Raw genomic sequence first — 57,671 nt, forward strand, 5'->3', positions numbered from 1 at the left:
TGCCCGGGGACTCCGGCCGGGCCGGCCGCCACGCGACCGCCGGCGTGCGCCGGGCTTGCTGCCCTCATGTGGGCACAGTCCGGGATCGTGTCGGGTCGGCCTCCGTCCCCCCGGCCGGAGGCCACCCCGCGCCCCCGGCGCAGCCTGTGGTTCGGCAGTGGCCCGGCGAGCGCCGGTCCCGCCCGGCCTCATGTGTGGCACGGTCCCGGACCGCGTCCGGTTGCTCCGTTGCCCCCGGCCCGGGGGCCGCCCACCCGCGTCGCGTCGCCCCCACCCCCCCCGGCCGGAGGCCACCCCGCCCCGGCGCGGTCACGGCGCAGCCTGTGATTCGGCACCGGCCCGGCGACCGCATGGCGTGCGCCGGTCCCGCCCGGCCTCATGTGTGGCACGGTCCCGGACCGCGTCCGGTTGCTCCGTCGCCCCCGGCCCGGGGGCCGCCCACCCGCGTCGCGTCGCCCCCACCCCCCCGGCCGGAGGCCACCCCGCGCAGCTCACCCCCCGCGTGTGCGCTCGTGCGCCGTCGATGGGGTGGGGGGTCGGGCGATACCGTCAGGGTGACGGCGGGGTGCACAGCGTGGTGTGGTCCGTCGGTCCGGATGTCCCCTGCGAAGGTGGAACACGTGAAGGCAATCCGTCGATTCACCGTGCGCCCCGTCCTGCCCGAACCTCTGCGACCACTCAGCGACCTCGCGCGCAATCTGCGCTGGTCCTGGCACCCCGAGACCCGTGAACTCTTCGAGGCCGTCGATCCCGACGGCTGGGCCGCCGCCGGGCGGGATCCGGTGCGGCTGCTCGGAGCCGTATCCGCCACGCGGCTGGCGGAGCTGGCCGGTGACCGGCCGTTTCTCGACCGGCTGGCCGCCGTCGCCTCCGGGCTCGACGAGTATCTGGGCGGCGACCGCTGGTACCAGCAACAGAGCGGCCAGGGCGCCGAGCTGCCCGCCGCCGTCGCGTACTTCTCGCCCGAATTCGGTGTCACCGCCGCCCTGCCCCAGTACTCCGGCGGCCTCGGCATCCTCGCCGGTGACCATCTCAAGGCCGCCAGCGACCTCGGCGTACCGCTCATCGGCGTCGGGCTGCTCTACCGGCACGGCTATTTCCGCCAGTCCCTGTCCCGCGACGGCTGGCAGCAGGAGCACTATCCCGTCCTCGATCCGAACGAGCTGCCGCTCAGCCTCCTCCGGGAGGAGGACGGCACACCCAGCCGGGTCGCGCTCACGCTGCCCGGCGGCCGGTCGCTGCGCGCGTGCGTCTGGCAGGCGCGCGTCGGCCGGGTGCCGCTCCTGCTGCTCGACTCGGACATAGAGGACAACGGGCAGACCGAGCGCGAGGTGACCGACCGCCTCTACGGCGGCGGCAGCGAGCACCGGCTGCTCCAGGAGATGCTGCTCGGCATCGGCGGCGTCCGCGCCGTCCGTACGTACTGCCGGCTCTCCGGCCACCCCGAGCCCGAGGTCTTCCACACCAACGAGGGCCACGCCGGCTTCCAGGGCCTCGAACGCATCCGTGAACTCAGTGACACGGGGCTCGGGTTCGACACCGCGCTGGAGGCCGTCCGGGGCGGCACCGTGTTCACGACCCACACCCCCGTGCCCGCAGGCATCGACCGGTTCGACCGTGAACTCGTCGCCCGCCACTTCGGCGAGGACGGCGTCCTGCCCGGCGTCGCCACCGACCAGGTCCTGCGCCTGGGCCGGGAGACCTTCCCCGGCGGCGAGCCGAACCTCTTCAACATGGCCGCCATGGGCTTGCGCCTCGCCCAGCGCGCCAACGGGGTCTCCACCCTGCACGGCGCCGTCAGCCGGCAGATGTTCGCCGGGCTCTGGCCGGGCTTCGACCCGCAGGACGTACCGATCACCTCCGTGACCAACGGTGTGCACGCCCCGACCTGGGTCGCGCCCGAGATCGCGGCGCTGGGCGACGGCGGCGTGGGCGATGTTCCCGACACCGACCTCTGGGGCGTACGGCGCGCCCTGCGCGAGCAGTTGGTGTATGAGGTACGCGACCGGCTGCGCGCCTCCTGGCACCAGCGCGGCGCGGCCGACGCCGAACTGGGCTGGATCGACGGGGTCCTCGACCCCGACGTCCTGACCATCGGCTTCGCCCGGCGAGTCCCCTCGTACAAGCGCCTCACGCTGATGCTGCGCGACCGAGAGCGGCTGACGGAGCTGCTGCTCCACCCCGAGCGGCCGATCCAGATCGTCGTCGCGGGCAAGGCGCACCCGGCGGACGACGGCGGCAAGCGGCTCGTGCAGGAGCTGGTGAAGTTCGCCGACGACCCGCGCGTCCGCCACCGCATCGTCTTCCTGCCCGACTACGGGATGGCGATGGCGCAGAAGCTCTATCCGGGCTGCGACGTCTGGCTGAACAATCCGCTGCGCCCGCTGGAGGCGTGCGGCACGAGCGGGATGAAGGCCGCGCTCAACGGGTGTCTCAACCTGTCGGTGCTGGACGGCTGGTGGGACGAGTGGTTCGAGCCGGACTTCGGCTGGGCCATCCCGACGGCCGACGGTTCGGCGGCCGACGAGGACCGGCGCGACACGCTGGAGGCGAACGCCCTCTACGCGCTGATCGAGGACCGGGTCGCGCCCCGCTTCTACGACCGTACGGAGACGGTGGTGGGCGCCGCGTTGCCGGGGCGCTGGATCGAGATGGTCCGGCGCACCATGACCACCCTCGGCCCGAAGGTGCTCGCCGACCGTATGGTCCGCGAGTACGTGGAGCGGCTGTACACACCCGCCGCCCACGCCCACCGCGCGCTGGACACCGCGACGGCACGGGAGTTGGCCGACTGGAAGAACCAGGTCAGGGCCGCTTGGCCGGAGATCGCCGTCGACCATGTCGAGGCCGTGTCGGCGACCACGGCGGGCGGCAGCGCGGAGCTGGGCTCGACCCTCGCGCTGAAGGTGCGGGTCACCCTCGGCCGGCTCCGCCCCGACGACGTGGAGGTGCAGGCCGTCGCGGGCCGGGTGGGCGCCGACGACACGATCGCGGACGCGCAGATCTTCCCGCTGAAACCGGCGGGCGGGCCTGATCAGTCGGGCCGTTGGGTGTACGAGGGCCCGCTGGCCCTGGACCGTACGGGGCCGTTCGGCTACACCGTCCGGGTCCTGCCCACGCATCCGATGCTCGCCACGGCCGATCTCGGTCTGGTCGCGCTGCCGACCGAGGCGACGGGGGAGGGCGCGGGCGTACTGATGCGCTGAGGACGTCGGACAACGCCTCTTGGGGCCCGGTGGACATGGTCCGCCGGGCCCCTCGGGGTCTCCTCGAAGTCCTCGATGCCCGTTGATACATGTCCATTGGTACATACCTTGACGTGTCCATGGGATGGCCTTAAATTCCTCACTCAACCAGGGTTCACAACTCCGCTCATTGTTCATGTGAGTGAACGATGGGGTTGAGGAACACCCCCCAACCGGAAGGCACCCCATGCGCCCCGGAGTCATCCCCAAATTCCTCGGCCTGTCCGCCGCGCTCGCCGGTCTGATCGGGGCGGCCTTCATGGCCCCCGCCTCGGCCGGCGACCGGGCGGCGGATCCACCGGCCGCCGCGACGGTCCTCTCCGCCGACGCGGTCGCCGCCCCCGCGACGTTCACCCACCCCGGCGTCGGAGTCAGCCGTCCGCAACTCGACTTCGTGCGCGGCAAGGTGCAGGCCAACGCGGCGCCGTGGAAGGCCGCCTACGACCAGATGATGGGGAGCAAGTACGCCTCCCTGTCCCGGGTGCCCAAGCCCCGCGCGGTCGTGGAGTGCGGCTCGTACTCCAACCCCAACAACGGCTGCACGGACGAGCGTGAGGACGCGATAGCGGCGTACACCACCGCGCTGGCCTGGTACATCACCCGCGACGACCGCTACGCGAAGAAGTCCATCGAGCTGATGGACGCCTGGTCCAACACGATCCGCGACCACACCAACAGCAACGCGCCGCTCCAGACCGCGTGGGCCGGATCGTCGTGGCCCAAGGCCGCCGAGATCATCAAGTACACCTACAACAGCTGGCCCAACTCCGGCCGCTTCTCCACCATGCTGCGGAACGTGTACCTGCCGGAGATCATCAACGGCTCCAACTCCAACGGCAACTGGGAGTTGAGCATGAACGAGGCCGCGATCGGCATCGCGGTCCACCTGGAGGACAAGGCCGCCTACGACAAGACGGTGGGCCGCTTCCGCAACCGGGTCCCCGCCTTCATCTACCTGCCCTCCGACGGCGCGCTGCCCAAAACGGTGCCCGGCAGCGGTCTCGACACCCGTGACGAGATCGTCGGCTACTGGCACAACCAGTCCACCTTCATGCAGGGACTCGCGCAGGAGACCTGCCGCGACCTGACCCACACCGGCTACGGCCTCTCCGCCATCTCCCACGTCGCGGAGACCAGCCGCATCCAGGGCCAGGACCTCTATCCGGAGGTGGGTGAGCGGCTGCGGCACGCGATGGGGTTCCACACCAAGTACCAGAACGGCGATGCGGTCCCCGGCAATCTCTGCGGCGGCAGCCTGAAGGACAACCTCGGACCGATCACCGAGGTCGCCTTCAACGCGCTGGGCAACCGGCTGGGCAACGCCATGGCGAACACCCAGGCGTACACCGAGCGGATGCGCCCCCAGGGCACGAACAACCTGTTCGTCGCCTGGGAGACGCTGACGCACGCGAACAACCCCGCGTGAACTCGTAACTCCTGATCAGCACCCGCTCAGCACCCGCTCAGCACCCGATCAACACCCGATGGGACCTTGACGGAGCGTCACCGTCAGGGTCCCATCCATTTCCCGGACTCGTAGTTGTACCCGTGCACCGCGCCGGCCGCCGCGCTCGTACGGAACGGCCGGCCGCCGTCGTCGATGCGCGTGACGCCCGTACGGTCCCCGGCCGACCAGCGCACCTCCAGATACCAGTCGCAGTCGCAGCCGTTGGTGCTCGCCTGGACCTTGATGACGAGCGGTTCCTTCGCCGTGACCTGATACGGCAGCTTGGGCGCGGGCAGCGGCCCCACTTCGCTCCCCCCGTCGACCGGCCGCACGATCGGCCGCGACGCGTCGAGGTCGACGGCGAACACGGCGGGGGTGATCGAGCCGCCGCAGCCGTTGCTCATCTCGTACGCGTTCCAGTCGAGCGGTGTCCGCCGCCCCACCACCCGGGCGAACAACTCCTGGACGACGACGGGCCCCGCGCCCGCCGCCGCGCGCATCGTGGCCTGGGTGAGAGACGAGTCGCCGTGCACCGCGCCGAGCGACGTCGCCCACTGCCGCGCGTCCTGCGAGTTCGGCGGCGGCGGTACGGCGGCGGGGGCGCGGTCGATCAGATACGTATGGTCGCAGCCCGACTGCCACTTCTGGCTGTCCGCGCTCCACTCCAGCGGCTTCGCGCTGCCCGTCCCGGCCTCGGGGTCGCCGCCACCGCCGGCCCTGCCGCCACCGTCACCGCTGCCGCCTCCCGCGGCGCCGGAGCCGTCGGCGCCAGTGGAACCGGACGGTGAAGTCCTCGGACCACCGCCGGACTTCGAGGGGCTCGCCTTCGCGGACGGGGCGCTCGACCGGGCGGACGGTGCCAGCGGGTCCGCCGGTCCGTCGGGGCGGGGGTCGGAGGGGCGGGGACCGCTGTTGTCGGTCCGCGAGTCGGGCTTCCCGAGGTCGGCCGCGACGACGACGGTGCCGCCGAGCACCGTGACGACGGCGAGTGCGGCCCCGACGATCTGGCGGCGGCGCAGCCGTGACGCGCGGGGGCGGGACATGGGAGGGTCCGTGGCGGCGGCGGGCGGCGGATCGTCGGGGTCGTCGTCGGCGTCACCGTCGGGGTCGTCGGCCGGACGGGCGCCGTCCTGCTCCGGCTCCGCGTCACGTACGGGCTCCGTCTCACGTACGGGCTCCGGTTCGGCGGCCGCGACGGCGACGGCGACCGTGTCCCCGGCTTCGACTGCGGCTTCGACTCCTGCCTCGGCTACGGCCGTCTCCTCGCCGTCCTCCGTACGCGCCGAGTGCGCCCGCAGCCACAGCCGGTGCAGCTCCACCCGCTCGGCCGCCGTCGCGCCGACCACCCGGGCCAGCCGTTCCACGGGCGCGTACTCGACGGGCAGCGCGTGCCCGTGGCAGTAGCGGTGCAAGGTCGAGGCGCCGAGGTGGAGTTGGGTGGCGAGCGATCCGTAACTGCGGTCGGTTCTCTCCTTCAGCGCGCGCAGACGCCTCGCGAACTCCGCGGTCTCCGCCGGGATCTTCTCCGACCGGCCCATTCCTCGTCCCCCTACCGCCCGCCACGCTGTTCCGCGGTCATTCCAGGCGCTTGTCGTTTCCCCAGGCCAGCGTACGCGTACGCGTTCCAGGCGTTCCGCGATTCACGTGGGTTGTTGCCGTCGGATCGAGTCACCGCCCAGTCTGGGATCACCGGCCGATCAAGCCGGTGCGAACAGCACCACCAGGGGGGATCCACCTAATGACCACGGGTAGGAACATGAGAAACAGCACGACGCGACGCGCACTCGGCGCCGTGGCGAGCGCCGCACTCGCCGGCGCTCTCGCACTCACGGCGTCCGGCAGCGTCCAGGCCGCGCCGAAGGCGACCACGCCCGGCTTCCTCGTGGCGAAGGACATGCCGCAGGCCGCGGGGAACTTCTGGACCGCGGGCAGCGTGACCGCCGGCGCGCCGGAGTCCGACCCGTTCTGCCTGGAGAAGGTGCTGCCCGCCAAGGGCACGACCTGGCACCGCCAGTTCGGCACCGACCTCGACACGAGCGGCGTACAGGTGAGCGTCCAGGCGGCGAGCGACGCCGACGCCAAGAAGCTGGCCGCGTCCGCCGAGGCGTCCGTGGCGGCCTGCGCCGCGGACTGGCTGCGCGCCACTCCCGGCGGCACGGCCTCGTGGGACGACTACGGCAGGATCGCCGTCGAGGAGGGCGCGCGTGTCATCGGCGTCGCCACCTCGATCCCGGACTCCGGTCCCGGCGTGCATCTGCTGGGCATCGGCCGGGACGGCAACACCGTCACGATCGTCACGTGGGGCCAGTTGGGGAATCTGAGCCACGCGCCGGTCGCGGCGTTCAAGAAGACCACCACCACGGCCGTGAACAAGCTCCGTTAGGAGTTCACGCCGTTCGGTGGATGGCGCGGGCGACGGGGGATCGGCGCTCGGGTCGGGGAATTGGTGGCAGTGAAGGAGCGGGGGAAGCCGTCGCGGCGTGGTCGGCGACGGTCGGTCTCCTCACTGTCCACAGTGACCATGGTTCCCCGGCCCGCGAGCCGGTAGTCCGCGGCACACAGTCGGTGGACGGACAGAGTGGCGTACTTCTTGACCGGGAGTACGCGCGGGGGAGTCCCTGCCGACAGAGCCGCCCGGGTCCTCAGGACCCGGGCGGCTCGTGTCAGTTCTACGCGTCGGTCGAAGCGTCGGTTCTACGCGTCGGTTCAACGCGTCGGTTCGACTGGTCGGTCCGACGCGTCAGCGCTGCGCCGTGATGCTCAAGGGAACGTGAGCTTCACGCTGTTGATGCGCCCGGTGTCCTGCGCCGCGACGTCCTGCACCCGGACCTTCCAGGCGCCGTTGGCCGCCTCGGACGAGGCGTTCACGTTGTACGTCTCCGTGATGTTGTCCGCCGAGTCGCCGCTGCTCGCGCTCTTCAGCGGGTAGACCGTCCCGTCCGGGGCGATCAGGTCGACGACCAGGTCACCGCGCCAGGTGTGCGTGATGTCCACGCCGACCGGGAGGGCGGCGGGCGCGTTGCCCGTACGGCCGGTGACGGTGATGGTCGAGGTGACCGCGGCGCCGTTGTCCGGGATGGCGACGGTTCCGGTGTTCTCGAAGACCGTGCCGCCGCTGCCGCCGGGGCGGGTGCCGACGGCGATGCCGGCCCACGCGTCGGCGACCGACTTGTACTCGGCGCTCGTCGTGCCGTACAGCTCACCGGCGACCGCGAGCGTGCCGGTACGGGCCGCCGCGTAGTTCGTCGTGGAGGTGAACTTCGTGGCGAGGGCCTTGAACCAGATCTGCTCGGCCTTGGCCCGGCCGATGCCGGTCACCGGCAGTCCGTCGGACGTCGCCGAGTCGTAGTTGACACCGTTGATGGTCTTGGTGCCGCTGCCCTCGGAGAGCAGGTAGAAGAAGTGGTTCGCCGGGCCCGAGGAGTAGTGGACGTCGACGTTGCCTATGCCCGAGTACCAGTAGTCCTTGGACGCGCCGTCCTTGCTCGGCTTGTCCATGTACCGCAGCGGCGTCCCGTTGCCGTTGATGTCGATCTTCTCGCCGACCATGTAGTCGCCCACGTCCTGGGCGTTGTTGGCGCTGAACTCGACGGCCGCGGCGAAGATGTCGGAGGTCGCCTCGTTGAGGCCACCGGACTCACCGCTGTAGACGAGACCCGCCGTGTTGGCGGTCACGCCGTGCGACATCTCGTGCGCGGCCACGTCGATGGAGGTCAGCGGCTTGGCGTTGCCCGAGCCGTCGCCGTACGTCATGCAGAAGCAGCTGTCCTGCCAGAAGGCGTTGACGTAGTTGTTGCCGTAGTGCACGCGCGAGTACGCGCCGACTCCGTCGCCCCGGATGCCGGTGCGGCCGTGCACGTTCTTGAAGTAGTCCCAGGTGAGCGCGGCACCGAAGTGCGCGTCGGCGCCGGCGGTCTCCGCGTTGGACGCGGCGCCGTTGCCCCAGATGTCGTCCGGGCCCGAGAAGAGGGTGCCGGTGCCCGAGGAACCGCGGTTCAGGTTGTACGTCTTGTGGTTGCCCCGCGTGGTGTCGGTCAGCGTGAACGACGGGGCGGTGCCCAGGGTGACCTGGCCGCTGTACTGCGTGTTGCCCGTGCCCTCGTGAACGGCCTGCCACTCGTAGAGCTTCTCGCCGGTGGCGGCGTCGGTGACGACGTGCAGCTCGTTCGGGGTGCCGCCCTTCTGGAAGCCGCCGACGACCGTCTCGTACGCGAGGGTCGGCTTGTCGTTCGCCAGCCAGACGACCTTGCGCGGCGCGCGCTCGGTGGCGGCCTTCGTCGACCCCTCGGCCTTCGCCGCGGTCAGCGCCTGCTTCGTGGCGGCGGAGGCCGGCACGTCGGCGTTGGTCTCGACGGACTTGAGGGCCGCCTTGGAAGCCTTGCTGACCCCTTCGGTGGCGCCCGCCTTCGTGGTGGCGACGACGAGGTCACCGCCGAGGACGGGGAGGCCGGCGTAGGTGCGCTCGTAGCGGGTGTGCGTGGTGCCGTCCCGGTCCTGGACGACGTCGCGTACGACGAGCTTCTCCTCGGCGCCGAGGCCGAGTTCGTCGGCCGTCGCCGCCTTGGTGGCGTTGGCCTCGGCCATCAGCTCGGCGCGCTGGGCGGGCGAGAGGGCCTTGGGGAGCGCGCCGGGGTCGGCCTTGCCGGCTACCGGTGCCGCGGGTGCCGAGTCGGGGGCGGCGGCGGCGCTGCCGGCCTGGACTCCGACGGCGAGAAGAGCGGTGACAGCGATCAGAGCGCCGGTCGCGGTGATGCGGCGGCTGGGCGTGGGTCTCACGCGAACTCCTTCTGCGAGGGGGGTACCGGACCGCGCTCGGGTGGGCGGCCCGGACAGTGCAGGTGCGATGCAGGAGCAAGGTGGAGCACGAGCTGCGGTGCTGGGCTGTGCACGAGATTCGGAGCACGAGATGCGGAGCTGCGGTGCACGAGATACGGAGCGGTGGTGCACGAGATGCGGAGCCGTGGTGCTCAGAACGGAGGAAGAGTCCCAGGAATCCGGCTTGTCTGTCAGGACCGCGTCAACAAGTTGGCCGGAAATCGTCCGCTGCGCGAAGTGCCGTGTTCGTTAAGCGAAATCTGCGCCGCTGTTGCGGTGGTGTTACGCGGGCGTACGCCGGGCGATCGTAATGATCTCCGGACTCGCGTCGGTCACCGGCCCGCGGTCCCAGTCGCCGTACCGCTCCTCGACGACCAGCCCCGCTTCGATGAGGAACGCGTCGAGCCGGTCGCTGCCGAGGAACCGCAGGGTGCTGTCGCTGTGCCGTGGGGCAGGCTCGCCGGGGAGGGTGAGACCGGTCCTGAAGGAGACGATCTCCCCATCCACAGAACGGACTTGACGAGTCATCCGCATCGCGGCGGCGGCGCCGGGCGCGACGTCGGAGCCCGCCGCCGGCACGTCGACGGGCGTGACCGTCGTCCACGACTCCCACTCACGGGCGAGCGGATTGCGCGTCTCGAAGCCGAACCGGCCACCGTCGCGCAGAGCCGCGCGTACGGCGGCGAGCGCGGCGCGCAACTCGTCGTCCCCGAGGAGAACCTGGAACGCGTGTCCGGTCATCACCACGAAGTCGAACTCGCGCTCCCAGGACGTGGATTCGAGGTCACCGAGAATCCACTCGATGTCCAATTCCGGTCGCCGACGGGCCTGTTCCAGCATCCCGGCGCCGGGGTCGAGCCCACAGAGCCGACCCCGATGCCCGGCCTCGCGCGCGAGACGCAGCAGACTCCCCGTACCGCAGCCGACGTCGAGCACGGACCGCGCGGACCTGATGCGGGGCAGATAGAAGCCGAAGTCGGCCCGCTCGTCCGTGGGGCAGAGGGCGTCGTACCAGGAGGCGAGCGCCGGATCGGCGAAGAGTCGGTCGACCATCGGCCGACTGTAGGGCGGGCGCTCGCGCGGGCGCATCCCGATATCCGGGGCCGCCCCCGGCAGCGCGAATGTTCCCATCAAGGGGTGCGGGAGGGACGCCGCGTTTGCGTCCGGCGGCTCCGCCCGCTCCCGTAGAGTCCTTGGCGCCGCCGTTCTGCCAGGCCGAGCACGGCGGTTGACCAGGAGAGGAACCAGGAGAGCAACCATGGAGACCGAAGCCACTCCCACTCCCGATCCCCTCGCGTCCGTCCCCGGCACGGGACGGCCCGTCCCCGAAGCCGGGCCCGAACTCGTGCGGCGGTGGCAGGCGGAGGGCGGTGAGCTGGTCGACCTGCTGTCCCAGGTGCGTGAGCGGCTCGGTGGCGTCGCCGCGTTCCGCCTCGGGCCGGCCCCCACCGTTCTCGTCACCGACCCGGTGGCCGTCCAACAGGTACTCGCCCGGCACCCGGACCGGTACGTCAAGCGCTCCCACCGGGCCCGGCTGCTGATCGGCGACGGCGTACTCTCCGCCACCGGTGCGGCGTGGAAGTCCCAACGCCGCCTGTTGCAGTCCCAGTTCACCGGCACCGGCATGCGCCGCTACGAGCAGCGGATCACCGACGCCGCCCGGACCACCGCCGGGCGCTGGGACGAGTACGCCCGTACCGGACAGAGCTTCGACGTCGGGCGGGAGATGCGCCGCTTCGCGCTGGACGCCATCTGGCGGGCCCTCACCGGGTACCCCCTCGACGACGGGACCGAGCACGCACTGGACTCCGTGGCCGCCGTGGCGACCGCCCTGCCCACGCTGCCCGCCGATGTCACCGAGTCCCATGACGCCGTCGCCGCCGATCTCGCCCGGATCGACGCGGTCGCCCGCCGCGCCGTCGAAGCCGCCCGCGACGGGGTGACCGGCCCCGACGGCCCCGGCCTGCTGCAGGTGCTGATCGACGCCGCCGCCGAGCGCCCCGAGTACACCGACCGGCTGATCCGCGACGAGATGGTCACGCTGATGGTGGCCGGACACGAGACCACCGCCACCACCCTGACCTGGCTGTATCTGCTCCTCGACCAGCACCCCGCCGCCCGCGAACAGGCCCTCGCCGCCGGCGGCGAAGGCTCGGAGCAGCGCCGTCAGGCCGTCCAGGCGCTGGTCCACGAGGCGCTCCGGCTCTACCCGTCCGCCTGGATCCTGCCCCGTCACGCCACCGAGGACGGCACCCTCGCCGGGTACACCGTCGAGGCGGGCAGCGACATCCTGGTCTGCCCCTACCTCACGCACCGCGACCCCGAACTGTGGCCGGACCCGGAGCACTTCGACCCCCGGCGCTTCACCGCCCCGGACGGCCGGCCCGCCCACCCGGGCGCCTACTTCCCCTTCGGTATGGGCCCCCGCGCCTGCCTCGGTCTGCAGTTCGCGCTCCGCGAATCGACCGTCCTCCTCGAACACCTGCTGCCGGCCCACACCGTGAACTTCTCCGCCACCCCGACGAAGGCGGTGTACGGCATCACGGTCCGCCCCGACGGCCCCACTCCGGCCACCTTGGTAGGTACCCGCACCTGAAGCGGGCGGCAGGGCGTCCCCGTGCTGTCCCCGCGACGCCCCCGTGGCCGTCAGGCCAGGCTGTCGCGCCACGCGCGGTGCAGGCCCGCGAACCGGCCCACGCCGCCGATCAGTTCGGCCGGGGAGCCGTCCTCCACGACGCGGCCGTGCTCCATCACCAGCACCCGGTCCGCGATCTCGACGGTCGACAGACGGTGCGCGATCACCACCGCCGTACGGCCGTTGAGCACCGTGTCCATCGCCCGCTGCACCGCACGCTCGCCGGGGATGTCGAGGGAACTGGTCGCCTCGTCCAGGATCAGTACGGAGGGGTCGGCGAGCAGCGCACGGGCGAAGGCCACCAACTGGCGCTGGCCCGCAGAGATCCGGCCACCCCGCTTCCGTACGTCCGTGTCGTACCCCTCGGGCAGCAGGCTGATGAAATCGTGCGCGCCGATGGCCTTCGCCGCACGCTCGATGTCGTCGCGCGACGCGTCGGGACGGCCGATCGCGATGTTCTCGGCGACCGTGCCGGAGAAGAGGAACGCCTCCTGGGTCACCATCACGACGCCGCGCCGCAGCTCGGGGGTGTCCAGATCCCGCAGGTCGGTGCCGTCGAGCAGGACACGGCCCTCGCTGGGGTCGTAGAACCGGGCCAGCAGTTTGGCCAGCGTCGACTTGCCCGCGCCGGTCGATCCGACCACGGCGACCGTCTGGCCGGCCGGGATCGTCAGATCGAAGCGGGGCAGGACCTCACCGCCCGTACGGTACGAGAAGCTCACCGACTCGAAGACGACCTCCCGGCCCGGCTGCCCGCCCGTCAGCTCCGGCAGCGGGCGGGGGTCCGCCGCCTCCGGTACGGACGGGGTCTGCGCCAGCAGGCCCGCGATCTTCTCCAGCGAGGCGGCCGCCGACTGGTACGAGTTGAGGAACATCCCGAGCCGGTCGATCGGGTCGTACAGCCTCCGCAGGAACAGCACCGACGCGGCGAGCACCCCGAGGGCGAGCGTGCCGTCGGCCACCCGGTAGGCGCCCCACAGCACGATCCCGGCGACGGCGATGTTCGCGACGCCCCGTGAACCGACCACGTAGCGCGCCATCTCAAGGATCGCGTCGCCGTTGGTGCGCTCGTGGTGGTGGTTGAGCGCGTGGAAGTCGGCGTCGTTGGCGCCCTCGCGGCGGAACGCCTGGACGGGCCTGATGCCGTTCATCGTCTCCGCGAACTTCACGATCACCGCGGCGATGGCGGTGGAGCGCTTGCCGAAGATGGCGCCGGCCCGGTGCTGGTACAGCCGCACCAGCCCGTACAGCGGTACGAAGGAGGCGACCGCGAGTCCGCCGATGCCGAGGTCCAGATAGAGCAGCATCGCCGAGATGTAGACGAAGGCGAGCACGACCGCGATCAGTTCCTGGAGCCCTTCGGCGAGCAGCTCGCGCAGCGACTCGACGTCCGTGGTGGAGCGGGAGATCAGCCGGCCCGAGGTGTAGCGCTCGTGGAAGTCCACACTCAGCGCCTGGGCATGGCGGAAGATCCGGCCGCGCAGATCGAGGAGCACGTCCTGGTTGACGCGGGCCGACGCGCGGATGAAGGCGTACTGGAAGATCCCGGCTCCGGCGGCGCAGAGCAGATAGCCGACGCCGACCGCGATCAGCGGGCCGTTGTCGTCGGCACGGAAGGCGGGCACGCCGCGGTCGATGGCGTACGCGACGAGCAACGGGCCCGCCTGCACGGCGGCTTGCTGGAGCAGCAGGAACAGCGCGGCGACGACGACCCGGCCGCGCCGGGCGCTCAGCAGCGACCGGAGCAGCGCCCCGGTGGCACCGGGCGGCGCGGGCAGCGCGTCCTGGGCGAAGGGGTCGCCGTCCAAGGAGGCGGGCCGGTGCTCGACGGGCGAGTCGGCGGCGGGGCCGCTCGCGGTGCCGCCGCGCGGGCCCTGTTCGCCGCCGGTGGTCGTGAGCGCGGCGACGCCGGTGCCGCTGTCCGCCCGGCCGTCGCCGACGCCCTTCGCGATGCGGGCGCCCTTCCCGATGCGGGCGCCCGACGGCTTCGTACCGGCGGTGTGTTCCGCGCCGTGGGCGCCTGAACCGGCCCGGGGGGTGTCGTGCGGTCCCGACCCGGTCGGGCCGACGCCCGTGAGCGTGTCCGCTCCGGTGCCCGCCCCCTCGGCCCCCTCGTCGTCCGGTCCCGGTGGGCCGTCGGTCGTGGTCGTCGGCGACGACGTCATCGCATGCTCCCCTCGACGGCTTCCGCCCCCATGTCGCTTCCCGCGTCCGGCGCGGCCTTCCCGGCCGAAACCGGCTTCACGTCCGCCCCCGTCCCCTCGTCCGTCCGCGCGTCCGCCCCCGACATCAGCCACGCGTACTCCGCGTTGCTCCGCAGGAGTTCGTGGTGCGTCCCCACCGCCGTGATCCGGCCGTCCGAGATCAGCGCCACCCGGTCCGCCAGCATCACCGTCGACGGCCGGTGCGCCACGACCAGTGCCGTCGTCTCCTCCAGCACCCGGCGCAGGGCCGCCTCCACCAGCGCCTCCGTATGGACGTCGAGCGCGGACAGCGGATCGTCGAGCACCAGGAAGCGCGGTCTGCCCACCACCGCCCGCGCCAGCGCCAGCCGTTGCCGCTGGCCGCCGGAGAGGCTGAGCCCCTGCTCGCCGACCTCCGTGTGCACGCCCTGCGGCAGCTCCTGGACGAAGTCCGCCTGCGCCACGTCCAGCGCCCGCAGCAGCGCCGTGTCGTCGGCGCTCTCCGCGCCCATCCGGACGTTCTCCCCGACCGTCGCCGAGAAGAGGGTCGGCTCCTCGAAGGCCACCGAGACCAGCTCACGCAGCCGCTGCCGGGGCATCAGCGTGATGTCCTCCCCGTCGAGCGTGATCCGCCCGCCCGTCGCCTCGTGCAGCCGGGGCACCAGCGCGGTGAGTGTCGTCTTGCCGGAGCCCGTCGCGCCGACGAGCGCCATGGTCTCGCCGGACCTGATGTGCAGGTCCACCTCGGCCAGTACGGGCACGGACCCGGCCTCCGCGTCGGGATACCGGAACGACACGCCCTCGAAGCGCAGCCCGTCCGGCCCACCGCCCACGGCCGCCACCGACCCGGCCGTGTCCGCCGTCTCCTCCTTGGCGTCCATCACCTCGAAGTACCGCTCCGTCGCGGTCGCCGACTCCTGGCTCATCGCCAGCAGGAAGCCGATCGACTCCACCGGCCAGCGCAGCGCCAGCGCCGTCGACAGGAAGGCGACCAGCGTGCCCGTCGAGAGATGCCCGTCGGCGACCTGGACCGTGCCCAGCACCAGCGCCGCGCCGATCGCCACCTCCGGGATGACCATGATCAGCGCCCAGATGCCCGCCAGCAGCCGGGCCTTGCCCAGCTCCGTACCGCGCAGCCGCTCCGCGAGCGCCCGGAACGCGACGGCCTGGCTGCGGTGCCGGCCGAAGCCCTTCACGATCCGTACGCCGAGAACGCTCTCCTCGACCACCGTCGTCAGATCGCCCACCTGGTCCTGCGCCTTGCGCGCCACCAGTGAGTACTTCGCCTCGAAGACCGAACAGAGAACGACCAGCGGCACCACCGGCGCCAGCAGCACCAGCCCCAGCGTCCACTCCTGCATCAGCAGAATCAGGAACCCGACCAGGATCGTCGTCCCGTTCACCAGCAGGAAGGTCAGCGGAAAGGCCAGAAACATCCGCAGCAGCATCAGGTCCGTCGTACCGCGCGACAGCAACTGCCCCGAGGGCCACCGGTCGTGGAAGGCGATCGGCAGCCGCTGGAGATGCCGGTAGAGATCCGCCCGCATCGCCGCCTCGACCCCCGCCAGGGGCCTCGCCACCAGCCACCGCCGCAAGCCGAACAGCAGCGCCTCCAGAATCCCGAGCACCAGCAGATACAGCGCGCCGAGCCAGATGCCGCCCTTGTCACCGTCCGCGATCGGGCCGTCGACCATCCACTTCAGTACGAGGGGGATGACCAGGCCCAGACACGAGGCCAGCACCGCGACGAACGCCGCGCCGAACAGGCGCACACGCACCGGCCGTACATACGGCCAGAGCCTGAGCAGCGAACGCACGGCGGAGCGTTTCCGGACGGCTGAGCTGTCCTTGGCGGATACATCTTCGGAGGGGGGCATCAGGGGCGAGCCTACGTATCACCACTGACACTGCCCACCGATTTCCGGCTGTCCTGGGCATCAACCGATCGGTTGATACGAGGTCGAGCGCGATGGCCGATGCCGCTCCCGGCCGTTCGAGGAGATGCTGCTGCCATGGCGATTATCGAAGTCAACGGCCTGCGCAAGGCCTACGGGGGAAAGCCCGCCGTCGACGGTGTCGGATTCACCGTCGAGGAGGGCGAGATCTTCGGGATCCTCGGTCCCAACGGTGCGGGCAAGACGACGACCGTCGAATGCGTCGAGGGGCTCCGGGTCCCCGACGCCGGTACGGTCCGGGTCGCCGGACTCGATCCGGTCCGCGACCACCGGCGAGTCACCCAGCTCCTCGGCGCCCAGCTCCAGGAGAGCGAACTCCAGGCGAAGCTCACGGTGCGCGAGGCGCTGGAGCTGTACTCCGCGTTCTACCCCAAGCCCGTCGACTGGCGTCCGCTCGCCGCCCGCCTCGGTCTTGAGGCCAAACTCACGACACGCTTCGCCAAGCTCTCCGGCGGCCAGAAGCAGCGCCTGTTCATCGCGCTGGCCCTGATCGGCGGCCCACGCGTGGTGGTGCTCGACGAACTGACCACCGGCCTCGACCCGCGCGCCCGCCGCGACACCTGGAGCCTGATCGAGGAGATACGGGACTCCGGGGTGACGGTGCTGCTGGTCACGCACTTCATGGAAGAGGCGCAGCGGCTCTGCGACCGGATCGCCGTGATCGACCGGGGGAAGGTCGCCGCGCTCGACACCCCGTCCGGGCTGATCGCGCGCTCGACCGCGTCCACCGTCATCTCCTTCACGCCGTCGGAGCCCCTGCGCGACGAGGACCTGGCCGCGCTGCCGAAGGCGGCGTCCGTGGAGACGCAGGGCGACCGGATCGTCATCAACGGCACCGACGACACCGTCAACGCGGTCATCACCCTGCTCGCCCGGCACCGCATCACGGCGCACCAGCTCCGGGTCAGCGAGGCGACGCTGGACGACGCGTTCCTCGACCTGACCGAGAACGGCACCGGCACGGACGCCGGCACGGACACCCGTAGCGACACCGCCGCCGCCGGCACTGGCACCGGCACCGGCACGAGCGCACCCGCCGTCGCCCCCTCCGCACCGCAGCCCGAAGAGAGGGTCTGACATGGCCTCCGCCTCCACCGCCGTCCTCAAGACCGAGGCGCGCCTGCTGACCCGCGAGCCCGGCGTGCTCTTCTGGCTCGTCGCCTTCCCGACCCTCCTGATGGTGATCCTCGGGCTGATCCCGGGCTTCGACGAGCCCGACTCCGACCTGGGCGGCCGGCGGGCCATCGACCTGTACGTCCCCGTCGCCGCCCTGCTCGCCGTGATCGTGGCCGGACTCCAGGCCGTGCCGCCGATCCTGATCGGCTACCGCGAGCGCGGCATCCTGCGCCGTATGTCCACGACGCCCGTGCGGCCCGGCACGCTGCTCACCTCGCAGATCGTCCTGCTGGGCGGCGGTGCGCTCGCCTCCGCCGCGCTGGTGATCGCCGTCGGCAGGATCGCCTTCGGGGTGGCGCTGCCGGGGCAGCTCGTCGGCTATCTGCTGGCGCTGTTCCTCGCGACCGTCGCCGCCCTGGCGATGGGTGGTCTGGTCTGCGCGATCGCCCCCACGCAGCGGGCGGGCCAGGCCATCGGCTCGGCCCTGTTCTTCCCCTCGATGTTCACCGCGGGTGTGTGGCTGCCGGTCCAGCAGATGCCCGACCTGCTGCGGGACATCGTCAGCTACTCACCCATGGGCGCCGCGTCCGAGGCCCTCGACGCCGCCATGCGCGGCGGCTGGCCGCACTGGGCGGACCTGGGCGTGCTGGCCCTGTGGGCGGTCGTACTGACCGCGGGCGCCGCCCGCTGGTTCCGCTGGGAATGACGGTCCGCCGCCGCCACCGCCACCGCCACCGGGAGCAGGGGCACACTGTGGGGATGACGACAGCCGGGGCGGCACGCCCGCCGGTCTCCGTGGAGGAGCGGTGGGAGCAGTTCTACCGGTGGGGTCCGTACGCCCTGCTGACGCTCTCCACCGTGATCTCGACCCTCGGCGCGAACGCCGTCGGAATGACCCGGGCCCAGCGGTACACGGCCGTGGCGCTGGTCGTCCTCGCCGTCGCCCTGCACCTGTGGTGGGGCCGGATCGAGCACGATCAGCCGATGCGCGGCCGCGAGCCGACGACCGCCGGCGGGCTCTACTACGCGATACGCACCGTGGTCGCCTTCGTCCTCACCTGGCTCAACCCGTTCTTCGCGATCTACGCCGTTCTCGGCTACTTCGACAGCGGCCACCTGCTGCCGAAACGCGCCGTCCGCGCCGGACTCCTCGTCTACGCCGTGATCATGTCGGGCTCGCAGTCCGGGGGCCTGCCGCCCGCCAACACTCTCCAGTGGGTCCTCTTCGGCGGGCTGCTCCTCCTCAACGGCTCCCTCACCTCCGTGTTCGCCCATCTCGCCCGCGGGGAGGCCGAGATCGCCGCCGAGCGGGCCACCACCATCACCGAGCTGGAACAGGCCAACGCCCGCCTGGAACAGGCCCTGGAGGAGAACGCCGGTCTGCACGCCCAGCTCCTCGTCCAGGCCCGGGAGGCGGGCGTCGCCGACGAGCGCCGCAGGCTCGCCGCCGAGATCCACGACACCATCGCCCAGGGGCTGACCGGCATCATCGCCCAGCTCCAGGTGGTGACCGCCACCGCCGACCCCGAGCTGGCCCGCGAGCATCTGACACGCGCCGCCGCCCTCGCCCGCCACAGCCTCGGCGAGGCGCGCCGCTCGGTACGGAACCTCGGCCCGGCCGCCCTGGACCACGACACCCTCGCCGAGGCCCTCAGGAAGGCCGTCGCCGACTGGGGCGAGCGGACCGGGGTGGCCGCCCGGTTCACCGTCACCGGCACCGAGGAACCCCTCCACGACGAGGTCGCCGCCACCCTGCTGCGCATCGCCCAGGAAGCCCTCGCCAACACCGCCAAGCACGCCGCGGCCGGCCGGGCCGGCGTCACCCTCTCGTACATGGGCGACGAGATCACCCTCGACGTACGGGACGACGGCCGCGGCTTCGACCCGCTGGTGCTGCGCCCGCGCTCCGGCTCGAACGGGTTCGGGCTCGACGGCATGCGGGCCCGCGCGGAGCGCATCGCGGGCACCGTCACCGTCGAGTCGGAGGAGGGCGGCGGCGGTACGGCGGTCTCGGCCCGCGTACCTTTGGTACGCCATGGCTGAGCGGACCATCACCCTGATCGTCGTCGACGACCATCCCGTCGTACGGGACGGTCTGCGCGGCATGTTCGAATCGGCCGCCGGCTTCGAGGTGCTGGGCGAGGCGTCCGGCGGTGTCGAGGGCGTCGAGCTGGCCCTCCGGCTGGACCCGGACGTCGTCCTGATGGACCTGCGGATGCCGCAGGGCGGCGGCGTCGCCGCCATCGCGGCGCTGACCGGGCAGCGGGCCCGCTCCAAGGTCCTCGTCCTCACCACCTACGACACGGACTCCGACACCATCCCCGCGATCGAGGCGGGCGCCACCGGCTACCTCCTCAAAGACGCGCCGCGCGAGGAGCTGTTCACGGCGGTGCGGGCGGCGGCCGAGGGACGTACGGTCCTTTCGCCCGCCGTCGCGTCCCGGCTCGTCTCCCGCGTCCGTACGCCCCTCGCCGGCAACGAAGCCCTCTCGGCGCGTGAGCGCGAGGTCCTCGAACTCGTCGCGCGGGGCACGTCGAACCGGGAGATCGCCGCCGAGCTGTTCATCAGCGAGGCGACGGTGAAGACCCATCTCACCCATATCTACGGCAAGTTGGGCGTCAAGGACCGGGCGGCGGCGGTCGCCGTCGGATACGACCGCAAGATCCTCGGCTGAGCCGCCTTCTTCTTGAAGAAGGCGGCCTCACCCCCGTACCCGCAGCAGGAGGACCGCCCGCGCGGGCACCGTCGTGACCGTCCCCCCTTCGAGCACCGTGCCCGGCTCCTCCTCCTGGTCCTCCGACGAGGTGTCGACCACCAGCTCGTACGACCGCGCCCACGGCGGCCCGGGCAGCGCGAAGTCCACCGGCTCCGCGCCCGAGTGCAGCACCGCCAGGAAGCTGTCGTCGGTGATCTTCCGGCCGCGCGCGTCGCGCCCCGGGATGTCCCGCCCCGACAGGAACAGCCCGAGCGTCGACGCGGGCGCGTACCAGTCGTGCTCCGTCATCTCCTTGCCGTCCGGCCGGAACCACGCCAGGTCGCGCAGCCCGTCGGGCGCCTGCGCGCGGCCGGAGAAGAACGCGCGGCGGCGCAGCACCGGATGGGCCTGCCGCAGCGCCAGCAGCCGCCTGGTGAGCCGGTAGAGGCCGTACGAGCCCGGCTGGTCGAGCAGTGACCAGTCGAGCCAGCTGGTCTCGTTGTCCTGGCAGTACGCGTTGTTGCTGCCGCCCTGCGTACGGCCCAGCTCGTCGCCCGCCACGAGCATCGGCACACCGGTCGACAGCAGCAGGGTCGTGAGCAGATTGCGCAGCTGGCGCCGGCGCAGCGCGTTGATCCCGGGGTCGTCGGTCTCGCCCTCCACGCCGCAGTTCCACGCGCGGTTGTCGTCCGTGCCGTCCCTGTTGCCCTCGCCGTTGGCCTCGTTGTGCTTGTGCTCGTAACTGACGAGGTCGCGCAGCGTGAAACCGTCGTGCGCGGTGACGAAGTTGACGGAGGCGTACGGCCGCCGGCCGCCCCACGCGTACAGGTCGCTCGACCCGGACAGCCGGTAACCCAGATCCCGTACGTCGGGTGTGGCACCGCGCCAGAAGTCGCGCACGGCGTCCCGGTAGCGGTCGTTCCACTCCGTCCACAGCGGCGGGAACGCCCCGACCTGGTAGCCGCCGTCCCCGACGTCCCACGGCTCGGCGATGAGCTTCACCCGCCGCAGCACCGGATCCTGCGCGATGACCGCCAGGAAGGGCGACAGCATGTCGACGTCGTGCATGGAGCGGGCCAGCGCCGCCGCCAGGTCGAAGCGGAAACCGTCCACGCCCATCTCGGTGACCCAGTACCGCAGCGAGTCCGTGATCAGCCGCAGGACCTGCGGCTGGACGACGTCGAGGGTGTTGCCGCAGCCCGTGTAGTCGGCGTATCGGCGGGCGTCGGGCTGGAGGCGGTAGTAGCCGCGGTTGTCTATGCCGCGCAGCGACAGCGTCGGGCCGAGTTCGCCGGCCTCCGCCGTGTGGTTGTAGACGACGTCGAGGATGACCTCGATCCCGGCGTCGTGCAGGGCGCGCACCATCTGTTTGAACTCGTCGACCTGCTGGCCGCGCGTGCCGCCCGCGGCGTAGTCGGCGTGCGGGGCGAAGTAGCCGATGGAGTTGTAGCCCCAGTAGTTGCGCAGCCCGCGCCGCAGCAGATGGTCCTCGTGCGCGAACTGGTGCACCGGCAGCAGCTCGACCGCGGTCACCCCGAGCCGTACGAGATGGTCGATCGCCGCCGGGTGGGCGAGCCCCGCGTACGTGCCGCGCAGCTCGTCGGGGATGCCCGGATGGCGCATGGTGAAGCCGCGGACGTGCAGCTCGTAGATGACCGTGTCCGCCCAGGGCGTCTTGGGGCGCCGGTCGTCGGCCCACTCGTCGTCGGGAGAGTCGTCGTGGACGACGACGCCCTTGGGGACGTACGGCGCCGAGTCGTGCTCGTCGCGCACCGTGTCGGCGACGTGCTGCTGCGGCCAGTCGCGCACATGGCCGTACACCTCGGGCGGCAGCCCGAAGTCGCCGTCGACGGCGCGGGCGTACGGGTCGAGCAGCAGCTTCGCCGGATTCCACCGGGCGCCCGTCCAGGGGTCCCAGCGGCCGTGCACACGGAAGCCGTACCGCTGCCCGGGGCGCACGTCGGGCACGAAGCCGTGCCAGATCTCGTGCGTCAGCTCCGTCAGTGGAAGGCGGGTCTCGACGACACCGCCTCCTACGGAGGCCGCGTCGCCGTCGCTTCCTCCTACTACAGAGGGCGCGTCGTCGAAGAGGCACAGTTCCACGGCCTCGGCGCCGCCCGCCCAGAGGGCGAAGTTCGTCCCCGCGACCCCGTCGGGGCCGACCCGGAAGCGCGCCCCCAGCGGTGTCGGCGCCCCGGGCCACACCTCGGGCGGGGGAGCGGCGGAGGCCGCCTCCCCGACGGCCTCCGGCGCACTCCCGCTCTTCCTCTCGCCCTCTTCGACCGGATCTCTCACGTGATCCATCATCGGATCCGGGACCGGTTCCCGCACTGTCTCCTGCTCGGCTGCGCTCGCCACCTGTCAGGCCTCCCGGCTCGTCGGCCCCGCGCATCCGGCAGCCACGGCGTCCCGGCCGTGGCTGCTCCTCGCGTGGTCCTCCCACCTGTTCTGCCCGCCGGAAGGCCCGCACTCACGTTTCCCTCCGAGGGGGGTAGTCGTTGGGCGGGTCGTGACACACGTACTGAAGCGGGCAGGGACCGGCGTGGCCGCCGTCCTGACATGGGCAGGACTGATGGCGGGGCTGGCCGGACTGACGGGATGCACCGTCGGCGAGACCTTCACCGAAAGCAAGTCCCCGGCGCCCGGGGACACGATCCGGATCAGCCCCGAGGACGGGGCCAAGAACATCAAGCGCGGCGACCGGATCGAGGTGAGGATCCCGGACGGCCGGCTGGAGCGGGTCGAGGTCGCACGGGTCGACGGCGCGCAGCGTACGGAGCTGCCGGGCCGGACCTCCGACGACGGGCTCGTGTGGTCGCCGGAGGCGGACGCGCGCGTCGTGCTCGCCGCCCGGTACAGCGTCGACGTGGTCGCCGTGGACGGCGAGGGCCGCCGCTCGGCCCGGCACTCGACCTTCACCACCGCCGTGCCGAAGCATCGTTTCATCGGCTACTTCAAGCCCGAGAACCGCTCGACCGTCGGCACCGGCATGATCGTCTCCTTCGACTTCAACCGGAAGATCGAGAACCGGGCCGCCGTCCAGCGCGCCATCCACATCACGTCGGACCCGCCGGTCGAGGTCGTCGGTCACTGGTTCGGCAGCCAGCGCCTGGACTTCCGGCCCCGCGAGTACTGGAAGCCGGGCACCGAGGTCACGGTCGACCTGCGGCTGCGGGACGTGCAGGCGGCGCCGGGAGTCTTCGGCATCCAGGAGAAGAAGGTCGGCTTCACGGTCGGCCGCTCCCAGGTGTCCCTCGTCGACGCGGAGAGACACACCATGGAGGTACGGCGGAACGGCGCGCTGGTCTCGACGGTGCCGATCACGGCGGGGGCGCCCAAGACCACGACGTACAACGGGAAGATGGTCGTCACCGAGCTGTACGACGTGACGCGGATGAACGGCGCGACGGTGGGCTTCGGCGGTGAGTACGACATCAAGGACGTGCCGCACGCGCTGCGGCTGACGACGTCGGGGACCTTCCTCCACGGCAACTACTGGGCCACTCCCGACACCTTCGGCTCGGCCAACGTCAGTCACGGGTGTGTCGGTCTGCGTGACGTCAAGGGCGGCAGCGCGGACACCCCGGCGGGCTGGTTCTTCGACAGGACGCTCGTCGGCGATGTCGTGGAAGTGGTCAACTCACCGGACAGGACCGTCGATCCGGACAACGGGCTGAGTGGCTGGAACCTCGACTGGCGGAAGTGGAAGGCGGGTTCCGCGGTCGCCGGCTGACGGCGAGGGGCCGTACCCATTCCCTCGCACCCACCCCCACCTGCGTGACCGTCCCCGATTCCGCCGGACGTTGGAACGGAACAGTGACAATCCCGGGGAGTCCGGGACGGCTCGCGGTGTGATTGTCTAGCGCCGTGCGCGCGAGCAAAGCGCGCGGGGGTGTGGAGCCCGGTCGTGCGTTGTTCGCACCTGGCTCCAGAGGCCGTGGTGGGACCCGGCCGTGTGAGGGGAGACGACCATTGAACGGGCAGCCGATATCGGGGGCATCGGCGAAAGCCGGCCGCGGACGGGGCAGAGGACTGACGGCGTTCGCGCTGGGGAGCCTGTTGCTTTTCGTGACGGCATGCGGCGGAGGCGGCGATTCCGGCGCGGGCGGTGACGGGAAGGGCGAGAAGGACAGCGGGAAGGTCGAGAACGCCGCCTCCCAGGCCGTCGTCACGGTCGCTCCCAAGGACGGCGCGAAGTCGGTCGCGACGAGCGGCGCGCTCAAGATAAGCGCGAGCAAGGGCAAGTTGACGACCGTCACCGTCGAGGACGGCAAGGGCAACGCGGTCGACGGCAAGATAGCCGCCGACGGCACGGCCTGGGAGCCGGCCCGGCATCTGGCCGGTGCCACCAAGTACATGGTCCACGCGATAGCCAAGGACTCCGAGGGCCGGGTGTCGGCGAAGGACACCACGTTCACCACCCTCGTACCGAAGAACACCTTCATCGGTCACTACACGCCCGAGGACGGCTCGACGGTCGGCGTCGGCATGCCGGTCTCGCTCAACTTCACCCGGGGGATCACCGATCCCGAGGCAGTGGAGAAGGCCGTCAAGGTGACCGCCGAGCCGTCGGTCCCCGTCGAGGGCCACTGGTTCGGCAACGACCGGCTGGACTTCCGCCCCGAGAAGTACTGGGCCGCCGGCACGAAGGTCACCGTGGAGCTCAACCTCGACGGCGTCGAGGGACGGCCCGGCGTGTACGGCGAGCAGTCCAAGACGGTGAAGTTCACCATCGGCCGCTCCATGGTCTCCACGGTGGACGCCAAGGCCAAGACGATGAAGGTCGTCAAGGACGGCAAGGAGATCAAGAAGGTCAACATCACGGCCGGCGCCCCGTCGACCACGACGTACAACGGGCAGATGGTCATCAGCGAGAAGCACAAGGTGACGCGGATGAACGGCGCCACGGTGGGCTTCGGCGGTGAGTACGACATCAAGGACGTGCCGCACGCGATGCGGCTGTCCACGTCGGGCACCTTCATCCACGGCAACTACTGGGCGTCCGCGGGGACGTTCGGCTCGGCCAACGTCAGCCACGGGTGCGTCGGACTGCGCGACGTCCGGGGCGGCTACGACAAGAACATGCCGTCCGCCTGGTTCTACGACCAGTCGATCATCGGCGACGTGGTGATCGTGAAGAACTCCAACGACAAGAACATCGCCCCGGACAACGGCCTCAACGGCTGGAACATGTCCTGGGCCGAGTGGACGAAGTAGTCCACGACGGATCCCGAGGGCCCGGCGCACCCCCACCAGGGGCGCCGGGCCCTTCCGCGCTCCTGGGCGCAGGTCGCAGGTCGTGGGTCACGGGTCGTGGGTCACGGGCGACGGGCCGCCGGTCCCGGACAGGACCTAATCTGCCTCGTATGTCATCTGTGAATCTCGAAGTCTCCGGCGGCGTCGGCACCATCAGGCTCGACCGCCCGCCCATGAACGCGCTGAACATCGCGATCCAGGACCGGCTCCGTGAACTCGCCGCCGAGGCCGGCCGCCGCGACGACGTCAGGGCCGTGATCCTCTACGGCGGCGAGAAGGTGTTCGCCGCCGGCGCGGACATCAAGGAGATGCGCGACATGGACCACGCGGCGATGGTCGTACGCTCCCGGGCACTCCAGGAGTCGTTCACGGCCGTGGCGCGGATCCCCAAGCCCGTGGTCGCCGCCGTCACCGGCTACGCGCTGGGAGGCGGCTGCGAGTTGGCGCTGTGCGCCGACTTCCGGATCGCCGCCGACAACGCGAAGCTCGGCCAGCCCGAGATCCTGCTCGGCCTGATCCCGGGCGCGGGCGGCACCCAGCGCCTCGCCCGGCTGATCGGCCCCTCCAAGGCCAAGGACCTCATCTTCACCGGCCGTCAGGTGAAGGCGCCCGAGGCGCTCGCGCTGGGGCTCGTGGACCGCGTCGTACCGGCGGAGGAGGTGTACGAGCAGGCGCACGCGTGGGCCTCGCGGCTCGCCCGGGGACCCGCCCTGGCGCTGCGGGCGGCGAAGGAGACCGTGGACGCCGGCCTGGAGACGGATCTGGAGACGGGTCTCGCGCTCGAACGCAACTGGTTCGCGGGCCTGTTCGCCACCGAGGACCGCGAGCGCGGCATGCGCAGCTTCGTCGAGGACGGGCCGGGCAAGGCCAAGTTCCTCTGAGCACGGCCCGGTTGAGCACGATCCGGTTGCGCGCCACCCCGGTTGGACAACGGAAGCGTGTGCGTCAACCTCGTGCCCGGCTCAGCTCCGCCTTAAAGCAAGCTTAAGGCGGAGCGGTCGATCACATCAGGTGATCACCCGTGCGTGACGTGTTATCGCAGATCAGGATGGGTAAGAGAGTCGGCTTCCTGCCATGGTCATATGCCAAACCCGTCCAGGGGGGTGGGTCGTTCGGGGGTGCGGATTCCCCCGGAACGCCCCCGAGGGCCCGCCTGGGCAGCCATGATGGACGCATGGCGGGCCTTGAGGGTGTGGAACAACCGCGGCACGGCGGCGACGCGACCGCTACGCGATTGACTCCGGCCGTCGAGGACGAACAGGCGCGCGGCGTGCTCGAACTGTTCGGCAACCCGACGGAAGGGGAAGTCCGGCTGCCCTCCCGCCCCGAATCCGCCCTCGCCGCGCGCAGGCTCACCCATATCGTGGTGTTACGGCAGTGGGCGCTGACCCCGCAGATGGCCGAGCACGCGGTGCTGCTCGTCTCCGAACTCGTCGGCAACGCCGTACGGCACACCGGCGCCCGCGTCTTCGGCCTGCGGATGCTGCGCCGCCGCGGCTGGATCCGCGTGGAGGTCAGGGACCCCTCCCGGGGCCTGCCGTGCCTGCTGCCGGTGCGCGAGATGGACACCAGCGGGCGGGGGCTGTTCCTGGTGGACAAGCTCTCCGACCGGTGGGGCGTGGATCTGCTGCCGCGCGGCAAGACGACGTGGTTCGAGATGCGGGTCTCCGACCGCCATCCGTGATCAGGCCGTGATCAGGCCGTCAACCCGGCTCTGAATCCCGTCCCGAACCAGGCCCTGAACCCCGCCCCGGAGCCTTCGCCGGGCTGCCGCCGAGCAGGCACCGGCGTGCCGATAATCTGACCCTGTCAGTAGGGCACAAGAAGGGGCGGAAGCAGTGGCGGACAACGAAGAGGCGCGCAAGGCGTTCGACCGTTTCGACGCGAACAGCGACGGGCTGATCACGGCGTCGGAGTACAAGAGCGCGATGGCGCAGCTCGGCGACTTCCATGTGACGGAGACCGTCGCCCAGGCCGTGATCAACGCCCACGACTCCAACAACGACGGGCTCCTGACCTTCGAGGAATTCCTGGCGTCCCGCGCACAGCGCTGAGCCGCGTCCGACGCACAGCGCCGTCCGCCCGCAGGGCGCGGCGCGCCCCACCGGTGTCTCGTCGGCGCGTGCGATCGCAAGGCGGAGGACCGGCGTTGCCCATGACCCGGCCGTACGTGGGCGACTGACGACAACGCAGGGGACACCTCCCGTGCCCGAAGGGCTACGGGGGCAGCGGGCGTCCGGGCATCGCGCGCCGGGCGGGATTCGTCAGACACGGCCCAGGGCCCGGTGGTCGCCAGGGTCCATGGGTCGCGCTTGTTCTCGGTCGCCGGACGGACCCGAAAGGCCCGTCCGGCGACCGACAACGGACCGGCCACCGCGTGGGAGGGGGCGAGGATGCCGACACGTGCCAGAGCCGTCGGCGTCGGCGGCGCCCTGCTCGCGCTGCTCGTCGTGCTGTACGGCGCGGGCCTCGCCTCGCGCGGCACCGGCGAGCTGCGCATACCCGCCGCCGGCACCACCTCCCTCCTGCGCGCCGGGGTCTTCACCGCGCTCGCGCTGCACCTCGGTGAACTGGCCGGCGCCGCACTCGCCCGCACCGGCCCGCTGCCCCGCTCCCTGGCGCTCCCCGCCGCGCTCGCCGGAGCCGCGGCGTCCGCCGGGCAGATCGTGGTCCTCGCGGTGGTCAGCGACCTCGACCTCCCGGCGACGTACGGCACCCGCGAGGGCGGCCTGCGGCTCGTCATGGCCAACGGCTTCCTGCTCGCCGCAGGCTGCGTCGCCCTCGGCCGCCCCCGCTGGGCGCTCGTCGCGCTCGCCGGCGTCATCCTCGCGGAGGCGCTGCGCGCCCACCCGGAGCCGTACACCCCGGAGTGGGGCACCGCCCTCACCGTCGTCCATCTGACCGCCGCGTCCCTGTGGGCCGGCGGCCTCTGCCACGTCCTGCGCACCATGTGGCTGCGGCGCGCCATTCCGGCGGACGCCCGCGCCGTGCTGACCCGCTACGCGCGCGGCGCCGTCTGGCTGCTGGTCGTGCTGGCCGCCACCGGGACCCTGTCCACGCTGCGCCGGCTGCCCGCCGACGTGGTGGTGACGTCGGCGTACGGCCGCGTCCTGATCGCCAAGCTCGTCCTCGTCGCGGTGGCGAGCGCGCTCGCCCTGGCCGCGCGCCGGCGTCTCCTGCGCAGCCGCGACGCGCACGTGGCGGCCCGCGTCGAACTCGCCGTGCTGGCCGCCGTGGTGCTGCTCTCCGCCGTCCTCACGGTCGTCCCCGATCCGCACTGGCTCAGCACGCGCTGAGCGGGGGGAGCGGGACGGAGCGTGTGCCGGCCGCTACCTCGGTGCGGCATCCTCTGTTGGAAGACGTGGAAGACGTGGACCGGTACGAGAGAAGCAGCAGGGCGAGGGATCCGGAACGTGAAAGCAGACAACACGAACATGCTGGCCTTTGTTCGGGCACGCCTGGACGAGGAGGAGCAGGTCGCGCGGGCGGCCGGCGGGGAGCGCTGGCGGTGCCCGCCCGAGGCGCCGGGCGAGGTTCACGACCGCTCCGGCGGGATCTCGTTCAGCGTGCGGACGCACGGGTACGACCGCCACATCGCCCTCCAGGACCCGGCCCGCACGCTGCGCCGTATCGAGACGAGCAGGGTGCTTCTGGGCGAGTACGCGGAGGTCGCGCACCTGGACGTCGACCGGCCCGAGCACGACTTCCCCTCCGGCCGCGCCGTGGGACTGGGCTTCGTCGTCCGGCAGATGGCGGCCGAGCACGCCGGGCACGCCGACTACCAGGCGAAGTGGCTGCCGCGGTTCGCGCAGTAGCCGGGCGGCCCCGGAGCGGCGGTCCGTACGGGCCGCGCCGGTGGGGTTCGCGGTGCGGAACGGGCATGTCACCGCCCGTGTTCGAGAAGTGACCGTCCTGTATGCCGATCGGATATACGATCACTCAACAATGTCCGGCACGGGGGTAGTTGACGAGTCGCCCGCGTACCTGCTCAGCCACGAGCCGCCGCGGCCGACTCACCGCCGGACATCGACTTCAGCCAACTCGAAGGTTTCCCATGGTCCGATCTCCCGCCGCCCCCGTATCCGCGCCGCAGGCCCGCGGGACACGGCGCCTGTGGCCGGTCGCGCAACTGCTGGCCCTTCTCACCTTCGCCGCGGGCGTGGTTCCGCTGGCCGGGACGCACATCGGGGCGGCGGTGGCGTACGGCGCGGCCGCCCTGCTGGTCCTCGTGCTGCTGGACTCCCTGCGCAGACGGGACCGTGACGCCGCGTCGGACGCGGCCGAACTGCGGGCCGAGGTCGAGCGCGTACGGGCCGAGTCGGGCAGCCGCGAGGCCCACTGGCACAGCTACGTGCGGGGCCGAGGCGAACTGGTGCGCTCGGAGGTCGAGTTCACCGTCACGAAGCGACTGCCCGCCGCGCTCGCCCGCACCGAGATCCCGCAACCGCACCACAGCACCGAGGAGTTGGGTGCGGGCGTCGCCGAGTGGCTCGACCGGCTGCTGACCGCCGTCACCGAGGCGGCAGACGACCGCGAGGAGTCGCAGCGGCTCTCGCTGGTCGAGCTGGCGAGCCGCGTGCAGACGTCGGCGCACCGGATCCAGGCGACCGTGACCGGTCTGGCCGACCGCTACCCGGGCGACGCGGACCTGCTGGAGACCACCATGCTGGTGGACCACGCGGCGACCCAGCAGGCCCGGCACGCGCAGAGCCTCAAGGTGCTCTGCGGCGAGTGGCCCGGCCAGCAGTGGCAGCGACCGCTCGCGCTGGTGGACGTCGTGCGCGCCGCGTCCGGCCGTATCGTCGCCTTCAAGCGCGTCGAGGTCAGCGGGGACCCCGACGTGGGCGTCACCCCGTCCGTCGTGGAACCGCTGATCCACCTCATGGCCGAACTCCTCGCCAACGCGACGGAGTACTCCCCGCCGAAGACGGGCGTGCCCGTCACGGTCCGTACGGTGCAGCGCGGCGCGGTCATCGAGGTGGACGACGGCGGCCTCGGCCTGGACGAGTACCGGCTCGCCGAGGCGCGCGAGATCGTCTCGGGCCGGCGGCTCCTCGGCGTCGGCGACGTGGGCGAGATCCCGCAGACCGGCCTCGCGGTCGTGGGCCGTTTCGCCGAACGGCACGGCTTCCAGGTCGACCTCGGGCCCTCGCCGTACGGCGGTGTCCGGGCCGTGGTCCTGGTGCCGGTGGACGTACTGGAAACGCTCGCGCCCGCCGGTACGCCGAAGGGGCGGGTTCTGCCCGCCACGCAGCCCGTCCCGGAGGTTCCCGCGCCCGCGCCCGCCCCGCAGCGGGAGACGCGGCAGGATACGGCGCCCGGCGAGACGCCGCACGACGCGGCGCCGACGGCACCCGAGGCGGCCCTCGCGCCCTCCGAACCGGACCAGGCCCAGGCCCCAACCCCGCCCGCCGTCGAAGTCCCCGCCGAACTCCCCGCCCCCGCACCGGTGATCCCCCCTCCGGCGTCCGCCCCCGCCCCGCCGCGCACCGGCCGACGGCTCCCGCAGCGCCGTTCGCGGCGCGACGAGTACGCGCCCGGCGCCGAGGCCGTGGAGCCCGCCCCCACCGCCGTCACCCCACCCGGCACACCGGAAGAGGCCGGCGACTGGATGGAGCAGTTCTTCGAGGGCGGCCGGACCCTGCCGCCCCCGGACGCGTCCACCGCCGCGGACTCCACCACCGACGAGGGCCGGCCCGGCCCGTCTTCCTCCGCCAACCCCCTCCCCCCAGAAGGACAGACGTGAGTATGAGCTACGTGGAGAACCCGGAGCAGCGCAGCTGGATGATCGCCGAGGTCGCCGTCGTACCGGGGGTCGAGCGAGTGATCGTCTTCAGTGCCGACGGACTGCTGCTGGCCAGTTCCGAGGGCATGGACCGCGACTCCGCCGAGCGCCTGTCGGCCAGTTGCTCCGGTCTGCAGTCCCTCGGCCGCAGCCTCGGCAAGGAGTTCGGCGAGGACGGCGGGGTCGTCCACCAGCAGATGGTGGAGTTCAACGGCGGTTTCCTCTTCATGCGCAGCGCCAACGGAGCCCATCTCGCGGTCGTGACCGGCCCCGTGGTGGACCCGAAGCTCGTCGCCCGGCAGATGCAGGCGCAGGTGATCAAGATCGGGGCGGGGAACCTGAGCAGTCCGCCGCGGCAGGACTCCGTATGAGTGGGCCGGGAGAGCCGTACGACGAACACGCCCACGCCAGTGCGCTGCGTCCGTACGTGATCACCAAGGGGCGCTCCCGGCCGACCCGCAACACCATAAGTATTGAGACCCTCCTCGTGGCGATCAGCCCTCCACGTGCCCTGCCGGTCTCGGCGACCAGGGAAGAACGCGCCCTGGTGCGGATGTGCGAGCGGCTGCTGTCCCTCGTGGAGGCGGCCGCCCACCTCGAACTGCCGGTCAGCCTGGTGAAGGTGCTGGCGTCCGATCTCGTCGACAGCGGTCATCTCTCCGCCCGTTCCGGTGTGCCCAAGGCCGCCCTGCCCGACCCGCAACTCCTCCAGGAGGTACTGGATGGTCTCCGTCGGCTCCGCTGACCGCTACTTGCCCGACACTGTCCAGCAGGCCGTCAAGATTCTCGTCGTGGGCGCGTTCGGCGTCGGGAAGACCACGTTGGTCGGCTCGGTCAGCGAGATCGAACCGCTGCGCACCGAGGAGGTCATGACGCAGGCCAGTGTCGGCGTGGACGACCTGGCCGGCATGAGTACGAAGACCACGACCACCGTCGCCATGGACTTCGGCCGGATCACCCTCAACTCCCGCCTCGTGATGTACCTGTTCGGGACACCCGGACAGCGCCGCTTCTGGGATCTGTGGGAGGGGCTGGCGGAGGGCGCGCTCGGCGTCCTCGTCATCGTGGACACCCGGAGGCTGGAGGACAGCTTCGACGTCCTCGAACAACTGGAGCTGCGCGGACTGCCGTTCGCGGTCGCCGTGAACCATTTCCCCGACAGCGAGCGGTACGGCGCGGACGAACTGCGCGGCGCGCTCGACCTGTTGCCCGAGACGCCGGTGATGATGTGCGACGCGCGCGACCACGCGTCATCCGTCGACGCCCTGATCAGCCTCGTCGAGTACGTGTCGGCGAGCTCGGCACGTACCCCGGAGACCACCTCATGAGTTCCGCCCCACAGCCCGCCGCCGTACCCGCGTCCGAGCCCGCCTCCGCCTTTCCCGCCGACGCCGAGCCGGATGCCTCCGAGCCGGCACCCCCACCGCAGTGCCCGGCGCACCGTCCCCACGGCGGCGGTACGGGGCTCCTCCCGCTGTCCGCCGCCGTCGGCGCGCCCGACCCCCGCGCCGTCTACCGCCGACTCCGCGCCGAGTGGGGCAACGTGGCCAAGGTGGAACTCGAACCGGGCGTCCCCGCCTGGCTCGTGATGGGCTACCGCGAGCTGCTGACCATCACGCGCCAGGAGCAGATCTACTCCCGCGACGGCCGCAAGTGGCGCCACATGTACGACGGCGTCGTCGCGGCCGACTCGGGCCTGCTGCCGATGATGGGCTGGCGCGCCAGTGTCATCGGGTCCGACGGCCCCGAGCACCGGCGGCTGCGCAAGCCGCTCGACGACGGCATCGCCAAGATCGACCAGCGCAAGGTACGCCGCCATGTCGAAGAGATCTGCACCGACCTGATCGCGAAGTTCTCCGAGCGCGGCAGCGCGGATCTGGTGAACGAGTACGCCACGATCGTGCCGATGCTCTCCCTCGCCTCGCTGTTCGGCCTGGACGCCATCGAGGGACGGGAGTTGCTGGACGCGCTCATCGCCCTGTTCGGCAGCGCCGACGACTCGCAGGCCGGCAACCGCCACTTCGAGGAGATCCTCCTCGACACGGTGCGCGAGCGGCAGCGCAACCCGACCGACGACATGACGACGGTCTTCATCAACCACCCGAACCTCCTCAACGAGGCCGAGCGCCTCCAGTCGATCGTGGTGATGATCTCCGCGGGCAACGAGACCGTCACCGCGTGGATCGCGCACACGCTGCGCCTGATGCTCACGGACCCGCGGTTCGCCGCCCGCCTGCACGGCGGCCGGCTCGGAGTGGACGACGCGCTCGACCAGGCGCTCTGGCGCGACCCTCCGATGAACAACATGCCGGCCCGGTACGCCCTGCACGACACCGAGTTGGGCGGCCGGTTCATCCAGCGCGGCGACTGCCTCATCCTCGGGCACGCCGCCGCCAACGACGACCCGGCGATCCGTCCCGACGAGGGCGACGAGGAGCCGGGCAACCGCGCCCACCTCGCCTTCTCGGCCGGACCGCACGTCTGCCCGGCGCAGGTACCGGCGCGGCTCATCACCCGTACCGCCGTGAACACCGCGCTGAACCTGCTGCCGGACATGAAACTCGCCGTCCCCGCCGAGGAGGTGACGTGGCGCCCCTCACCCTGGACGCGCATCCCCGTCGCCCTCCCCGCGCGGTTCTCGGCGGCGCGCATTCCGATCCGTACCGGCCGGAGCCGGTCCCGAACGGCTTGACGCGGACCGAGGACGGACGGAACTTCCCAGAGATCCGCACACCCGAGACCGAGTTCTGGAGAAGCAACATGACCCTGCAAGCGGCACCCTCCTCCGAGGCGGAGATACCGGTCGTCACCCTCGACCCGCACGGCAACGACCACCACGGCGAAGCGGCCCGGCTCCGTGAACTCGGTCCCGTGGTCCGTATCAAACTGCCCGGCGACGTCATGGCGTGGTCGGTGACCGACCACGCCCTGCTGAACGACCTGATCGCCGACCCGCGCTTCAGCAAGGACTGGCGCAACTGGAACGCCATCCTGCGCGGCGAGATATCCGACGGCTGGCCGCTCATCGGCATGGTGAAGGTCACCAACATGGTCACCTCGGACGGCCAGGAACACCGCAGGCTGCGGAAGTTGGTCACCCAGACCTTCACGCCCCGCCGGGTCCAGGAGCTGCGCCCCCGTATCGAACGGATCGTCACCGACCTGCTGGACGCGCTGCCTTCGCACGCGGACCCCGACGGCAGCGTCGACCTCCGCCGCCACTTCGCCCACCCGGTGCCGATGCAGGTGATCTGCGAACTGTTCGGCGTCCCCGAGCACGAGCGGCCCCGGCTCAAGGAGTTGATGGACAACATCTTCCGCTCCGACCTGGGACCGGACGATGTGATGGCCAGTCAGATCGAGCAGTACCAACTGCTCGCCCGGGTCGTCGACAACTGCCGCAAGCACCCCGGTGACGACCTGACCAGCGCGCTCATCGCCGCCCGCGACGCGGACCCCGACTCGCTCAGCGAGGAGGAACTGGTCGGCACGCTCCTGCTGATGCTCGCCGCCGGGCAGGAGACCACACTCGGCCTGATCACCAACGCGGTACGCGCCCTGCTCACCCACCCCGACCAGCGCACCGTCGCCGAACAGGGCGACGAGGCGGTCTGGGCGAACGTGGTCGAGGAGACCCTGCGCTGGGACGCGCCGATCGGCAACTTCCCCTTCCGGTACCCCCTGGAGGACGTCGAGATCGCGGGCGTACGCATCCCCAAGGGGGAGGCGATCATGGCCCCTTACAGCGCCGTCGGCCGCGACAAGGCCCAACACGGCGCAGCCGCCGACGAGTTCGACATCACCAGGGAACAGCGCAAGCACCTGGCCTTCAGCCACGGCCCGCACTTCTGCCTCGGCGCCCCGCTCGCCAGGCTCGAAGCGGCGCTGGCCATACCGGCGGTGTTCAAGCGCTACCCGGAGCTGACACTGGCCGTCGACCCCGACGACCTGATCCCCGTGCCCTCGCTGTTCTCCAACAGCTCCGCCACGCTTCCGGTACGCCTCCGAGCCTGACAGTGACATGCTCGTCACATGACGTGGACAGAGTGCGGGCGGGGGCGGAAGCACGTAACCGCCCCTGACGCGACACGACTTCGCGACGATCTCGATCGACTGGGCATCGACGCGCCGATATCGACGCGGATACAGGTCGCCCTACGCGCGCGGCAGCGCTACCGGCGCGCCGCCCTGCGGTGGAGAGCCGCGTCCTGTCTCGCGGCCCTGCTGCTGATCCGCCCGGTGGTGTCCGGCTGGGGCGACCTCCTGACGGAGCTGGTCGGACCGGAGAGTCCGGGCCCCGTCGTCGCCGCGATCGACTCGTGGGTGGGCGTCCTGCCGTACGGCCTGGACACTCCGGTGGTGATCGTCCTCGCCGTCCTCGTGTCCGCGGCGGTGTTCGCCCTGCTGGCCGGCACCGTCGTCGCGTTCTCGCTGCTCCTGATGCCGCTGCTCGGCCCGCCGTGGGCGGGTGGCGGCCCCGTGGTGGTCGTACGCCGCTACGCGCCCGTGTACGTGCTGGTGCGAGCCGTGCGGGCGTGCGCCACCGCGCACGGGGCGGGCGGTCAGCGGCAGGTGACGGAGCGGGCCCGCGTCGGGGTGCACCTCCGGGAGGTCACGAAGGTCCTCCAGAACGCGCACGCGACGCGCGGCACCATCCCCTGGCGCTCGCGCCGCCGCCGCGGCCTGAAACGGCACGCCGGCCAGGTCGTCGCCGTCCTGCGCGAGACCGAGGCACGCCTCGACAGCGAACCGCGCGCCGCCCTCACCGATCTCGCGCGGCTGCTGCTGACGATCGCCGACCGGTACGCGGAGGGCCGCGTAGGGGCCCTCCTGGACCAGGACAGGCTCGACGGCGTCCGGCCCGTGCGCGACCGGGGAGCGGTCCGGCTGATCACGGCGACCGTGCTGACGCTCCTCGGCGTCGCCGCCATCGCCTTCCTCCAACTGCCGCCGATGGGGGAGCCGTTCGCGCTCGGCGCGGCGGGAATCGGCGTCCTGGCCCTGGTCTACGGCAGAGGCACCCGGCGCGCCCTGGACACCGCGGACACCCTCCGGCTGAAGGCGACGGGACTGCGCCCGCGCCGCCGCTGACAGCCCGTTTCAGCCCGGGGCGGAACGCGCGGTCCGGGCCCGCCGCCGGGGCAGATAAGGCAGTGCGCGAGGCGGAACACACCGCGGCGGCAGCGGACCGGAAGGGCGACCCCATGGCGAAGACGGCGGCGTACGACGAGATCGCGGACTGGTACGAGCACGAGTTCCTCGGGGCGAGCGACACCGGGCACGCGGACCCGCTCGGACTCGGCGACCTCATCACCGACCTGCTCGGCGAGGGCACCGGCCCCTGCCTGGAGATCGGCTGCGGCACCGGCGTCCACGCCGCCCGCGTCCGGGAGCTGGGCCGGACGCCCGTCGGCGTGGACCTCGCGGCCGGCATGCTGCGCCACGCGCGCGGCCGGCTGCCGGTGGCGCGCGCCGACGCCGAGCGGCTCCCGTTCCGCGACGGATCGGTCCCCGCGGTCCTCGCCGTGATGGTGCACACCGACATGCCCGGCTACCCGGCCGTGCTCCGCGAGGTGGCCCGGGTGCTGCGCCCCGGCGGGGTGTTCGTGCACATCGGCGTCCACCCCTGCTTCTGCGGAGGCTTCGCCGACCGCGGCGACCCGGACGTGGTCGTCGTCCGGCCCGGCTATCTCGACGGCCACTGGACGACGGACTCCTGGACGGACCAGGGCCTGCGCGACAAGGTCGGCGCGACGCACCGTCCGCTGCCCGAGCTGCTGCACGCCTTCCTGGACGCGGGCCTGACGCCGGAACGGTTCGCCGAGTCCGGCGGCCCGACGCCCCTGGTGCTGGCGGCCAGGACCAGGTCGGCCGACCCGAGGCGGTAAGAAGGATCATCATGCGTACGTGGTCGACGTGCGCACCGGTGTGCCCCACGAACGTGTGAAAGAGCGCCCGATGCTCCCTTCTTCGTCCGTTCGCGCAACCGGCATGGAATACATTGCGGGCGTAATCATCGTTTGTCTGGGTTTGCCCTGCCGACATATATGCGGGTTCGCGTCGGTGGTCGGTGACTGAACTGGAGTTGGTGTGGCAGCACAGCCCGGATCCGAGGTCGACGCGCCGCAGGAGAGTGACGACGACTCGTACGCGAACGAGTTGCCGGTCGTGCGCAAGAGGCCCGGCACCGTCATCATCACGTGGCTGACCACCACCGACCACAAGACGATCGGGACGCTCTATCTCGTCACGTCGTTCGCGTTCTTCGTGATCGGCGGAGTGATGGCGCTGGTCATGCGCGCCGAACTGGCCCGTCCCGGGCTGCAGATCGTGTCGAACGAGCAGTTCAACCAGGCGTTCACGATGCACGGCACGATCATGCTGCTGATGTTCGCGACACCGCTGTTCGCCGGATTCACCAACTGGATCATGCCGCTGCAGATCGGCGCCCCCGATGTGGCGTTCCCGCGGCTGAACATGTTCGCGTACTGGCTCTATCTGTTCGGCTCGATCATCGCGGTGTCCGGCTTCATCACTCCGCAGGGCGCGGCGGACTTCGGCTGGACCGCCTACTCGCCGCTGACGGACCCGGTCCGTTCACCGCTGATCGGCGCCGACCTGTGGATCATGGGTCTGGCCTTCTCCGGCTTCGGGACCATCCTCGGGTCGGTCAACTTCATCACCACCATTGTCTGCATGCGCGCGCCCGGCATGACGATGTTCCGGATGCCGATCTTCTGCTGGAACGTGCTCCTGACCGCCGTACTGGTCCTGCTCGCCTTCCCGGTACTGGCCGGTGCTCTGCTCGCGCTGGAGGCCGACCGGAAATTCGGGGCGCACATCTTCGACGCCGCGAACGGCGGCGCGTTGCTGTGGCAGCACCTGTTCTGGTTCTTCGGGCATCCGGAGGTGTACATCATCGCCCTGCCGTTCTTCGGGATCGTCTCGGAGATCTTCCCGGTGTTCAGCCGGAAGCCGATGTTCGGCTACATCGGGCTGATCGGCGCGACGATCGCGATCGCCGGTCTGTCGGTGACGGTGTGGGCGCACCACATGTTCGTCACCGGGGCCGTACTGCTGCCGTTCTTCTCGTTCATGACGTTCCTGATCGCGGTGCCGACCGGGGTGAAGTTCTTCAACTGGATCGGCACGATGTGGAAGGGCTCGCTGTCCTTCGAGACACCGATGCTGTGGTCGGTCGGGTTTCTCGTCACGTTCCTCTTCGGCGGTCTGACCGGTGTGATCCTGGCGTCGCCGCCGATGGACTTCCATGTCTCCGACTCCTACTTCGTCGTCGCGCACTTCCACTACGTCGTCTTCGGCACGGTGGTGTTCGCGATGTTCGCCGGCTTCCACTTCTGGTGGCCGAAGATGACGGGCAAGATGCTCGACGAACGGCTCGGGAAGATCACCTTCTGGACGCTGTTCATCGGCTTCCACGGCACGTTCCTGGTCCAGCACTGGCTCGGTGCCGAAGGCATGCCCCGCCGTTACGCGGACTACCTCGCCGTCGACGGCTTCACCACGCTGAACACCATCTCCACGATCAGCTCGTTCCTGCTGGGCATGTCGATGCTGCCGTTCTTCTACAACGTCTGGAAGACCGCCAAGTACGGGAAGAAGATCGAGGAGGACGACCCGTGGGGCTACGGCCGCTCCCTCGAATGGGCGACCTCCTGCCCGCCGCCCCGGCACAACTTCCTGACGCTGCCCCGTATCCGCTCCGAATCCCCGGCGTTCGACCTGCACCACCCGGAGGTCTCCGCCCTCGACGACGCGCACAACGCGGGCCGGCGGGACGTCGTGGAGCCCGGAGAGGGCATCGCCGCCCCGCTGGGGGACGACGAGGGCCGGTCGTGATCGCCGAGCCCTCACCGTCGCCGGGCGAGGCGTCCGCGGGCATCCAGCAGTTGGAGGGCTATCTGCTGGCCCAGAGCCGGGTGCGGGAAGCCCGTACGCACGCCGTGGTCTTCGCCGACCGCATGCCGTGGCTGACGACCGCTCAGCACGAAGAGGTCGTCAGCCTCTACACCCAGGACCACATCGCCATGTCCCGCCGGGCGCTGGAAGCGGTCGTGGCGCGCGCCGGTGAACTGCGCGAGGAGTACAGCGCGCGCTACGAGCTGCTGAGGCGGCGCCTGGTCTGCGCGAGCCTCACCGCGCTGATCGGCGCCTGCTCCGTGGTCCTGTGGCACCTCCCACGCTGACGGCGGCGACAGCGGGCGCGCGCTCTCCGCGGGGCGCGCTCAGTGGAGGGAGTGGACGACGGCGTGGCCCTTGCCGCGGCCGATCATCCACTTGTTGACCGGAGTGGTGATCAGGAACGCGATGGCGAAGCCGCCGAGGAGCGCGTACCAGAACAGCCCGTCTGACAGATGCGCGTCCATCGCTCCGGGAGTGAGCGCGATGATGCCGTTGTCGACGAGTTCCATGACCGCGATGGACACGGTGTCGGCGGCCAGCGCGATCCTGACGGCGGACTTCCAGTCGAGGCCGGCCCCGCGGACCGCGAACAGGGTGAACGAGTAGCCGAAGACGAACGCCAGGGAGATCGCCAGCACCATGGTCGGCACATTGCCCCACAGCAGGGCGGTGCCGATGACCATGCCGAGGATCTCGCCGATGGCGCACCCGGTCAGACAGTGCAGCGTCGCCTTGACCGCCGTCCCCCAGGACGCCCCGCCCGTGCCGCCCGGCAGATGTCCCGCGTGGTCGGTGTGGTCCATGGATCTCGACCCTCTCTCCGGTTCCGTGGGCGGCCTGGTGGTGGCCCGACACCGAACAGGATATACCCCCTAGGGGTATGGCGGTAGGGGTCCGTCCCGCCACGCGGAGTTGACCTTGCGGAGGCCGCTCAGCACGACTCCTCCAGGTAGGTACGCGTCAGGGCGCCGGCGCGGGTGAACCAGTCGGCGAGTACGGCGATCTCGTCCGGCGAGTAGTCCGCGCACAGCTCGGCGAGGAGCCCGTAATACGGCCGGTGGACCGCCTGTACGCGCTCGGCCGCCGCCGGGGCCGCGGTGACGCGCACCCGGCGCCGGTCGGCGGGGTCGGGCCGGCGGATCACGAATCCGCCCCGCTCCAGACGGTCGAGGATGCCGGTGACCGCCCCCGTCGTGGCGGCGGCGGCGCTGATCACACGGGTTCTGCGTCTGGCGGGCTGGGGCGAGGGGCCCGGCCCGCGGGCTGTTGATCAGCGGGGCGTCAGGGTGCGGGACGGCGCGGCGCGCGGGGGGCACGGCGACTGCCTCGGGTGCCGACTGGCCGGCAGGCGCGGCAATCCGGCGGGCGCCTCGGAGCCGTCGCGCTGAGCGAAGCCGCCCGCCGGGCGGAGCCTTACGCGACGGCGTCCAGCGCCGGTGCGACGACGGCGAATGCCTGGTCGGTCAGCGCGGCGGGGTCCTCGGCGCCGTCGCTGTCGCTCCATCGCTGCAGCACCGTGCCGAAGGCGGTCAAGGCGATTCCGGCGGCCAGTTGGGGATAGAGATCGGCCGCGGGGGCCCCGTTCAACCGGTTGGCCACTTCCGCCGCGAGCTCGTCGCGCCACTGTGCCTGACGCTCCAGGAAACGGGCGAGCAGGGAGGGGGTGCCCATGATCAACTGCACCACACGCAGCGTCTGGTCGGCATGGCCGGCGCAGGCGTCGATGGGGACCCAGACGGTGTGCCGCAGCGCCACCGACGGCGGCTCCTGGGCGGGGCGGCCCGCGAGTTCCGCGCGCATGCCGGTGCCCATGTCGGCCAGGAACTGGATGACCACGTCCTCCTTGGACGCGAAGTACCGGAAGAAGGTCCGCTTGGACACGCCGGCCGTGGCCACGATCTCGTCGACCGTGACCGCGTCGAACCCTTTGTGGGCCAGTAGCTTCAGCGCCGCTCCGGTCAACTCGTCCGAGACGAGTTGACGCTTGCGTTGGGCCAGGCTCACTTCAGGGTGGGTAGTCACCCCGCCAGCTTACACTCAATGCCCTAAATGGCACCCAGGCTCGCCTTGACACCGAATGCCACATGGGGCAGCTTGTGTCGCATGAGCGATAAGCGGCGCTGGACCGCCGAGCAGATTCCCGACCAGAGCAAGCGTGTGTTCGTCGTCACCGGGGCCAACAGCGGTCTGGGCCTGGCGACCACCCGGGCACTCGCCCGCAAGGGCGCGCACGTGATTCTCGCCGTACGCGACGAGGCCAAGGGACGCCGGGCGGTCGAGCAGCTCACCGCCGAGCACCCGCGCGCCGAGCTGGAGGTCCGCAAGGTCGACCTGGCGGACCTGGACTCGGTTCGCGCCTTCTCCGCGCAACTGCACTCCGACCACTCGCGCCTGGACGTGCTCATCAACAACGCGGGTCTGATGGCGCCGCCCCGGACGCTCGGCGTGCAGGGCCACGAAGTGCAGTTCGCGGCCAACCACCTCGGCCACTTCGCGCTCACCGGCCTGCTGCTCGACCTGCTGGAGGCCGGCGACAACCCCCGTGTGGTCACGGTGAGTTCGCCCAACCACCGACAGGCCAGCATCTTCTTCGACGACCTCAACGGTGAGCGCAAGTACTCGCCCATGGGGTACTACAACCAGTCGAAGCTGGCCAACGCCGTCTTCGGCTGGCAGCTCCACCAGCGGCTGGTCGCGGCCGGCAGCCCGGTGCGCAGCGTGCTCGCCCACCCCGGCTACACCTCGACCAATCTGCAGACCAGCTCACCGGTCGGCATGGTGAAGTTCGTGTTCGGCCGGCTGCTCCTCCCGCTCGCCCAGACCCCGGACCAGGGCGCGCTGTCCCAGCTGTACGCGGCGACCGCTCCGGACGTCGAGGGCGGACAGTTCATCGGTCCCGACGGCATGGGCGAGCTGCGTGGCGCGCCGAAGCGGGTGGAGCTGGCCCCGCGGGCCGCCGACGCCGCGACCGGCAGCCGGCTCTGGGAGCTGTCGGAAGAGCTGACCTCCGTGCGGTTCGGGTTCCCGGCCGCTGCCTGAGTTGCCCGAAAGGTACGAACGTGGCCCCGAACACCGTCGAGAGCAGTCCGTGGATCCGCCGGTACAACCCGGGCGCGAACGCGGGCGCGCGGCTGCTGTGTCTGCCGCACGCCGGCGGATCGGCGTCGTTCTACCTTCCGCTCTCACGGGCGCTCGGGCCCGAGGTCGATGTCCTCGCCGTCCAGTACCCGGGACGCCAGGACCGTCGGCACGAGCCGTGCGTCGACTCCATCACCGGGCTGGCCGACGCGCTGGTCGAGGAGGTGCTGCCCTGGGCCGACCGGCCGCTCGCCATCTTCGGGCACAGCATGGGCGCCATGATCGCCTTCGAGCTGGCCCTGCGACTTGAGCGCCGGGGAACGCGGCCGCTCGTGCTCTTCGCCTCCGGGAGGCGGGCGCCCTCCCGGAGGCGCGAGGACACCGCTCCCGTGCATCTGCTCGACGAGAAGGGCCTGATCGCGGAGTTGCGGAGGCTCAGCGGTACCGACGCACGGGTCTTCGAGGACGAGGAGCTGCTGCGGATGGCGCTGCCCGCCATCCGAGGCGACTACCGGGCGGCCGAGACCTACCGCTATGTTCCGGGGCCTCGTCTGGCCACTCCCGTCCACGCGCATGTGGGCACCGAGGATCCCAGGGTGACCCTCGACGAGGCGCGCGCGTGGGCGGACCACACGGACGGCGGTTTCGCGTTGCACACCCACCCGGGCGGCCATTTCTATCCGACCGAACAGCTGCCGAGGGTTGCCGACGCGGTGTCGCGGGAGATTTCGGGGCTTCTCTTACAGAAAAGCCTCTAGCGGACATAAGGCAGCGGCGCGCGTTGGCCGGCAGGCGTGTGAAGTACCTCACTATCCCGAATATCGAACACTTTTCGGTCGGCCGTCTTGTTAGGTTGAATCGACTTTCGAATACGAGTCGCGCAAGGCGTTGAAGGACACGTGGGGGACGTGATCGAGATGAATCTTGCCAGCATGCCGGCATACCCGTTCATAGGTCCGGACGACAATCCATTTAATCCGGTCAAAGAAACCGATTTGGAGCAGCTCGGGGGTTCCATAGGTAAAGTCCGACTTCCTTTCGGGGGTTGGGCCTGGCTCGTCACCGGGCACCAGGATGTGCGGCAGTTGCTGCGGCATCCGGGTTTCAGCTCGGATCAGTACAGGCCCGGATTTCCGGTGCTGAATCCCATTCCGCCGAAGCAGGGCGATGCCTCGGGCCTGTTCATCTTCATGGACGGCGACGCGCACAGCCGGCTCCGGCGGATGCTGACCGCCGAGTTCATGATCAAGAACATCCGGCGGATCGAGCCGCTCATCGAGGAGACGGTGGTCGAGGCGCTGGAGCGGATGCGCGGCCTCGGGGCGCCCGTGGACCTGATGTCCGAGTTCGCGTTGCCGGTGCCGTCGATGACGATCTGTCACCTGCTCGGCGTCCCGTACTCCGACCATGACTTCTTCCAGGAACACAGCCGCGTGATCATGGACCGGGAGTCCGGTCCGGCCGAGATCGACGTGGCCCTCGGCGCCCTGGCCGGCCTGCTGGGCGACCTGGTCGACGCCAAGCGGACCGAGCCCGGCGACGATCTGCTCAGCCGGCTCGTGATCGAGCGTGTGGTGCCCGGGGAACTCCGCAAGGACGAACTCGTCAGCCTGGCCATGCTCCTGCTCGTCGCGGGGCATGAGACCACCGCGAACATGATCGGGCTCTCGGCCCTCCTGCTCCTTCAGCACCCCGAGCACCTGGCCGCCCTGCGCGAGGACCCGAGCCTGGCGCCGGGCATGGTCGAGGAGCTGCTCCGATACCTCACAGTCGTACGTACGGGGCTGCCGCGCCTCGCCCTGGAGGACGCCGAGATCGGCGGTCAGAAGATCCTCGCCGGTGAGGGCGTCGTGGCGATGCTGGCGATGTCCAACCGGGACAGCTCGGTCTTCCGTGACCCGGATCTGTTCGACCCGGCTCGGAACGAGGCGCACCGGCACATGGCGTTCGGCTTCGGCCTGCACCAGTGCATCGGCCAGCCGCTGGCGCGGGCCGAACTGCGGGTGGCTCTCGTCGAATTGGCCCGCCGGTTCCCCGGGCTGCGGTCCGAGACCACCCTGGCCGATGCCGCGCAGCGTCCCATGGCGGTGACGTTCGGAGTGGCCGAGCTTCCGGTGACGTGGTGACCATGCGCGTCACGGTGAACAGGGACCTGTGCGTGGGCTCCGGGAACTGCGTGGAGACCGCCCCGGAGGTGTTCGACCAGGACGACCAGGACGGCCTGGTGGTGCTGCGGATCACCGAGCCGCCCGAGGATTTCCGTCAGTCGGTCGACCTGACCGCCCAGATGTGCCCGGTGGGCGCGATCGAGATCCAGCACCACATCCCCACGCAATAATCGCGTGACCCCCCGGTCATATGGTGAAACGATGCTGGGGGAAGGCTTTTCGAGCCGCAGATCCGTAACCGGACCCAAGCCTGAGATTTCTGCTCGGCGCACCCATGGGCCGGCTATGGATCTGCTACTCGCGAATGCTGAAGATCCACGAAAGCGTGGAGCGTGGTATTCCATTTCCCGTGCTCGCCCGGAGCGATTCGATTGCTGTCCCCTTCGGGCGATCTGACTTGATTGGCGCGAGTGCGCCGAGAAGGCTTCCAGAAGTCTTTCGGCGCGCGTCTTTGGTCCCTGTGGGAATTCTGTACCGCAGGGGAGAACGGGTAAATTAGCGGGGGGCGTTCGAAATGAACAACAGAATCCAAGCGCGAGTCATCGTATTTGATCCCCATCCGTACGCGCGGCTGGGCATTCGCAGAGCACTTGAGCGGGATCCCGCACTCGTCGTGGTCGGTGAGGCGGGCGGCATCGTCGAACTCCTTTCGGCGGTGGAGTCGTACGAACCGGACGTCGTCGTGCTGGAGGGGCAGTTACGGATCGACCACGTGCGGGAGCTCACCGGAATCGACGCCGCTCTGGTCGTCGTGGGGGACGTGGACACCGCCAGGCACTGGATCCGCTTCACCCAGGCGAACGTGCACGCCCTCGTCCACTGCGACGATCCCGAGGAGGAACTGGTCGAGGCGGTCCGCCGGGCGATCGACGGCACCGGCTACGTCTCTCCCGGCCTCAGCGGGGCGTTGCTCAAGCTCACCCGAGCCATGCTGCCGCGGCATCTGTCGGCGGTGCCCACCCACGCACCGCTGACCTCACGCGAGTCCGAGGTGCTCCAACTGGTGCGAAGGGGCATGGCCAACAAGGAGATCGCCCGCCGCCTCGGCCTGAGCGAGAAGACGATCAAGTTCCATGTCTCCAACGTCCTCGCGAAGGCCCACGTGGAATCCCGGGCCCAGCTGATCGCGTCGGCCGCGGCCATGTAAGAAGGCCGCGGGGAGCGGAGCAGGGGTGTGTGCGCGGTTTCGGCCGCGCGCACACCCCCGTCGGCACGTCCGGGACCTCGTCGACGCGTCCGGGCCCAGCCTGGTCGAAAGTCCAGGTTCCACGGGGGCGGACCTGGACCGAAGCCCAGCTCCGGAACCCCAACTTCTGGCCGAAGTACTGCCTCCGGCCGGAAACGGATACTCGCCGTATGAAGCCATCGATGTCAGGCGAGCAGGCGACCGGCGGAGCCGACGACACCGCCATCGCGGTGATCGGAGCCTCGGTCCGCGTCCCCTCGGCGTCCAGCCCGGCGGAGTTCTGGCGCCTGCTGACCGAAGGCACCGACGCCGTCTCCGCCTGGCCGACGGAGCGCGGTCCGGGCAGCGGGTCCTGGCGTGGTGGCTTCCTTGACGAGGTCGGCGACTTCGACGCCGCCTTCTTCGGCGTGGAGCCCGACGAGGCCGCCGCCATGGACCCCCAGCAGCGGCTCGCCCTGGAGCTGGTCTGGGAGGCGATGGAGGACGCGGGCGTCCGCGACGACCGGCTGCGGGGCTCACGTACCGGAGTGTTCGTGGGCGTCTCCTCCGACGACTACGCCACCCTCGCCGCCCGCGGCGACCGGGCCGGGAGAGGCGAACCGCACGACTTCACGGGCCGTAACCGCGCCATCATCGCCAACCGGGTCTCCTGGACCCTCGGACTGCGGGGCCCCAGCCTCGCCGTCGACGCGGCGCAGGCGTCGTCGCTGGTCGCCGTACACCTGGCCTGCGAGAGCCTCCGCAGCGGAGACTCCGACCTCGCCTTCGCCGGCGGCGTGAACCTGATCCTCTCGCCCGAGAGCATGCGGACCACCGCCGATCTCGGCGCCCTGTCCGCCAAGGGCCGCTGCGCCACCTTCGACGAGAGCGCCGACGGTTTCGTACGGGGCGAGGGCGGCGGAGCGGTCCTGCTCAAGCCGCTCGCCCGCGCGATCGCCGACGGCGACCCCGTCTACTGCGTCATCCGGGGCAGCGCCGTCAACAACGACGGCGGCGGCGACCGGCTCACCGACCCCGACGTCGCCGGCCAGCGGGACGTCCTGCGCCGCGCCTACGCCGACGCCCGGATCAGCCCCGAAGCCGTCCAGTACGTCGAACTCCACGGCACCGGCACCCCTGTCGGCGACCCCGTCGAAGCCGCCGCCGTGTCCGACGTCATCGGCCGGAGCACCGAGGGGGGCGGGCCCCTGCGCGTGGGATCGGTCAAGACGAACGTCGGCCACCTGGAGGCCGCCGCCGGCATCGTCGGCCTGCTCAAGGCCGCCCTGTCCCTGCGGCACCGTCAGCTGCCGCCCAGCCTGCACTTCAGCACTCCCAACCCGGCGATACCCCTGTCCGAGCTGAACCTCCGGGTGCAGACCGAACTCGATGCCTGGCCCACCCCCAACGCCCAACTCGTGGCGGGCGTCAGCTCGTTCGGCATCGGCGGCACCAACTGCCATGTGGTCCTGGCCGAGGGACCGTACACCGGACGGCCCGACACCCCGGCGGCACGCCCCGCGACCGGCCGCCCCGTGCCCTGGGTGCTGTCCGCCCGTACCGGCCGCGCCCTGGACGCGCAGGCCGGCCGTCTGCTCGGCCACCTCCAGCAGCAGGACGCGAACGTCGCCGGTGCCGGTGCCGCCGATGCCGCCGACATCGCACGGTCGTTGGCGGTCGGCCGGTCCACGTTCGAGCACCGCGCCGTCGTCGTCGGAACGGACAGGGACGCGCTCACGGCGAGCCTGGGACGTCTCCACGACGACGGGGTGAACGGTGTCGCCACGACCGGGAAGACGGCCTTCCTGTTCTCCGGCGGCGGGTCCCACCGCGTCGGCATGGGGCGGGAACTGTACGCGACGTACCCGGTCTTCGCCGACGCCCTCGACGAGGTGCTCGACCACTTCGTCCCCGGCCTCGACCTGCGCGAGGTGCTGCTCGGCGACCTCGACGGCGACGCGGCCGCCGAAGCCCTCGACGGCATGCGCCACATGCAGCCCGCCCTCTTCGCCTTCCAGGTCGCCCTCTACCGCCTCGTCACCTCCTGGGGCGTCGTACCGGACCTGCTCGTCGGCCACTCCTTCGGCGAGATCGTCGCCGCCCATGTGTCCGGAGCCCTGCCCCTGGCGCACGCGGCCGCCCTCGTCGCCGCGCGCGGCGAACTGATGGAGGTACTGCCGCCCGGCGGCGCCATGATCGCCGTCGAGGCGACCGAGGAGGAAGTGCTCGCGGCTCTCGACGGCATCGATGACGTCGCGGTCGCCGTCGTCAACGGGCCGCGGGCCGTCGTGCTCTCCGGCGCGGAGGAGGCGGTCACCCGGATCGCGGACGAGTTCCGCGCCCGCGGCCACCGGACCAACCGGTTGCGGGTCCAGAACGCGGCCCACTCGCCGCTGATGGCGCCCATGCTCGGAGAGTTCGGCCGCAGGATCCGCGGCCTCGCCGTCTCCGAACCCGGCATCCCGATCGTCTCCACCGTCACCGGGCGGACCGGGACGGCCCTGACGGAGGACTACTGGATCAGGCACCTCGGCGCCACCGTCCGCTTCCACGACGCGATCGCCGCCTGCCGTGAGCAGGGCGTGACCCGGTTCGTCGAACTCGGCCCGGGGAGCGTGCTGACCCCGCTCGTCCCGACGTCCGAGACGGACCTCGCGGTGGCCCTGCAGCACCACGACCGGCCCGAGCCGCAGGCGCTGCTCAGCGGGCTCGCCGAGGTCTGGACGACCGGAGTCCCCGTCGACTGGGCCGAGGCGATCGGTGACGCACGTAGCGTCGATCTGCCCACGTACGCCTTCCAGCGCCGCCGCTACTGGCTCGACGAACGCCCGGCCGCCGCCGAGGCCGAGCAGCACCTCAGCTCCGCGACGCTCGCCCTGCGCGACCGCATCCACAGCGAGCCGGACGGATTCCTGGTCCGCTGGCTGGCCGGCCATCTGGCGGAGACCGTCGGCTCCGACCCGGTCGGCCCCGACGCGACCTTCCGTGACCTGGGCCTGGACTCCGTCCTCTCCGTGGAACTGCGCAACCGCCTTGTGTCGGCGACCGGCCTGCGGATGCCCGCGAGCATCCTGTTCGACTACCCGACACCAAGAGCGCTCGCCGCGCACCTGCACGACCGGGTCGTCGGCGTCCTGGACACCGACAGCGGGCCGGCTGGTCCTGTGGGGGTGGTGGCGGCTGATGACGATCCGGTTGTGATTGTCGGTATGGCGTGCCGGCTTCCCGGTGGGATCGACTCGCCGCAGGAGCTGTGGGAGGCGCTTGTCGACGGCGTGGACGCCACGTCGGAGTTCCCGGCCGACCGGGGCTGGGATCTGGCGAGCCTCTACGACCCCGACCCGAACCACCCCGGCACCACCTACGCGCGCCGGGGCGGGTTCCTGTCCGGGGCTGGTGAGTTCGATGCCGAGTTCTTCGGGATCAGTCCGCGTGAGGCGGCGGCGATGGATCCGCAGCAGCGGCTGCTTCTGGAGACCGCCTGGGAGGCGCTGGAGCGGAGCGGTGTCGACCCGACCTCGCTCCGTGGCAGCAGGACCGGCGTCTTCGTCGGCGCCACGAACATGGAGTACGGCCCGCGCCTGTACGCCCCTGCCGACGGCACCGAGGGCTTCCGCCTCACCGGTAACACCACCAGCGTGGCGTCGGGCCGCATCTCGTATCAGCTGGGCCTTGAAGGTCCGGCGATCACGGTCGACACCGCCTGCTCGTCGTCGCTGGTGGCTCTGCACCAGGCGGTGCGGTCGGTGAGCAGTGGTGAGAGCACCCTGGCTCTGGCCGGCGGTGTGACGGTGCTGTCCACGCCCGGCATGTTCGTGGAGTTCTCCCGCCAGCGCGGCCTCGCCCCTGACGGCCGGTGCAAGCCCTTCTCCGACGACGCCGACGGTACGGGCTGGGCCGAGGGCGTGGGACTGGTCGTGGTCGAGCGGCTTTCGGACGCGCGGCGTCATGGGCATCAGGTGTTGGCGGTGGTGCGTGGTTCGGCGGTGAATCAGGACGGTGGCAGTAATGGTCTGACGGCGCCGAACGGTCCTTCGCAGCAGCGGGTGATCCGGGACGCGTTGGCCAGTGCGCGGCTGACGGCGGCCGATGTGGATGTGGTGGAGGCGCACGGTACGGGTACGTCGCTGGGTGATCCGATCGAGGCGCAGGCGCTCTTGGCGACGTACGGCCAGGGGCGTGGTGAGGACCGGCCGTTGTGGCTGGGTTCGGTGAAGTCGAACATCGGGCATACGCAGGCGGCGGCGGGTGTCGCGGGGATCATCAAGATGGTGCAGGCGATGCACCACGGCGTCATGCCGCGCTCGCTGCATGCCGCGACGCCGTCGCACCATGTGGACTGGGAGTCCGGGGCCGTCAGTGTGCTGACGTCCCAGCAGGAGTGGCCCGCGCCGGAACGGCCGCGGCGTTCCGCGGTGTCCTCGTTCGGTATCAGCGGGACGAACGCGCACGTGATTCTGGAGGCCGCTCCCGTCGAGGAGTTGGCGTCGGATGACTTGGCGGGGCCGTCGCTGGGCGGTGTGGTGCCGTGGGTGTTGTCGGGGCGGAGCGAGGCGGCGCTGGCTGAGCAGGCGGCGCGGTTGCTGGCGCGGATCGGTGAGGATGCCGGGCTTGATACCCGGGGTGTGGCGTTCACGCTGACGGCGGGACGCGCGGCTCTGGAGCACCGGGCCGTTGTTCTGGGGAGTGAGGTCCCTGAACTGGCGGCTGGTTTGGCCGAGTTGGCTGCGGGGCGTGCGGCTTCGGGTGTTGTCGTGGGGCGTGCGGGGGCTTCGGGTGGCTCCGGTGGTGTGGTGTTTGTGTTCCCGGGTCAGGGTGCGCAGTGGGTGGGTATGGGGCGTGAGCTGCTGGAGTTTTCGCCGGTGTTCGCGGGTCGGATGGCTGAGTGTGCGGCTGCGTTGGAGCCGTATGCGGACGGGTGGTCGTTGCTGGATGTGGTGCGGGGCGGCGATGAGGAGGTGTTGCGGCGGGTTGATGTGGTGCAGCCGGTCCTCTTCGCGGTGATGGTGTCGTTGGCGGAGTTGTGGCGGTCGTTGGGTGTGCGGCCGGGTGCGGTGGTGGGGCATTCGCAGGGGGAGATTGCGGCGGCGTGTGTGGCGGGGGCGTTGTCGTTGGAGGATGCGGCGCGGGTGGTGGCGTTGCGGAGCCGGGCGATTCTGCGGCTGTCGGGGCGTGGCGGCATGGTGTCGGTGCTGGCTCCCGAGGAGCAGGTGGCCGTCCGGCTGTCGGACGGGTTGCAGGTCGCGGTGGTGAACGGGCCCGAGCAGGTCGTGGTGTCCGGTTCACCCGAGGAACTGGACGCGTTCCTGGTCGGGTGTGAGGCGGACGGCGTCCAGGCGCGTCGTATCGCGGTGGATTACGCCTCGCACTCGCCGCAGGTCGAAGACCTGAAGTCCGAACTCCTCGATGTGCTGGGGGGTATTGAGCCGCGTACGGGTGATGTCCCGCTGTTTTCCACGGTGTCGGGTGGGTTGATCGATACGGGGGTGATGGGTGCGGAGTACTGGTTCACCAACTTGCGTCAGACCGTCCGGTTCGACGCCGCCTTGGAGGCGCTTCTTGAGGCGGGGCACCGCGTCTTCGTCGAGACGAGCCCCCACCCCGTCCTGACGGGCCCGGTGACCCAGGCCGCGGAGAGCAGCGGCGTGGCCGGTGTGAGCGCGGTCGGCACACTCCGCCGTAACGAGGGCGAGGTATCCCGGCTGGTGCAGAGCCTGGCCGAGGTGTTCGTTGCCGGTGTCGATGTGGACTGGTCGCCGTGGGTGGCCGGCGGGCGACTGGTCGAGCTGCCGACGTATGCCTTCCAGCGGCGTCGTCACTGGCTGCCGGCGGGCCGTTCGGTGGTGGACGCCGCCGGGCTCGGACTGCATTCGGCCGGACATCCGCTGCTCGGCGCCGCAGTACGCCTCGCCTCCCAGGACGGGCTTGTCCTCGCAGGTCAGCTCTCGCCGCACACGCATCCGTGGCTGGAGGACCACGCGGTCCACGGCACGGTCATCCTGCCCGGCACCGCCTTTGTCGAGCTGGCACTGCATGCCGGTGGCGAGGTCGGTTGTGAGGTGTTGGACGAGTTGACGTTGGAGCGGCCGTTGGTGTTGTCGGTGGACGGTTCGGTGGCGGTGCAGGTGTCGGTGGGGGCTCCGGATGGCGCGGGGCGGCGTTCGGTCGCTGTTCATTCCCGGGTCCAGGATGTGGATCTGGATGCGGCTGCGGGGGTGGAGTGGGTCCGGCACGCTGTGGGTGTGCTGGCTGTCGGGGCGGTCGTTGTGGAGGAGCGGCTTGAGGGCGCGTGGCCGCCCGCCGGGGCTCAGCGGGTCGATATCTCCGACGCGTACGAACGGCTGGCAGGCGTCGGATACGGATACGGGCCCGTGTTCCAGGGCTTGCATGCCGTCTGGAGCGCGGGCGACGAGCTGTTCGCCGAGGTGCGGTTGCCGGTCGAGGCCGACGAGTTCGGCGTTCACCCCGCGCTGCTGGACGCCGCGCTGCATCCGCTGCTGGCCGGAGAACTGTGGGTGCCGTTCTCGTGGAATGGCGTGCGGTTGCACTCGGTGGGCGCGTCGGTGCTACGGGTGCGGCTGACGCGGAGCGCCGACGGCGCTGTGCGGCTGGTGGCGTTTGACGGTGCGGGTCTGCCGGTGGTGTCGGTGGATGAGTTGCGGTTGCAGCGGATGTCGCAGGAGCAGTTGGGTTCGGTGGTGGCTGGTGATCCGCTGTTCGAGGTGCGGTGGGCGGATGTGCCGGTTGCGGACGGGGCGGGCGGTGTGCCGGCGGGGGTTGTGGTTGAGCACGTCGAGCCCGGCGGAGACGTGGGTGCGGTCGTGGCGGGGGTGCTGGAGTCGGTCCAGCGGTTCCTTGCCGATTCTGGAGATGACGCGCGGCTCGCTGTCGTTACGCGTGGTGCGGTGATGGAGCGGCCGGATCCGGCGATCGCGGCCGTGTGGGGTCTGCTGCGTTCCGCGCAGACCGAGCACCCCGGTCGACTGCTGCTCATCGACGTGGACGTGCGCTCGGACGCCGCCGTCGGCGCGGCCGTCGCGTCCGACGAACCGCAAGTGGCCTTCCGTGAGGGTCGGTTGTTTGTGCCGCGGTTGGTGTCGGTTGCGGTGGATGCGGTCGGTGTGGGGGTGGCGCCGGAGTGGAAACCGGACGGCACGGTGCTGATCACGGGTGCGGGCGGGGCGTTGGGCGGTTTGGTGGCCCGGCATCTCGTTGCAGAGTACGGGGTGCGGCATCTGTTGCTGGTGGGGCGTCGGGGGGCTGAGGGTTCGCGGGAGCTGGTCGGTGAGCTGACGGCTGCCGGGGCGTCGGTGTCGTTCGCGGCGTGTGACGTGGCTGATCGGGAGGGTCTTTCGGCGGCGCTGGCCGGTGTGCCGGCTGAGCATCCGTTGACGGCGGTGATTCATGCGGCGGGTGTGCTCGACGACGGTGTGGTGTCGGCGTTGACGCGGGAGCGTGTTGAGGCGGTGATGCGGCCGAAGGTCGAGGGTGCGTTGCTGCTGGATGAGTTGACGCGTGAGGCGGGTCTGGCGGCGTTTGTGCTGTTCTCTTCGGCCGCCGGGGTGTTGGGTACGGCGGGGCAGGGCAATTACGCGGCGGCGAACGCGTTCCTGGATGCTCTGGCGCTGTCGCGTCGGGCGGACGGGCTTGCGGCGACGTCGTTGGCGTGGGGTCTGTGGACCAGTGACAGTGCGATGACCGCCCACCTGGACAACGCCGACCTCGCCCGGTTGTCGCGGAGCGGCCTGGGACCGATGTCGACGTCGCAGGGCCTTGCTCTGTTCGACGCGGCTCTCGCAGCCGATCGGGCGACCGTCGTTCCGGCCCGTCTGGACCTGCCGGCTCTGCGGAACCAGGCGGCGCAGGGCACTCTGGCGCCTGTTTTCAAGTCCCTGGTCCGGGCGCCCGCGCGTCGTGCGGTGGCGCCCACTGCCGAGGAAACTTCGTCGTGGACCGCTGACATGGCGGGGCTGGATGCCGGGGACCGTACGGCGGCGCTGCTCGAACTGGTCGGCGCTCAGGTCTCGTTGGTGCTGGGGCATGGGTCTGCGTCGGCGGTGGACGCGGACCGGGCCTTCCGTGAGCTGGGCTTCGACTCGCTGACGGGGTTGGAGCTGCGGCAGCGGCTGCAGACCGCGACCGGTCTGCGACTGCCCTCCACGCTGGTCTTCGACTACCCCACCCTCACCGCGCTGGCCGGCTTCCTGGACGAACAGATCCAGGGCACCGACACCGGGCCGGCCGGTTCTGTGGCGGTGGTGGCGGCCGATGACGATCCGGTCGTGATTGTCGGTATGGCGTGCCGGCTTCCCGGCGGGATCGACTCGCCGCAGGAGCTGTGGCAGGCGACCTTGGACGGTGTCGACGCGATCACCGACTTCCCTGCCGACCGCGGCTGGGATCTGGCGAGCCTCTACGACCCTGACCCCAGCCATCTCGGTACGAGTTACTCCCGCCGGGGCGGGTTCCTGTCCGGGGCTGGTGAGTTCGATGCCGAGTTCTTCGGGATCAGTCCGCGTGAGGCGGCGGCGATGGATCCGCAGCAGCGGTTGCTTCTGGAGACCGCCTGGGAGGCGCTGGAGCGGAGCGGTGTCGACCCGACCTCACTACGAGGCAGCAGGACCGGCGTCTTCGCCGGACTGATGTATCACGACTACGGGTCCTGGCTGGCGGAGGCGACCGAGGACGTCGAGGGCCTGATGATCACCGGCAACAGCGGTGGTGTCGCGTCGGGTCGTATTTCGTATCAGCTGGGTCTTGAGGGTCCGGCGATGACGGTGGACACGGCTTGCTCGTCGTCGCTGGTGGCGCTGCATCTGGCGGTGCAGTCGTTGCGCAGTGGTGAGTGCACGCTGGCTCTGGCGGGCGGTGTGACGGTGATGTCGACGCCGACGACGTTCGTGGAGTTCTCCCGGCAGCGGGCGATGTCGGTGGACGGCCGGTGCAAGGCGTTCTCGGACGACGCCGACGGCGCGGGCTGGTCGGAAGGCGTCGGTCTACTTGTTGTCGAGCGGCTCTCCGATGCCCGGCGCAACGGGCACCAGGTCCTCGCGGTGGTGCGTGGTTCGGCGGTGAATCAGGACGGTGGCAGTAATGGTCTGACGGCGCCGAACGGTCCTTCGCAGCAGCGGGTGATCCGGGACGCGTTGGCCAGTGCGCGGCTGACGGCGGCCGATGTGGATGTGGTGGAGGCGCACGGTACGGGGACGTCGCTGGGCGATCCGATCGAGGCGCAGGCGCTCTTGGCGACGTACGGCCAAGGGCGTGACGGGGACCGGCCGTTGTGGCTGGGCTCGGTCAAGTCCAACATCGGTCACACGCAGGCCGCCGCCGGTGTCGCGGGGATCATCAAGATGGTGCAGGCGATGCGCCACGGCGTCATGCCGCGCACCCTTCACGTGGACGAGCCCTCGCACCACGTCGACTGGACCGAGGGCCAGGTCAAGCTCCTTACGGAGAACGAGCCGTGGCCGGAGACCGATCGCCCCCGCCGGGCCGGCGTGTCGTCGTTCGGCATCGGCGGGACGAACGCGCACGTGATTCTGGAGTTGGCCCCGGCCGAGGAGGCGGTGTCGGCGGACGACGCTGCCGCCCTGCCCGCTCTGCCGGATGCACCGGCGGTGGTGGATGCGCCGGTGGTGCCGTGGGTGTTGTCGGGGCGGAGTGAAGCGGCGCTGGCTGAGCAGGCGGCGCGGTTGCTGGCGCGGATCGGTGAGGATACCGGACTTGATACCCGGGGTGTGGCGTTCACGCTGACGGCGGGACGCGCGGTCCTTGAGCACCGGGCCGTTGTTCTGGGGAGTGAGGTCCCTGAACTGGCGGCTGGTTTGACCGAGTTGGCTGCGGGGCGTGCGGCGGCGGGTGTTGTCTCAGGCCGTGCCGGTTCCTCCGGTGGTGTGGTGTTTGTGTTCCCGGGGCAGGGTTCGCAGTGGGTGGGTATGGGGCGTGAGCTGCTGGAGTTTTCGCCGGTGTTCGCGGCTCGGATGGCTGAGTGTGCGGCTGCGTTGGAGCCGTACGTCGATGGCTGGTCGCTGTTGAGCGTGGTGCGGGAGGGGGATGAGGAACTCCTTCAGCGCGTTGATGTGGTGCAGCCGGTGTTGTTCGCGGTGATGGTGTCGTTGGCGGAGTTGTGGCGGTCGTTGGGTGTTCGTCCTTCGGCTGTGGTGGGGCATTCGCAGGGGGAGATTGCGGCGGCGTGTGTGGCGGGGGCGTTGTCGTTGGAGGATGCGGCGCGGGTGGTGGCGTTGCGGAGCCGGGCGATTCTGCGGTTGTCGGGGCGTGGCGGCATGGTGTCGGTGCTGGCTCCTGAGGAGCAGGTGATCGGCAGGCTGTCGGACGGGTTGCAGGTCGCGGTGGTGAACGGGCCGGAGCAGGTGGTGGTCTCCGGTGCACCCGACGAGCTGGACGCATTCCTGGCCGGGTGTGAGGCGGACGGCGTCCAGGCGCGTCGTATCGCGGTGGATTACGCCTCGCACTCGCCGCAGGTCGAAGACCTGAAGGCCGAACTCCTTGATGTGCTGGGGGGTATTGAGCCCCGTAGCGGTCAAGTGCCGCTGTTTTCCACGGTGTCGGGTGGGTTGATCGATACGGGGGTGATGGGTGCGGAGTACTGGTTCACCAACTTGCGTCAGACGGTGCGCTTCGACGCCGCCCTGCGGAACCTCCTTGAGGCCGGGCACCGCGTCTTCGTCGAGAGCAGCCCGCACCCCGTTCTGCTCGGTGCAGTGACGCAGGCCGCCGAAGCGGTGGGCACGGCAGGTGTGACGGCGGTCGGCACCCTGCGCCGTCATGAGGACGAACGCGCTCGGCTGGTGCAGAGCCTGGCCGAGTTGTTCGTTGCCGGTGTCGATGTGGACTGGTCGCCGTGGGTGGCTGGCGGGCGACTGGTCGAGCTGCCGACGTATGCCTTCCAGCGGCGTCGTCACTGGTTGCCGGCGGGCCGTTCGGTGGTGGACGCCGCCGGGCTCGGGCAGGATCCGGCAGGTCATCCACTGCTCGGCGCCGCAGTACGCCTTGCGGGTGGTGACGATGTCGTGCTCACCGGGCGGATATCGCGTGCCACGCATCCGTGGCTGGAGGACCACGCCGTGTTCGGCACGGTACTGCTCCCGGGAACGGCCTTCGTGGAGATGGCCCTCCGGGCAGCCGACGAGGTCGGTTGTGAGGTGTTGGACGAGTTGACGTTGGAGCGGCCGCTGGTGTTGTCGGTGGACGGTTCGGTGGCGGTGCAGGTGTCGGTGGGGGCTCCGGATGGCGCGGGGCGGCGTTCGGTCGCTGTTCATTCCCGGGTCCAGGATGTGGATCTGGATGCGGCTGCGGGGGTGGAGTGGGTCCGGCATGCCGTGGGTGTGCTGGCTGTCGGGGCGGTCGTTGTGGAGGAGCGGCTTGAGGGTGCGTGGCCGCCCGCCGGGGCTCAGCGGGTCGATATCTCCGACGCGTACGAGCAGCTTGCGGCTCTGGGATACGGATACGGGCCGGCCTTCCGCGGCCTGCGCGCCTTGTGGCGTGTCGGCGACGAGATGTTCGCCGAGGTGCAACTGTCCGCCGAAACAGACACGTTCGGCGTTCACCCGGCGCTGCTGGACGCCGCGCTGCATCCGCTGCCGTCGGGTGACATGAAGGTGCCGTTCTCGTGGAGCGGGGTGCGGTTGCGCTCGGTGGGCGCGTCCGCCCTGCGGGTGCGCCTGTCGCCGCAGGGCGACGGGGCCGTACGCGTTCAGGCTTTTGACGGTGCGGGTCTGCCGGTGGTGTCGGTGGATGAGTTGCGGTTGCAGCGGATGTCGCAGGAGCAGTTGGGTTCGGTGGTGGCCGGTGATCCGCTGTTCGAGGTGCGGTGGGCGGATGTGCCGGTTGCGGACGGGGCGGGCGGTGTGCCTGCGGGGGTTGTGGTCGAGCACGTCGAGCCCGGCGGAAACGTGGGTGCGGTCGTGGGCGAGATGCTCGAACGCGTACAACGCTTCCTGGCGGAATCGGCCGACGACGCGCGGCTCGTCGTGGTCACGCGGGGTGCGGTCATGGAGCGGCCGGATCCGGCGACCGCGGCCGTATGGGGGCTGCTGCGTTCCGCGCAGACCGAGCACCCCGCACGGATCGTGGTGGTCGACACGGCCGACGGTGAGGATCCGAAGGAAGCCCTGGCGGTGGCTCTTGCTTCCGGTGAGCCTCAAGTCGCTGTGAATGGCGGTCGGTTGTTTGTGCCGCGGTT

The 57,671-nt window shown here is 70.9% G+C and carries 39 protein-coding genes and 1 pseudogene (1 of these 40 running past the window's edge); 31 read left to right on the forward strand and 9 right to left on the reverse strand.

Annotated elements, in window-relative coordinates; translation table 11 throughout:
• Nucleotides 1-620: 620 nt before the first annotated feature.
• Nucleotides 621-3,206, forward strand: a complete 2,586-nt coding sequence (gene glgP, locus ACFUN8_RS09620) for an alpha-glucan family phosphorylase (RefSeq protein WP_383633967.1) — start codon at nucleotides 621-623, stop codon at nucleotides 3,204-3,206.
• 226 nt (nucleotides 3,207-3,432) lie between these two features.
• Nucleotides 3,433-4,671: an alginate lyase family protein gene (locus ACFUN8_RS09625; protein ID WP_383633969.1), complete on the forward strand. Its 1,239-nt coding sequence runs from the start codon at nucleotides 3,433-3,435 to the stop codon at nucleotides 4,669-4,671.
• An 83-nt stretch (nucleotides 4,672-4,754) separates the two neighbouring features.
• On the opposite strand, the gene ACFUN8_RS09630 is transcribed toward ACFUN8_RS09625, so the two are convergent.
• The gene (locus ACFUN8_RS09630) at nucleotides 4,755-6,230 is read right to left on the reverse strand and encodes a helix-turn-helix domain-containing protein (protein ID WP_383633971.1); all 1,476 of its coding nucleotides are present in this window, start codon (nucleotides 6,228-6,230) and stop codon (nucleotides 4,755-4,757) included.
• Nucleotides 6,231-6,448: 218 nt separating this feature from the next.
• Between ACFUN8_RS09630 and ACFUN8_RS09635 the strand changes: the two genes are divergently transcribed.
• A complete protein-coding gene (locus tag ACFUN8_RS09635; protein WP_383633973.1) occupies nucleotides 6,449-7,075 on the forward strand; it encodes a hypothetical protein in 627 nt (208 codons plus the stop codon).
• A gap of 377 nt (nucleotides 7,076-7,452) precedes the next feature.
• Here the strand turns inward: ACFUN8_RS09635 and ACFUN8_RS09640 are convergent, their stop codons facing one another.
• Nucleotides 7,453-9,468: a M4 family metallopeptidase gene (locus tag ACFUN8_RS09640; RefSeq protein WP_383633975.1), complete on the reverse strand. Its 2,016-nt coding sequence runs from the start codon at nucleotides 9,466-9,468 to the stop codon at nucleotides 7,453-7,455.
• A gap of 321 nt (nucleotides 9,469-9,789) precedes the next feature.
• Nucleotides 9,790-10,560, reverse strand: a complete 771-nt coding sequence (locus tag ACFUN8_RS09645; RefSeq protein ID WP_383633977.1) for a class I SAM-dependent methyltransferase — start codon at nucleotides 10,558-10,560, stop codon at nucleotides 9,790-9,792.
• A 205-nt stretch (nucleotides 10,561-10,765) separates the two neighbouring features.
• Here ACFUN8_RS09645 and ACFUN8_RS09650 point away from each other — a divergent pair, with 205 nt between their 5' ends.
• Complete coding sequence (locus ACFUN8_RS09650) at nucleotides 10,766-12,103, forward strand: cytochrome P450 (protein ID WP_383633979.1); 1,338 nt, start codon at nucleotides 10,766-10,768, stop codon at nucleotides 12,101-12,103.
• Between the two features lie 50 nt (nucleotides 12,104-12,153).
• Here ACFUN8_RS09650 and ACFUN8_RS09655 read toward each other — a convergent pair whose 3' ends face one another.
• Both ACFUN8_RS09655 and ACFUN8_RS09660 read right to left on the reverse strand, forming a co-directional pair.
• The gene (locus tag ACFUN8_RS09655) at nucleotides 12,154-14,307 is read right to left on the reverse strand and encodes an ABC transporter ATP-binding protein (RefSeq protein ID WP_383633981.1); all 2,154 of its coding nucleotides are present in this window, start codon (nucleotides 14,305-14,307) and stop codon (nucleotides 12,154-12,156) included.
• A complete protein-coding gene (locus tag ACFUN8_RS09660; RefSeq protein WP_383633983.1) occupies nucleotides 14,304-16,202 on the reverse strand; it encodes an ABC transporter ATP-binding protein in 1,899 nt (632 codons plus the stop codon). The genes ACFUN8_RS09655 and ACFUN8_RS09660 overlap by 4 nt, the downstream gene beginning before the upstream one ends.
• 135 nt (nucleotides 16,203-16,337) lie before the next feature.
• Between ACFUN8_RS09660 and ACFUN8_RS09665 the strand changes: the two genes are divergently transcribed.
• From ACFUN8_RS09665 to ACFUN8_RS09680, 4 genes are read left to right on the forward strand one after another with little or no spacing between them, the layout of a single operon-like run.
• The gene (locus ACFUN8_RS09665; RefSeq protein ID WP_383633985.1) at nucleotides 16,338-17,357 is read left to right on the forward strand and encodes an ABC transporter ATP-binding protein; all 1,020 of its coding nucleotides are present in this window, start codon (nucleotides 16,338-16,340) and stop codon (nucleotides 17,355-17,357) included.
• Nucleotide 17,358: 1 nt separating this feature from the next.
• Nucleotides 17,359-18,102, forward strand: a complete 744-nt coding sequence (locus tag ACFUN8_RS09670) for an ABC transporter permease (RefSeq protein ID WP_383633987.1) — start codon at nucleotides 17,359-17,361, stop codon at nucleotides 18,100-18,102.
• A 53-nt stretch (nucleotides 18,103-18,155) separates the two neighbouring features.
• Nucleotides 18,156-19,439 carry a sensor histidine kinase gene (locus ACFUN8_RS09675; RefSeq protein ID WP_383633989.1) on the forward strand — a complete coding sequence of 428 codons (1,284 nt, stop codon included), beginning with the start codon at nucleotides 18,156-18,158 and terminating at the stop codon, nucleotides 19,437-19,439.
• Nucleotides 19,432-20,070 carry a response regulator gene (locus ACFUN8_RS09680; protein WP_383633990.1) on the forward strand — a complete coding sequence of 213 codons (639 nt, stop codon included), beginning with the start codon at nucleotides 19,432-19,434 and terminating at the stop codon, nucleotides 20,068-20,070. Before ACFUN8_RS09675 ends, ACFUN8_RS09680 begins: the two co-directional genes overlap by 8 nt.
• A 27-nt stretch (nucleotides 20,071-20,097) precedes the next feature.
• Here the strand turns inward: ACFUN8_RS09680 and glgX are convergent, their stop codons facing one another.
• Nucleotides 20,098-22,449, reverse strand: coding sequence for a glycogen debranching protein GlgX (gene glgX, locus ACFUN8_RS09685; protein ID WP_383633993.1), 2,352 nt, complete (start codon nucleotides 22,447-22,449; stop codon nucleotides 20,098-20,100).
• A 151-nt stretch (nucleotides 22,450-22,600) separates the two neighbouring features.
• Between glgX and ACFUN8_RS09690 the strand changes: the two genes are divergently transcribed.
• The 17 genes from ACFUN8_RS09690 (at nucleotide 22,601) to ACFUN8_RS09770 (ending at nucleotide 39,339) form a co-directional block, all read left to right on the forward strand.
• Nucleotides 22,601-23,824, forward strand: coding sequence for an Ig-like domain-containing protein (locus ACFUN8_RS09690; RefSeq protein WP_383633995.1), 1,224 nt, complete (start codon nucleotides 22,601-22,603; stop codon nucleotides 23,822-23,824).
• Between the two features lie 239 nt (nucleotides 23,825-24,063).
• Nucleotides 24,064-25,308 carry an Ig-like domain-containing protein gene (locus ACFUN8_RS09695; protein WP_383633997.1) on the forward strand — a complete coding sequence of 415 codons (1,245 nt, stop codon included), beginning with the start codon at nucleotides 24,064-24,066 and terminating at the stop codon, nucleotides 25,306-25,308.
• 149 nt (nucleotides 25,309-25,457) lie between these two features.
• Nucleotides 25,458-26,228 carry an enoyl-CoA hydratase/isomerase family protein gene (locus ACFUN8_RS09700; RefSeq protein WP_383633999.1) on the forward strand — a complete coding sequence of 257 codons (771 nt, stop codon included), beginning with the start codon at nucleotides 25,458-25,460 and terminating at the stop codon, nucleotides 26,226-26,228.
• 293 nt (nucleotides 26,229-26,521) lie between these two features.
• Nucleotides 26,522-27,031: an ATP-binding protein gene (locus ACFUN8_RS09705; RefSeq protein ID WP_383634001.1), complete on the forward strand. Its 510-nt coding sequence runs from the start codon at nucleotides 26,522-26,524 to the stop codon at nucleotides 27,029-27,031.
• Nucleotides 27,032-27,185: 154 nt separating this feature from the next.
• Nucleotides 27,186-27,401, forward strand: coding sequence for an EF-hand domain-containing protein (locus tag ACFUN8_RS09710; RefSeq protein ID WP_383634003.1), 216 nt, complete (start codon nucleotides 27,186-27,188; stop codon nucleotides 27,399-27,401).
• Between the two features lie 339 nt (nucleotides 27,402-27,740).
• Nucleotides 27,741-28,643, forward strand: a complete 903-nt coding sequence (locus tag ACFUN8_RS09715; RefSeq protein WP_383634005.1) for a CopD family protein — start codon at nucleotides 27,741-27,743, stop codon at nucleotides 28,641-28,643.
• Nucleotides 28,644-28,781: 138 nt separating this feature from the next.
• Complete coding sequence (locus ACFUN8_RS09720) at nucleotides 28,782-29,162, forward strand: DUF6221 family protein (RefSeq protein ID WP_383634067.1); 381 nt, start codon at nucleotides 28,782-28,784, stop codon at nucleotides 29,160-29,162.
• A gap of 239 nt (nucleotides 29,163-29,401) precedes the next feature.
• A complete protein-coding gene (locus ACFUN8_RS09725; RefSeq protein ID WP_383634007.1) occupies nucleotides 29,402-31,093 on the forward strand; it encodes an ATP-binding protein in 1,692 nt (563 codons plus the stop codon).
• 2 nt (nucleotides 31,094-31,095) lie between these two features.
• Nucleotides 31,096-31,503 (forward strand): roadblock/LC7 domain-containing protein, encoded by a 408-nt coding sequence (locus tag ACFUN8_RS09730; protein ID WP_382572598.1) that lies wholly within the window; start codon nucleotides 31,096-31,098, stop codon nucleotides 31,501-31,503.
• Nucleotides 31,500-31,877: a DUF742 domain-containing protein gene (locus ACFUN8_RS09735; RefSeq protein ID WP_383634010.1), complete on the forward strand. Its 378-nt coding sequence runs from the start codon at nucleotides 31,500-31,502 to the stop codon at nucleotides 31,875-31,877. The genes ACFUN8_RS09730 and ACFUN8_RS09735 overlap by 4 nt, the downstream gene beginning before the upstream one ends.
• A complete protein-coding gene (locus ACFUN8_RS09740) occupies nucleotides 31,855-32,460 on the forward strand; it encodes an ATP/GTP-binding protein (protein WP_383634012.1) in 606 nt (201 codons plus the stop codon). The genes ACFUN8_RS09735 and ACFUN8_RS09740 overlap by 23 nt, the downstream gene beginning before the upstream one ends.
• Nucleotides 32,457-33,824, forward strand: coding sequence for a cytochrome P450 (locus ACFUN8_RS09745; RefSeq protein ID WP_383634014.1), 1,368 nt, complete (start codon nucleotides 32,457-32,459; stop codon nucleotides 33,822-33,824). The genes ACFUN8_RS09740 and ACFUN8_RS09745 overlap by 4 nt, the downstream gene beginning before the upstream one ends.
• Nucleotides 33,825-33,892: 68 nt before the next feature.
• Nucleotides 33,893-35,146, forward strand: coding sequence for a cytochrome P450 (locus ACFUN8_RS09750; protein ID WP_383634016.1), 1,254 nt, complete (start codon nucleotides 33,893-33,895; stop codon nucleotides 35,144-35,146).
• 18 nt (nucleotides 35,147-35,164) lie between these two features.
• On the forward strand, nucleotides 35,165-36,223 hold the full coding sequence (locus tag ACFUN8_RS09755; RefSeq protein ID WP_383634018.1) for a hypothetical protein: 1,059 nt from the start codon (nucleotides 35,165-35,167) through the stop codon (nucleotides 36,221-36,223).
• Between the two features lie 113 nt (nucleotides 36,224-36,336).
• A complete protein-coding gene (locus ACFUN8_RS09760) occupies nucleotides 36,337-37,020 on the forward strand; it encodes a class I SAM-dependent methyltransferase (protein WP_383634021.1) in 684 nt (227 codons plus the stop codon).
• A 202-nt stretch (nucleotides 37,021-37,222) separates the two neighbouring features.
• Nucleotides 37,223-38,992, forward strand: coding sequence for a cytochrome c oxidase subunit I (gene ctaD / locus ACFUN8_RS09765; protein ID WP_383634023.1), 1,770 nt, complete (start codon nucleotides 37,223-37,225; stop codon nucleotides 38,990-38,992).
• Nucleotides 38,989-39,339, forward strand: coding sequence for a hypothetical protein (locus ACFUN8_RS09770; protein WP_383634025.1), 351 nt, complete (start codon nucleotides 38,989-38,991; stop codon nucleotides 39,337-39,339). The genes ctaD and ACFUN8_RS09770 overlap by 4 nt, the downstream gene beginning before the upstream one ends.
• 39 nt (nucleotides 39,340-39,378) lie before the next feature.
• Here ACFUN8_RS09770 and ACFUN8_RS09775 read toward each other — a convergent pair whose 3' ends face one another.
• From ACFUN8_RS09775 to ACFUN8_RS09785, 3 genes and pseudogenes are all read right to left on the reverse strand, one after another.
• Nucleotides 39,379-39,858 (reverse strand): DUF4396 domain-containing protein, encoded by a 480-nt coding sequence (locus tag ACFUN8_RS09775; RefSeq protein ID WP_383634027.1) that lies wholly within the window; start codon nucleotides 39,856-39,858, stop codon nucleotides 39,379-39,381.
• 128 nt (nucleotides 39,859-39,986) lie between these two features.
• Nucleotides 39,987-40,259 (reverse strand): annotated as a pseudogene (locus ACFUN8_RS09780) (MarR family transcriptional regulator); the annotation flags it as partial.
• A gap of 209 nt (nucleotides 40,260-40,468) precedes the next feature.
• Nucleotides 40,469-41,077, reverse strand: a complete 609-nt coding sequence (locus ACFUN8_RS09785; RefSeq protein WP_383634029.1) for a TetR family transcriptional regulator — start codon at nucleotides 41,075-41,077, stop codon at nucleotides 40,469-40,471.
• A gap of 81 nt (nucleotides 41,078-41,158) precedes the next feature.
• Between ACFUN8_RS09785 and ACFUN8_RS09790 the strand changes: the two genes are divergently transcribed.
• The 6 genes from ACFUN8_RS09790 to ACFUN8_RS09815 form a co-directional block, all read left to right on the forward strand.
• Entirely contained in the window at nucleotides 41,159-42,094 is a 936-nt protein-coding gene (locus ACFUN8_RS09790) for an oxidoreductase (RefSeq protein ID WP_383634031.1), read from the forward strand.
• A gap of 20 nt (nucleotides 42,095-42,114) precedes the next feature.
• Nucleotides 42,115-42,891 (forward strand): thioesterase II family protein, encoded by a 777-nt coding sequence (locus ACFUN8_RS09795; RefSeq protein ID WP_383634033.1) that lies wholly within the window; start codon nucleotides 42,115-42,117, stop codon nucleotides 42,889-42,891.
• 378 nt (nucleotides 42,892-43,269) lie between these two features.
• On the forward strand, nucleotides 43,270-44,259 hold the full coding sequence (locus tag ACFUN8_RS09800) for a cytochrome P450 (RefSeq protein ID WP_383634035.1): 990 nt from the start codon (nucleotides 43,270-43,272) through the stop codon (nucleotides 44,257-44,259).
• Between the two features lie 2 nt (nucleotides 44,260-44,261).
• Nucleotides 44,262-44,471, forward strand: coding sequence for a ferredoxin (locus tag ACFUN8_RS09805; RefSeq protein WP_383634037.1), 210 nt, complete (start codon nucleotides 44,262-44,264; stop codon nucleotides 44,469-44,471).
• Nucleotides 44,472-44,815: 344 nt separating this feature from the next.
• Nucleotides 44,816-45,448, forward strand: coding sequence for a LuxR C-terminal-related transcriptional regulator (locus ACFUN8_RS09810; protein ID WP_383634039.1), 633 nt, complete (start codon nucleotides 44,816-44,818; stop codon nucleotides 45,446-45,448).
• A 209-nt stretch (nucleotides 45,449-45,657) separates the two neighbouring features.
• A protein-coding gene (locus ACFUN8_RS09815) for an SDR family NAD(P)-dependent oxidoreductase (protein WP_383634041.1) crosses the window boundary here: on the forward strand, nucleotides 45,658-57,671 show its 5' portion. The gene runs 7,681 nt beyond the window's last position; the window shows 12,014 of its 19,695 coding nt (coding positions 1-12,014); the start codon lies at nucleotides 45,658-45,660; its stop codon lies off the right edge, out of view.

This window comes from Streptomyces sp. NPDC057307 (assembly GCF_042667665.1).
Classification (GTDB): Bacteria; Actinomycetota; Actinomycetes; order Streptomycetales; family Streptomycetaceae; genus Streptomyces.

Excerpts from the sequence above, each read along its gene's own strand:
- ACFUN8_RS09625 (WP_383633969.1), top strand. The coding sequence starts at position 3,433 with ATGCGCCCCGGAGTCATCCCCAAATTCCTCGGCCTGTCCGCCGCGCTC.
- ACFUN8_RS09630 (WP_383633971.1), bottom strand. The coding sequence starts at position 6,230 with ATGGGCCGGTCGGAGAAGATCCCGGCGGAGACCGCGGAGTTCGCGAGG.
- ACFUN8_RS09635 (WP_383633973.1), top strand. The coding sequence starts at position 6,449 with ATGAGAAACAGCACGACGCGACGCGCACTCGGCGCCGTGGCGAGCGCC.
- ACFUN8_RS09645 (WP_383633977.1), bottom strand. The coding sequence starts at position 10,560 with ATGGTCGACCGACTCTTCGCCGATCCGGCGCTCGCCTCCTGGTACGAC.
- ACFUN8_RS09650 (WP_383633979.1), top strand. The coding sequence starts at position 10,766 with ATGGAGACCGAAGCCACTCCCACTCCCGATCCCCTCGCGTCCGTCCCC.
- ACFUN8_RS09655 (WP_383633981.1), bottom strand. The coding sequence starts at position 14,307 with ATGACGTCGTCGCCGACGACCACGACCGACGGCCCACCGGGACCGGAC.
- ACFUN8_RS09660 (WP_383633983.1), bottom strand. The coding sequence starts at position 16,202 with ATGCCCCCCTCCGAAGATGTATCCGCCAAGGACAGCTCAGCCGTCCGG.
- ACFUN8_RS09665 (WP_383633985.1), top strand. The coding sequence starts at position 16,338 with ATGGCGATTATCGAAGTCAACGGCCTGCGCAAGGCCTACGGGGGAAAG.
- ACFUN8_RS09670 (WP_383633987.1), top strand. The coding sequence starts at position 17,359 with ATGGCCTCCGCCTCCACCGCCGTCCTCAAGACCGAGGCGCGCCTGCTG.
- ACFUN8_RS09675 (WP_383633989.1), top strand. The coding sequence starts at position 18,156 with ATGACGACAGCCGGGGCGGCACGCCCGCCGGTCTCCGTGGAGGAGCGG.
- ACFUN8_RS09680 (WP_383633990.1), top strand. The coding sequence starts at position 19,432 with ATGGCTGAGCGGACCATCACCCTGATCGTCGTCGACGACCATCCCGTC.
- ACFUN8_RS09700 (WP_383633999.1), top strand. The coding sequence starts at position 25,458 with ATGTCATCTGTGAATCTCGAAGTCTCCGGCGGCGTCGGCACCATCAGG.
- ACFUN8_RS09705 (WP_383634001.1), top strand. The coding sequence starts at position 26,522 with ATGGCGGGCCTTGAGGGTGTGGAACAACCGCGGCACGGCGGCGACGCG.
- ACFUN8_RS09715 (WP_383634005.1), top strand. The coding sequence starts at position 27,741 with ATGCCGACACGTGCCAGAGCCGTCGGCGTCGGCGGCGCCCTGCTCGCG.
- ACFUN8_RS09720 (WP_383634067.1), top strand. The coding sequence starts at position 28,782 with ATGCTGGCCTTTGTTCGGGCACGCCTGGACGAGGAGGAGCAGGTCGCG.
- ACFUN8_RS09725 (WP_383634007.1), top strand. The coding sequence starts at position 29,402 with ATGGTCCGATCTCCCGCCGCCCCCGTATCCGCGCCGCAGGCCCGCGGG.
- ACFUN8_RS09730 (WP_382572598.1), top strand. The coding sequence starts at position 31,096 with ATGAGCTACGTGGAGAACCCGGAGCAGCGCAGCTGGATGATCGCCGAG.
- ACFUN8_RS09735 (WP_383634010.1), top strand. The coding sequence starts at position 31,500 with ATGAGTGGGCCGGGAGAGCCGTACGACGAACACGCCCACGCCAGTGCG.
- ACFUN8_RS09740 (WP_383634012.1), top strand. The coding sequence starts at position 31,855 with ATGGTCTCCGTCGGCTCCGCTGACCGCTACTTGCCCGACACTGTCCAG.
- ACFUN8_RS09745 (WP_383634014.1), top strand. The coding sequence starts at position 32,457 with ATGAGTTCCGCCCCACAGCCCGCCGCCGTACCCGCGTCCGAGCCCGCC.
- ACFUN8_RS09750 (WP_383634016.1), top strand. The coding sequence starts at position 33,893 with ATGACCCTGCAAGCGGCACCCTCCTCCGAGGCGGAGATACCGGTCGTC.
- ACFUN8_RS09755 (WP_383634018.1), top strand. The coding sequence starts at position 35,165 with ATGACGTGGACAGAGTGCGGGCGGGGGCGGAAGCACGTAACCGCCCCT.
- ACFUN8_RS09760 (WP_383634021.1), top strand. The coding sequence starts at position 36,337 with ATGGCGAAGACGGCGGCGTACGACGAGATCGCGGACTGGTACGAGCAC.
- ACFUN8_RS09775 (WP_383634027.1), bottom strand. The coding sequence starts at position 39,858 with ATGGACCACACCGACCACGCGGGACATCTGCCGGGCGGCACGGGCGGG.
- ACFUN8_RS09790 (WP_383634031.1), top strand. The coding sequence starts at position 41,159 with ATGAGCGATAAGCGGCGCTGGACCGCCGAGCAGATTCCCGACCAGAGC.
- ACFUN8_RS09805 (WP_383634037.1), top strand. The coding sequence starts at position 44,262 with ATGCGCGTCACGGTGAACAGGGACCTGTGCGTGGGCTCCGGGAACTGC.
- ACFUN8_RS09810 (WP_383634039.1), top strand. The coding sequence starts at position 44,816 with ATGAACAACAGAATCCAAGCGCGAGTCATCGTATTTGATCCCCATCCG.